General features: G+C 65.4%; 53 protein-coding genes (1 of these 53 only partly in view). 23 read left to right on the top strand and 30 right to left on the bottom strand.

The genetic code is table 11. The features are described from left to right. Positions 1-1,665, bottom strand: partial view of a single-stranded-DNA-specific exonuclease RecJ gene (gene recJ, locus HHL08_RS17315; protein ID WP_169574316.1) — the 5' portion only. Its footprint begins 102 nt before the window's first position; 1,665 of the gene's 1,767 nt are visible here — the first part of the coding sequence; it begins with the start codon at positions 1,663-1,665; the stop codon falls past the left edge of the window. 139 nt (positions 1,666-1,804) lie between these two features. Here recJ and HHL08_RS17310 point away from each other — a divergent pair, with 139 nt between their 5' ends. Next, entirely contained in the window at positions 1,805-3,937 is a 2,133-nt protein-coding gene (locus HHL08_RS17310; RefSeq protein ID WP_169574315.1) for an autotransporter assembly complex protein TamA, read from the top strand. Then, positions 3,937-8,160 (top strand): translocation/assembly module TamB domain-containing protein, encoded by a 4,224-nt coding sequence (locus HHL08_RS17305; RefSeq protein WP_169574314.1) that lies wholly within the window; start codon positions 3,937-3,939, stop codon positions 8,158-8,160. The genes HHL08_RS17310 and HHL08_RS17305 overlap by 1 nt, the downstream gene beginning before the upstream one ends. A 58-nt stretch (positions 8,161-8,218) precedes the next feature. On the opposite strand, the gene HHL08_RS17300 is transcribed toward HHL08_RS17305, so the two are convergent. The 8 genes from HHL08_RS17300 to dapA form a co-directional block, all read right to left on the bottom strand. Continuing rightward, the gene (locus tag HHL08_RS17300) at positions 8,219-8,671 is read right to left on the bottom strand and encodes a hypothetical protein (RefSeq protein ID WP_169574313.1); all 453 of its coding nucleotides are present in this window, start codon (positions 8,669-8,671) and stop codon (positions 8,219-8,221) included. A gap of 75 nt (positions 8,672-8,746) precedes the next feature. Continuing rightward, complete coding sequence (locus tag HHL08_RS17295) at positions 8,747-9,526, bottom strand: transglutaminase-like domain-containing protein (RefSeq protein WP_169574312.1); 780 nt, start codon at positions 9,524-9,526, stop codon at positions 8,747-8,749. Positions 9,527-10,054: 528 nt separating this feature from the next. Then, positions 10,055-11,128: a recombinase RecA gene (gene recA, locus HHL08_RS17290; protein WP_169574311.1), complete on the bottom strand. Its 1,074-nt coding sequence runs from the start codon at positions 11,126-11,128 to the stop codon at positions 10,055-10,057. A 120-nt stretch (positions 11,129-11,248) separates the two neighbouring features. Beyond that, positions 11,249-11,605, bottom strand: a complete 357-nt coding sequence (locus HHL08_RS17285; protein WP_169574310.1) for a response regulator — start codon at positions 11,603-11,605, stop codon at positions 11,249-11,251. A gap of 85 nt (positions 11,606-11,690) precedes the next feature. Further along, a complete protein-coding gene (locus tag HHL08_RS17280; protein WP_206377946.1) occupies positions 11,691-14,075 on the bottom strand; it encodes a hybrid sensor histidine kinase/response regulator in 2,385 nt (794 codons plus the stop codon). Between the two features lie 67 nt (positions 14,076-14,142). Further along, on the bottom strand, positions 14,143-14,736 hold the full coding sequence (locus HHL08_RS17275; RefSeq protein ID WP_169574309.1) for a DUF2062 domain-containing protein: 594 nt from the start codon (positions 14,734-14,736) through the stop codon (positions 14,143-14,145). Further along, positions 14,733-15,215, bottom strand: a complete 483-nt coding sequence (gene smpB / locus HHL08_RS17270; RefSeq protein ID WP_066599515.1) for an SsrA-binding protein SmpB — start codon at positions 15,213-15,215, stop codon at positions 14,733-14,735. The genes HHL08_RS17275 and smpB overlap by 4 nt, the downstream gene beginning before the upstream one ends. 108 nt (positions 15,216-15,323) lie before the next feature. Further along, positions 15,324-16,202 (bottom strand): 4-hydroxy-tetrahydrodipicolinate synthase, encoded by an 879-nt coding sequence (gene dapA, locus HHL08_RS17265; protein ID WP_169574308.1) that lies wholly within the window; start codon positions 16,200-16,202, stop codon positions 15,324-15,326. Positions 16,203-16,349: 147 nt separating this feature from the next. On the opposite strand from dapA, the gene HHL08_RS17260 reads away from it, so the two are divergent. Together HHL08_RS17260 and HHL08_RS17255 are read left to right on the top strand one after the other, a co-directional pair. Continuing rightward, on the top strand, positions 16,350-18,389 hold the full coding sequence (locus HHL08_RS17260; RefSeq protein ID WP_408021789.1) for a lytic transglycosylase domain-containing protein: 2,040 nt from the start codon (positions 16,350-16,352) through the stop codon (positions 18,387-18,389). Positions 18,390-18,408: 19 nt separating this feature from the next. Continuing rightward, positions 18,409-18,894: a GreA/GreB family elongation factor gene (locus HHL08_RS17255; protein WP_169574306.1), complete on the top strand. Its 486-nt coding sequence runs from the start codon at positions 18,409-18,411 to the stop codon at positions 18,892-18,894. A gap of 286 nt (positions 18,895-19,180) precedes the next feature. On the opposite strand, the gene HHL08_RS17250 is transcribed toward HHL08_RS17255, so the two are convergent. Further along, entirely contained in the window at positions 19,181-19,711 is a 531-nt protein-coding gene (locus HHL08_RS17250) for a LysR family transcriptional regulator (RefSeq protein WP_169574370.1), read from the bottom strand. A 106-nt stretch (positions 19,712-19,817) separates the two neighbouring features. On the opposite strand from HHL08_RS17250, the gene bla reads away from it, so the two are divergent. Next, positions 19,818-20,711: a subclass B3 metallo-beta-lactamase gene (bla, locus tag HHL08_RS17245; protein WP_169574305.1), complete on the top strand. Its 894-nt coding sequence runs from the start codon at positions 19,818-19,820 to the stop codon at positions 20,709-20,711. Between the two features lie 114 nt (positions 20,712-20,825). Here bla and HHL08_RS17240 read toward each other — a convergent pair whose 3' ends face one another. The 4 genes from HHL08_RS17240 to aspS form a co-directional block, all read right to left on the bottom strand. Continuing rightward, positions 20,826-21,011, bottom strand: a complete 186-nt coding sequence (locus HHL08_RS17240; RefSeq protein WP_088184162.1) for a hypothetical protein — start codon at positions 21,009-21,011, stop codon at positions 20,826-20,828. A gap of 94 nt (positions 21,012-21,105) precedes the next feature. Beyond that, on the bottom strand, positions 21,106-22,419 hold the full coding sequence (locus HHL08_RS17235) for a methyl-accepting chemotaxis protein (RefSeq protein ID WP_169574304.1): 1,314 nt from the start codon (positions 22,417-22,419) through the stop codon (positions 21,106-21,108). Between the two features lie 74 nt (positions 22,420-22,493). Beyond that, on the bottom strand, positions 22,494-23,276 hold the full coding sequence (locus HHL08_RS17230) for a polyphosphate kinase 2 family protein (RefSeq protein WP_169574303.1): 783 nt from the start codon (positions 23,274-23,276) through the stop codon (positions 22,494-22,496). Positions 23,277-23,465: 189 nt separating this feature from the next. Further along, complete coding sequence (aspS, locus tag HHL08_RS17225) at positions 23,466-25,250, bottom strand: aspartate--tRNA ligase (RefSeq protein ID WP_169574302.1); 1,785 nt, start codon at positions 25,248-25,250, stop codon at positions 23,466-23,468. A gap of 126 nt (positions 25,251-25,376) precedes the next feature. Here aspS and rnd point away from each other — a divergent pair, with 126 nt between their 5' ends. The 3 genes from rnd to HHL08_RS17210 all read left to right on the top strand — a co-directional run bounded on the left by rnd (position 25,377) and on the right by HHL08_RS17210 (position 27,350). Next, positions 25,377-26,543, top strand: coding sequence for a ribonuclease D (gene rnd / locus HHL08_RS17220; protein ID WP_169574301.1), 1,167 nt, complete (start codon positions 25,377-25,379; stop codon positions 26,541-26,543). A 10-nt stretch (positions 26,544-26,553) separates the two neighbouring features. Beyond that, entirely contained in the window at positions 26,554-26,865 is a 312-nt protein-coding gene (locus HHL08_RS17215; RefSeq protein WP_235955104.1) for an I78 family peptidase inhibitor, read from the top strand. A gap of 101 nt (positions 26,866-26,966) precedes the next feature. Further along, positions 26,967-27,350 (top strand): DUF4440 domain-containing protein, encoded by a 384-nt coding sequence (locus tag HHL08_RS17210; protein ID WP_169574300.1) that lies wholly within the window; start codon positions 26,967-26,969, stop codon positions 27,348-27,350. Between the two features lie 102 nt (positions 27,351-27,452). On the opposite strand, the gene HHL08_RS17205 is transcribed toward HHL08_RS17210, so the two are convergent. From HHL08_RS17205 to coxB, 9 genes are all read right to left on the bottom strand, one after another. Next, on the bottom strand, positions 27,453-28,322 hold the full coding sequence (locus HHL08_RS17205) for a class I SAM-dependent methyltransferase (protein WP_169574299.1): 870 nt from the start codon (positions 28,320-28,322) through the stop codon (positions 27,453-27,455). 5 nt (positions 28,323-28,327) lie between these two features. Next, a complete protein-coding gene (gene thrC, locus HHL08_RS17200) occupies positions 28,328-29,728 on the bottom strand; it encodes a threonine synthase (RefSeq protein ID WP_169574298.1) in 1,401 nt (466 codons plus the stop codon). Positions 29,729-29,772: 44 nt separating this feature from the next. Next, a complete protein-coding gene (locus HHL08_RS17195) occupies positions 29,773-30,420 on the bottom strand; it encodes an SURF1 family protein (protein WP_169574297.1) in 648 nt (215 codons plus the stop codon). Positions 30,421-30,507: 87 nt separating this feature from the next. Next, a complete protein-coding gene (locus tag HHL08_RS17190; protein WP_169574296.1) occupies positions 30,508-31,338 on the bottom strand; it encodes a cytochrome c oxidase subunit 3 in 831 nt (276 codons plus the stop codon). A gap of 42 nt (positions 31,339-31,380) precedes the next feature. Next, positions 31,381-31,956, bottom strand: coding sequence for a cytochrome c oxidase assembly protein (locus HHL08_RS17185; RefSeq protein WP_169574295.1), 576 nt, complete (start codon positions 31,954-31,956; stop codon positions 31,381-31,383). Beyond that, a complete protein-coding gene (locus tag HHL08_RS25975; protein WP_268932726.1) occupies positions 31,956-32,084 on the bottom strand; it encodes a hypothetical protein in 129 nt (42 codons plus the stop codon). The genes HHL08_RS17185 and HHL08_RS25975 overlap by 1 nt, the downstream gene beginning before the upstream one ends. After that, entirely contained in the window at positions 32,081-32,989 is a 909-nt protein-coding gene (locus HHL08_RS17180; RefSeq protein WP_169574294.1) for a heme o synthase, read from the bottom strand. Before HHL08_RS17180 ends, HHL08_RS25975 begins: the two co-directional genes overlap by 4 nt. Positions 32,990-33,091: 102 nt before the next feature. Continuing rightward, positions 33,092-34,774, bottom strand: a complete 1,683-nt coding sequence (gene ctaD, locus HHL08_RS17175; protein ID WP_169574293.1) for a cytochrome c oxidase subunit I — start codon at positions 34,772-34,774, stop codon at positions 33,092-33,094. Between the two features lie 18 nt (positions 34,775-34,792). Beyond that, a complete protein-coding gene (gene coxB, locus HHL08_RS17170) occupies positions 34,793-35,800 on the bottom strand; it encodes a cytochrome c oxidase subunit II (RefSeq protein WP_169574292.1) in 1,008 nt (335 codons plus the stop codon). A gap of 285 nt (positions 35,801-36,085) precedes the next feature. Between coxB and pyrE the strand changes: the two genes are divergently transcribed. The 6 genes from pyrE to HHL08_RS17140 all read left to right on the top strand — a co-directional run bounded on the left by pyrE (position 36,086) and on the right by HHL08_RS17140 (position 40,383). Further along, positions 36,086-36,667, top strand: a complete 582-nt coding sequence (pyrE, locus tag HHL08_RS17165; protein ID WP_169574291.1) for an orotate phosphoribosyltransferase — start codon at positions 36,086-36,088, stop codon at positions 36,665-36,667. A gap of 5 nt (positions 36,668-36,672) precedes the next feature. Further along, positions 36,673-37,401: a pyridoxine 5'-phosphate synthase gene (locus tag HHL08_RS17160; protein ID WP_169574290.1), complete on the top strand. Its 729-nt coding sequence runs from the start codon at positions 36,673-36,675 to the stop codon at positions 37,399-37,401. A gap of 142 nt (positions 37,402-37,543) precedes the next feature. Next, on the top strand, positions 37,544-37,945 hold the full coding sequence (gene acpS / locus HHL08_RS17155) for a holo-ACP synthase (RefSeq protein ID WP_169574289.1): 402 nt from the start codon (positions 37,544-37,546) through the stop codon (positions 37,943-37,945). Between the two features lie 41 nt (positions 37,946-37,986). Continuing rightward, complete coding sequence (gene lepB, locus HHL08_RS17150; RefSeq protein ID WP_408021788.1) at positions 37,987-38,868, top strand: signal peptidase I; 882 nt, start codon at positions 37,987-37,989, stop codon at positions 38,866-38,868. A gap of 19 nt (positions 38,869-38,887) precedes the next feature. Next, entirely contained in the window at positions 38,888-39,973 is a 1,086-nt protein-coding gene (locus HHL08_RS17145; protein WP_169574287.1) for an AI-2E family transporter, read from the top strand. 74 nt (positions 39,974-40,047) lie between these two features. Further along, a complete protein-coding gene (locus tag HHL08_RS17140) occupies positions 40,048-40,383 on the top strand; it encodes a hypothetical protein (RefSeq protein WP_169574286.1) in 336 nt (111 codons plus the stop codon). Positions 40,384-40,418: 35 nt separating this feature from the next. On the opposite strand, the gene smc is transcribed toward HHL08_RS17140, so the two are convergent. The 4 genes from smc to HHL08_RS17120 form a co-directional block, all read right to left on the bottom strand. Further along, positions 40,419-43,862, bottom strand: coding sequence for a chromosome segregation protein SMC (gene smc, locus HHL08_RS17135; protein WP_169574285.1), 3,444 nt, complete (start codon positions 43,860-43,862; stop codon positions 40,419-40,421). 68 nt (positions 43,863-43,930) lie between these two features. Further along, positions 43,931-44,662: a DsbA family protein gene (locus HHL08_RS17130; protein ID WP_169574284.1), complete on the bottom strand. Its 732-nt coding sequence runs from the start codon at positions 44,660-44,662 to the stop codon at positions 43,931-43,933. A 45-nt stretch (positions 44,663-44,707) separates the two neighbouring features. Next, positions 44,708-45,379 (bottom strand): thioredoxin domain-containing protein, encoded by a 672-nt coding sequence (locus HHL08_RS17125; protein ID WP_169574283.1) that lies wholly within the window; start codon positions 45,377-45,379, stop codon positions 44,708-44,710. A gap of 79 nt (positions 45,380-45,458) precedes the next feature. Beyond that, positions 45,459-46,001, bottom strand: coding sequence for a DUF721 domain-containing protein (locus tag HHL08_RS17120; protein WP_169574282.1), 543 nt, complete (start codon positions 45,999-46,001; stop codon positions 45,459-45,461). 26 nt (positions 46,002-46,027) lie between these two features. Here HHL08_RS17120 and HHL08_RS17115 point away from each other — a divergent pair, with 26 nt between their 5' ends. From HHL08_RS17115 to HHL08_RS17100, 4 genes are read left to right on the top strand one after another with little or no spacing between them, the layout of a single operon-like run. Beyond that, positions 46,028-47,095 (top strand): A/G-specific adenine glycosylase, encoded by a 1,068-nt coding sequence (locus tag HHL08_RS17115; protein ID WP_169574281.1) that lies wholly within the window; start codon positions 46,028-46,030, stop codon positions 47,093-47,095. Further along, a complete protein-coding gene (gene nudC / locus HHL08_RS17110) occupies positions 47,082-47,999 on the top strand; it encodes an NAD(+) diphosphatase (RefSeq protein ID WP_169574280.1) in 918 nt (305 codons plus the stop codon). The genes HHL08_RS17115 and nudC overlap by 14 nt, the downstream gene beginning before the upstream one ends. Positions 48,000-48,044: 45 nt before the next feature. Beyond that, the gene (locus HHL08_RS17105; RefSeq protein WP_169574279.1) at positions 48,045-49,391 is read left to right on the top strand and encodes a TldD/PmbA family protein; all 1,347 of its coding nucleotides are present in this window, start codon (positions 48,045-48,047) and stop codon (positions 49,389-49,391) included. Next, positions 49,378-50,181, top strand: a complete 804-nt coding sequence (locus tag HHL08_RS17100) for an inositol monophosphatase family protein (protein ID WP_169574278.1) — start codon at positions 49,378-49,380, stop codon at positions 50,179-50,181. Before HHL08_RS17105 ends, HHL08_RS17100 begins: the two co-directional genes overlap by 14 nt. 295 nt (positions 50,182-50,476) lie before the next feature. On the opposite strand, the gene HHL08_RS17095 is transcribed toward HHL08_RS17100, so the two are convergent. Further along, positions 50,477-50,956: a MarR family winged helix-turn-helix transcriptional regulator gene (locus tag HHL08_RS17095; RefSeq protein ID WP_169574277.1), complete on the bottom strand. Its 480-nt coding sequence runs from the start codon at positions 50,954-50,956 to the stop codon at positions 50,477-50,479. Next, positions 50,953-51,378 (bottom strand): organic hydroperoxide resistance protein, encoded by a 426-nt coding sequence (locus tag HHL08_RS17090; RefSeq protein WP_169574276.1) that lies wholly within the window; start codon positions 51,376-51,378, stop codon positions 50,953-50,955. The genes HHL08_RS17095 and HHL08_RS17090 overlap by 4 nt, the downstream gene beginning before the upstream one ends. 341 nt (positions 51,379-51,719) lie before the next feature. On the opposite strand from HHL08_RS17090, the gene HHL08_RS17085 reads away from it, so the two are divergent. From HHL08_RS17085 to HHL08_RS25670, 5 genes are read left to right on the top strand one after another with little or no spacing between them, the layout of a single operon-like run. Further along, entirely contained in the window at positions 51,720-52,274 is a 555-nt protein-coding gene (locus HHL08_RS17085) for a TetR/AcrR family transcriptional regulator (RefSeq protein ID WP_169574275.1), read from the top strand. Then, positions 52,253-53,938, top strand: a complete 1,686-nt coding sequence (locus HHL08_RS17080; RefSeq protein ID WP_206377941.1) for an MFS transporter — start codon at positions 52,253-52,255, stop codon at positions 53,936-53,938. Before HHL08_RS17085 ends, HHL08_RS17080 begins: the two co-directional genes overlap by 22 nt. A gap of 10 nt (positions 53,939-53,948) precedes the next feature. Further along, complete coding sequence (locus HHL08_RS17075) at positions 53,949-55,133, top strand: HlyD family secretion protein (RefSeq protein ID WP_169574274.1); 1,185 nt, start codon at positions 53,949-53,951, stop codon at positions 55,131-55,133. Continuing rightward, positions 55,130-56,164: an efflux transporter outer membrane subunit gene (locus HHL08_RS17070; RefSeq protein WP_235955103.1), complete on the top strand. Its 1,035-nt coding sequence runs from the start codon at positions 55,130-55,132 to the stop codon at positions 56,162-56,164. Before HHL08_RS17075 ends, HHL08_RS17070 begins: the two co-directional genes overlap by 4 nt. Then, entirely contained in the window at positions 56,113-56,460 is a 348-nt protein-coding gene (locus HHL08_RS25670; protein ID WP_328804676.1) for a TolC family protein, read from the top strand. Before HHL08_RS17070 ends, HHL08_RS25670 begins: the two co-directional genes overlap by 52 nt. A gap of 44 nt (positions 56,461-56,504) precedes the next feature. Here the strand turns inward: HHL08_RS25670 and HHL08_RS17065 are convergent. Beyond that, on the bottom strand, positions 56,505-57,039 hold a 535-nt coding region (locus HHL08_RS17065), incomplete at its 5' end, for a transposase (protein ID WP_206377940.1).

The following is a 57,039-nucleotide window of genomic DNA, read 5'->3' as shown; positions in this document are numbered from 1 at the left end:
CGGCGCGCCCAATATCGCCTGGCCCAGATCGGTTTCGGCCTGGCGAAAGGCGATGGTCTTGATCGACCGGCCATCCTCCCCGCTCATGATCGCACGCAGATGGCCGTTGCCCACCACATCGGCCTTGATGACGCGCATCGGCCCCGCGGCGATCAGCGGGGCGGGCCATCCTGCGCCATAGGGACCGCCCTGTTCGATCGCGGCGACGAAGTCCGGGTTGACCCCGGCGGGCGCCAGCACCGCATCGATCAGCAGCGCCCGGTTGTCGCGCGCATTGGCGACGGCGGCGGACAGGCGATCGTCCAGAAAGTCGGCGAGCGCGTCGATCCGGTCCGCCGCAACCGTCAGCCCCGCCGCCATGGCATGGCCGCCCCCCGCGACCAGCAGGCCGCTATCCTTCGCCGCCATCACCGCCGCGCCCAGGTCCACGCCGGATATCGAGCGGCCCGACCCCTTGCCCACCCCAGCGTCGTCCACCGCAATGACGATGGCGGGGCGACCGGCCTTTTCCTTGATCCGACCCGCGACGATGCCGATGACGCCGGGGTGCCAGCCCTGGCCGGAAATCACCGCCACGGCGCGGTTGCCCTGCGCCGAAAGCAGGGCTTCGGCCTGTTCCTGCACCGTCGATTCGATCGCGCGCCGTTCCTCATTATAATGGTCGAGCTGCGCCGCTATGCTGGCGGCTTCAACCGGGTCTTCCGTCGTCAGCAGCCGCACGCCCAGGTCCGCCTGTCCGACCCGGCCACCGGCGTTGATACGTGGCCCCAGCGCGAAGCCCAGATCATGGCACAGCGGCGCGCGGGTCAGGCGGCTGGCGTCGATCAGTGCGGCCAGGCCGATATTGTGGCGATTGGCCATGACTTTCAGCCCCTGCGCCACGAAAGCGCGGTTGAGGCCCTTCAATTGCGCGACATCCGCCACCGTGCCCAGCGCGACGATATCCAGCAATTCCATCAGCGCCGGTTCGCTGCGGCTGGCGAACCAGCCGCGCGCCCGCAACACCCGCACCAGCGCCGCGCCGAGCAGGAAGGCCACGCCGACAGCAGCCAGATGGCCATGCACCGCCGCGCCCTCATTTTCGTCCAGCCGGTTGGGGTTCACCAGGGCAAAGGCTTCGGGCAACTGGGTCGAACATTTATGATGATCGACCACGACGACATCGACGCCCGTCGCCTTCGCCATGGAAAGGGCCTCGAACGCCTGCGCCCCGCAATCGACGGTGACGATCAGGGTCGCCCCATCCCCCGCCAACCGCACCAGCGCCTCGCCCGACGGGCCATAGCCCTCCATCAGACGGTCGGGGATATAAGGTTTGGCGTGCAGCCCCAAATCGCGCAGCAGCCGGATCAGCAGCGCCGCGCTGGTCGCGCCGTCGACGTCATAATCGCCGAAGATGCGGACATCCTCGCCGCGCTGCACCGCGTCGGCCAGCCGATCGGCGGCGGCGTCCATGTCGCGGAACAGGCTGGGATCGGGCATGAAGGCGCGGATGGTGGGATTGCGATGGGCATCGACCGCATCGCGTGGACAGCCGCGCGCCAGCAGCAATTGCGTCACCAGATCGTCGGGCAGATAGGTGGCGTCGCGCCCATCGGCGCTCCCGCCGCGCCAGCGCCAGGGCTGGCCGGAAATCGATCGGGAGATATTGAGCGCAAATGTCATGCGACCGCTCTAGCCTTCCACGAGTCCCGAGGGAAGCACAGCAAATCATGCCAGACGCGGAACCGACGCAACTTGTTGAGCGTATTGCCTCTTTGCCGCGCGTGTGGAATGCACGATGCGAAGGGGGCATCGCAGGTTCATGACGACACGACAGGCATATCATGTCCGGCGCATAATGGCGGTGGCGCTGATGACAGCCTCGTCCTTGCCGCTGATGGCCCAAGCCCAGACGACGCCCTCACCCGATCCAAGCCTCCCTTATGAGACGACGCAGGATGAAGAGCCGATCCTGCCTGATGACCAGTTCGAGGCGCGGTTGCCCAAGGTCGAAAGCCCGGATCAGACCAACCCCAATGCCCCCCTGCCCTCGATCGACAGCTGGATCGACCAGCAGATGCCGCAGCAATCGGGCGCGCCGGTCGAATTGCCGCCGGCGATCGATCCGGCCGAGCAACAGGAACTGGCCCAGCCGCTGCCGCCACTGGACAGCGTGACCGTGCCGGCCAATGTCGCGTCCAGTGACGATCCCAACGCGAAGCAGCCCGACGTCCGCTATGGCACCTCTATCGAAGGTTTCGGCAAGACAGGCCTGGAAGACGAATTTCGCGCTGAATCCGCCCTGATCGATGGCGACGGCAAGGCCGAAACCGCCGCGATGGTGCAGGCGCGTGCGCAGGAGGATGAGAAGCTGGCGACGCGCCTCTTCTATTCACAGGGCTATTATGACGCGACCGCGCTCGCCAGCCTGGACCAGGCGGGCGACGGCACGCTCAAGGCGGTCATTTCCGTGACGCCGGGCAAGCGATACAAAATCGGCGAGATCGTCATCACCGCGGGACAGACCGTTCCGCCCGGTTTGGTCCGCGACAGCCTGCCGCTCAAGACCGGCGACTATATCGTCGCGACATTGGTGGAAGGCGCAGAGGCCAATGTCGCACTGAAACTGCCCGAAAATGGCTATCCGTTCGCAAAGGTGGGCGAGCGCGACATATTGCTCGATCCCGCGACGGTGACGGGCGACTATACATTGCCGGTGGATACCGGACCGCGCGGCTCGTTCCGCAAGATCACCACCAGCGGCGACAAACAGGCGTTCGGCGCCGACCATATGGAGGTCATCAAGCGCTACAAGCCGGGCGAACTCTATGACAGCCGCAAGGTGGACGACCTGCGCAAGGCGCTGGTGGCGACATCCCTGTTTTCCAGCGTGTCGGTGGAGCCGGTGCAGACCGGTGAGGCTGGGCCGGACGGAACCGAATATGTCGATCTGCATGTGGAGCAGGACGCCGGGCCGCCGCGCACTTTGGCGGGCGAAGCGGGCTATGGCACGGGCCAGGGGTTTCGCGCAGAGGCGACATGGACCCATCGCAACATGTTCCCGCCCGAAGGCGCGCTGATCGCCGGCGTTATCGCAGGCACGCAGGAGCAAGGCGTGTCGGGTACATTCCGCCGGTCCAATGCGGGCAAGCGTGACAAGACCTTCCAGGCCGGGGCGACGCTCAACCACCAGAAGTATGACGCCTATGAAGCGTTCACCGCGGGCCTCAACATCGGCTGGGCACGCCAGTCGACGCCGATTTTCCAGAAACGCTGGACCTACAGCTATGGCGCCGAAATCCTGCTGACCAATGAGCAGGTGGTGATCGACCCGGCGACCGCGGACAAGACGCGGCGCACCTATTTCATCGGCGGCGTGCCGGTGCAGATCGGCTATGACCGGTCGAATGACCTGCTGAACCCGACCAAAGGCTTCCGCGCCAATCTGCGCGCCGAACCGGAAGGGTCGCTACAGGGCAGTTTCTCGCCCTATCTGCGCGCCAGTTTCGACCTGACCGGCTATTATCCGGTGTCGGACAGCCTGGTGATCGCGGGACGGGCCAAGGTCGGCACCATCACAGGGGTCAGCCGCGGCGACGTCGCCCCATCGCGGCGCATTTATGCCGGTGGCGGCGGATCGGTACGCGGCTTCGGCTATCAGGAACTGGGGCCTAAAGACGCCAACGCCGATCCGATCGGCGGCCGGTCCGTCAATGAATTTGCGGTCGAGGGCCGCTATCGCTTCGGCAATTATGGCGTGGTCGCGTTCGTCGATGCCGGTCAGGTCTATGAAAGCTCCATGCCAGAATTTTCTGACATGCGGTACGGCGTGGGCCTGGGCGGCCGCTTCTACACCAATTTCGGCCCCTTCCGCGCGGACATAGCCATGCCGATCAACCGGCAACCCGGCGAATCCAAATTCGCCCTCTATATCGGCATCGGGCAGGCCTTCTGATGGCGCAGGATGACATCATGCCCCCCGCTGACGAAGCAACCCAGACGATCGTCATCCGCGAAAAACGCGCGCTGTGGCAGAAGATTGCGATCGGCGTCATCGGTCTGGTCGTCGCGCTGGTTGTGCTGGCGGGCGGGCTGCTACTCGGCCTCAACACCCAGCCGGGCAAGACATTCCTGATCCAGCAGATCGCCGCGCTGCAAATGGAATCGGGCATGAAGATCGAGGTCGGCCGGATCGACGGATCGATCTACAGCGACATGACGATCCACGACCTGGTGCTGCGCGACCCCAAGGGCGTGTTCGCCGTCAGCCCAAAGGTGCATGTCGTGTGGCGGCCCTTCCGCTACGTCAATAATCATATCTCGGTCAGCCTGCTGGAAACGCCGCTGGTCGTGCTGGCGCGCAGCCCGCAGTTCAACGTCGTCGCCAGCGATCCCAATGCGCCGATCCTGCCCGATCTCGACATCGACGTCGACCGGATGAAGATCGGCAAGTTCATCCTCGCCAAGCCGGTGATCGGCCAGAAGCGCGAGATCGCGATCGACGGCGTCACCCATATCGCCGACGGCCGGGCGATCCTGTCCGCCGACGCGATCGTCGACAGCGGCGACCGGTTGCAGGCGAAACTGGACGCCGTGCCCGACCAGAATCGCCTCGCCATGAGTGGCACGTTGACCGCGCCCAAGGGCGGCGTGATCGCGGCGATGACCGGTCTGACCGACGGCGTCATTGCGACGCTGGACGGCAAGGGGACATGGCAGGCATGGGATGGACGGGTCGTCGCGACCTCACCCAAGGGCGAACTGGCGAACATCGCGCTGTCGGCGCGAGACGGCAATTTCACCGCGAAAGGCCCGGTCCGCCCCGGCCTGGTCTTCGCCGGCACGGTCGATCGCCTGACCGGACCGCAACTGGACGTCGATCTGTTCGCGGGTCTCAACGAACGGCGCGTCAACATTAAAGGCACGTTGCGATCGCCCGCTATGTCAGCCGATGCACAAGGGCTGATCGACCTGGGCACAAGCCGGTTCAGCGCGTTCAAGATCAACGCCGCGCTGCTGACGCCCGGCGCGATCATGGAGAAGGTGAAGGGTCGCGACGTGCGCGCTTCCATCATCCTTGATGGGCCCATGGCGACGCCCTTCATCGATTATGACATCACGGCCAAGAGCCTGGCGTTCGACGCCACCGGCATAGAGAATCTGAAAGCCAGCGGCCGTGCGGTGATCGACACCGATCGTATCCGCATCCCCGTGAGCGCCACCGCAACCCGCGTGACGGGCCTCAATGCCGCAGCGGGCGGCCTGCTCCAGAATCTGCGCGTGAAGGGCGATTTCGCCTATGCCGCGGGCAAACTGATCAGCGACAATCTGAAAATCGACAGCGACAAGGTGGACGCCACCGCCATCGTCCTGGCCGACCTCGACAATGCGCTCTATCGCGGGGCGCTCAAAGGCCGGGTCAACGACTATAAGATCGACGGCGTCGGTATCGTCAACCTCAACACCGATGTCGAACTGATCCCCGGACCCAAGGGCGGCTTTGGCCTAGGCGGACGATTCGGCGTGCGGACGGCGCGTTGGGAAAATGCGTCGGTGCGCGATTTCCTGGGCGGCAATGCCGTCATGTCCGGCCGGATCGGCATGACGCCGGAGGGCAAGTTCACCCTGGCCAGCCTTAAGGGCGCGGCGCCCAATTTCACCATTCATAGCGGCTCCGGCAGCTATGACACGGACGGGCAGGTCGCCTTCGACGCCACGGCCTCCTCCAGACAATATGGCCCGCTCGCGCTGACCGTCCGGGGCACGATGGAGCGACCGCAGGCAGTGTTGCGCGCGGCGCGGCCCAATGTCGGCGTGCAACTGACGGATGTGGTTGCCAAGCTGAACGGCGAAGCGGCCGGCTATCGGCTCGAAGCCACCGGTGGGTCGCCCTATGGTCCCTTCTTCGCCAATGTGTTGATCCGCACCGCACAAGGCCCGCTGACCATCGACGTCACCAAGGCGCGCTTCGCCGGGGTCGATATGAACGGCCGCATCCAGCAGAGCGCCGCCGGCCCCTTTACCGGGCAATTGGCGATGAACGGCTCCGGCATCACCGGCGCGATCCGGCTGGCGGCGGTGGGCAAGGTGCAGGGGGTGGACGTCAACGCCACCGCCAGCAACGCCAAACTGCCGGGAGAGGCCGATGTCGTGATCGGCCGGGCGATCGTCACCGCCTCTATCCTGCTGACCGAACAGCCGCAGATCAAGGCCGACGCGCAGATCGCCAATGCCGCTTATGGCGCCTATGTGGTACGCAAGGCGCGGGCGCGGGTCGATTATCAGGGCGGGCGTGGCCGCGCGCAGCTGGTCGCCGACGGCTCCAGCGGCGTGCCCTTCTCGATCGCGGCCAATGCGGCGTTGCGCCCCAACCTCTATGCCGTGGCGTTGCAGGGCAAGGCGGCGAACATCGATTTCCGTCTGGCGCAGCCGGCCATCATCCGCAGCGAGCCAGGCGGCAATCGCCTGGAACCGGCGACATTGGTGCTGCCGCAGGGCAAGGTCGATCTGGCCGGCCGCTTCGGCGACACGACCACCGCTCAGGCGCGGTTCAAGGATTTCGATCTGGCCATCGCCAATATCGCAGCCCCCGGCCTGGGCATCGGCGGCAAGATGACCGGCACGCTGGACTATGCGCAGAAGGGCAACGCCTTCCCGACCGCGACCACCCGACTGGCGATCAACGATTTCCGCCGGTCCAGCCTGACCGCCGTGTCCGATCCGGTGTCGATGAATGTCGAGGGCAAGCTGTCTTCGGCGGGCGGCGACCTGCGCGGACTGATCCGCAAGGGCAGCAGCACGCTGGGCCGCTTCACCGCCACGCTGGCGCCGCCGGGCGCGGGCGCGAGCTGGGCCGAACAGTTGCAGAACGCGCCGCTGGGCGGCGGCATCCGCTACGCCGGGCCCGCCGATGTGCTCTTTTCCTTCGCAGGACTGGCCGATCAGCAGTTGACCGGCGGCCTCGCCGTGGCGGCAGATTTCAACGGGCGTCTGAACGATCCGCGGCTGAACGGCGTGGTGCGCGCCAACGCACTGACCTATGAAAATGAGACGTTCGGCACGCGCGTCACTCAGATGAAGCTGGATGGCCGGTTCACCAACGACCATCTGGAGATCCGCGATTTCTCCGGCCGGGCGGGCGAGGGCACGGTGCAAGCGTCGGGCAATGTCGGATTGGCGGCGGCCAGCGGTTTCCCGATGGATATCGCGGTCAAGCTCAACCGGGCGCGACTGGCGCGGAGCGAGGCGATCACCAGCGTCGTCAGTGGCACGCTCAACATCAGCAACAGCCCGGCCAATGGCGGCCTGATCAAGGGCGACCTGAACCTGCCGGAAACCCGGTACAAGGTCGCTTGGCAGGGCGGCACCGAGATTAGGCAGCTAGCCGGGGTCCGGCGCAAGGGCGAAGGCGGCGACGCGCTCGACCAGCGACTGGCCGCGCGCAAGGCCGCGGCGGCCAAGCCTGCCGACTGGAAACTGGATATCCGGGTGAAGGCGGACAATGAAATCTATGTCACCGGCATGGGGCTGGATTCCGAATGGAAGACCAACATGCGGGTCACAGGCACGACCACCAATCCGCGCGTCGTCGGCAAAATTGAATCGATCCGTGGCCGTTACAGCTTCTCGGGCCATCAGTTCGACCTGGAGCAGGGCGTCATCACCTTCAACGGGCCGATGTTCAATCCCATCCTGGCGATCAAGGCGCAGACCCGGATCGATACGGTGACCGCGGGCATTCAGGTGACGGGATCGGCGCAGCAGCCCGACATCGCCTTCATCTCTACGCCCACCTTGCCGCAGGATGAAATCCTCTCGCGCATCCTGTTCGGCGACAATGTCGCCAATCTGTCGCCGATGCAGGCAGTGCAACTGGCGGCGGCACTCAACGGCTTGCGCGGCGGCAGCGGCGGATTGAACCCGATGGGCAAGTTGCAGGGCGCGTCGGGCATCGACCGGATCGGCATCGTTGGCGGCGACGATACGACCGGGCGCGGCACATCGCTCGCGGTCGGCCAGCATATCTCCAACAATATCTATGTGGAGGTCATCACCGACTCCAAGGGTTTCACTGCCACCCAGTTGGAGATCGCGCTGTCGAAGACGCTTAGCCTGTTGTCGAAGACCGGCACCAATGCAGGATCATCGGCCAACCTGCGCTATTCGAAGGATTATTGAGGGGCGGAGGCGATGGGCGATGTTCGAGGACAGATCGGCCGTCGCAGCTGATATTGGGTCAACGGCCTGGGTCGCCCAGCCTTGTCCACGCTTCACGTGCGTCGATCCGTTCGCGATCGCTGGCGGGTGTGCAAAAGCGTCGATCGAACCAGAAGGCGCGCTGCGCATCCGGCTTACCTGAGCGGGTGCCCGGATCGCGCACCATGAGTTGCCTAATCTCGTCCAGCGACAGGAGATAACAAGCCGGGCTGTCCGATAGTGCGTGCGCGACGAAGACCCACCATGGCGTCACCAATGCGTCGGGTTGAAGACCCAAGCGCACATCGTTGGGTTTTGCACTGTGCGCCTTGACCTGAATAGGTTGAACGATCCGCTCACATTGCGAAACGGCGTACAGATCCGCCCCTCGGGCGTTGCGGACGGTCAGCATGACATTCCAGCCATGCCGCGACAGTTCGCGCGCGACATGATAAACGCCGGCGTTGCCCGTCAATTGGCGTTCGTTGCTCATACCCGACCAATAGCAGGCATTTCTCTTTCAAATAGATAATCGGCCTTCGACGCTGCGCCCAATCCGACGCATGGATTATGCCGCCGTAACAGTGATCGACTGGGCGTTCATCATCGCGCCGCCGAAGACGGTCATGAACGCGATGTCGGTGGCGTCGCGGCCGACGGCGATGCGGACCATGGTTTCGACCGGCGCGAGGCCAGTCGAATCGACGATGTGCCAGGCGCCGTCGAGCCAGACTTCGACCACCGCATGGAAGTCTGGCGGGTCGAGGCCCAGCGCATAGACCGACACCAGCCGCGCGGGAATGTCGCGCGAGCGGATCAGCGCGGCGGTCAGATGGGCGAAGTCGCGGCACACGCCCTGTTGCGCCACGAACGTATCGGCCGCGGTCGTCGTGATGTCCGAACTGCCCGGCACATAGACGAGATTGTCATGCACCCAATCGACCAGCGCCTGCACCAACGCGCCGCCTTCCAGGTCGGGAAAATGGCTGCTGACGAAGCTGCCGAAACGGTCCGCCTCACAATAGCGGCTGGGCCAGATGAAGGGCAGCACCTCCTCCGGCAGGCTGGGGAGGGGGCTTTTGGCAAGGGTGGCGATGTCGACACGCGCGCGATCGACATCCACCGTGGAGCGGTAGGTGCTGAGCATACGGCCGGTGCCGGTGCGGGTCCAGGTGCGGCGGCCGATACCGCTGCCCCCCATCTTGTTGGTCAACGGCCCGGCATTGTCGATGATGTGCGACTGGGTGACGACCCGCTGGTCGGGCATCCCCGCCGCTTCGACCGCGAGTAGCACGTCGGTCGGTTCGGCGAAATCATAGTCGAGGATCGCTTCGATGGCGACGCGCATGGAGATGGGTTCCGGTGTGAGAGGAGACGGGTCGAATCGGCGCGCCCAAGGCAGCATCGGGGCGCTGCAAGGGGTTAGCAAGGGGTCATAAGCAGCGACCGTTCGGGACGGTCAGAAGGGGACGGGTTTGCGGATCGATATGGCGGCAGACGGGAGGCCTGGGCTGAAAAGCCTGCCTGCGCTTTATGTTCCGCCGCCTGGGCCACGACGAGGCCAAAGACAAGCCATGGGGCGATCGGCTTTGGTGGAGATGCAGAAAGGCGAGTGCACCGCGAGATTGGTTCACCCGCATCGGACGAGCATGGGCGGTTGTCGGCTTAACTTCGCATATTTCCCGCCAATGTCGTTATTTTGTTACGCGGCCTTGATCCTATCGAAAAGTCGGTGGCCATCATGGCCTGCGCATAAGTCACGGTAAAAGGCCCGTCGCGCGGGGACGCGGCGGGCCTTTTCAGAGCGTGATGCGTAAGGCGGGCGAGAGCCGATGAACCGCGCCCCGGCTGATCCGGCCGGGGACTGTTTCGGGGCTTATTCGCCATCATCCTCCGCATCGGGTCCGGTAATCATCTTTTCGGCGACCTCTTCGGTCTTGCCACGGATAGCCTTTTCCAGCTTGTCCGCCAGTTCGGGATGTTCCTTGAGGAACGTCTTGGAATTCTCACGCCCCTGACCGATGCGAATCGAGTCGTAGGAGAACCAGGCACCCGATTTCTCGACGATCCCGGCCTTGACGCCGAGGTCGAGAATCTCGCCGATCTTGGAGATGCCTTCGCCATACATGATGTCGAATTCGACCTGCTTGAAGGGCGGGGCGACCTTGTTCTTGACCACTTTCACGCGGGTCGCGTTGCCGACGATATCGTCGCGATCCTTGATCTGGCCGGTGCGACGGATGTCGAGGCGGACCGAGGCGTAGAATTTGAGCGCGTTGCCGCCGGTCGTGGTTTCCGGGTTGCCGTACATCACGCCGATCTTCATGCGCACCTGGTTGATGAAGATCACCATGCATTTGGAGCGCGAGATCGAGCCAGTCAGCTTGCGCAGCGCCTGGGACATAAGGCGCGCTTGCAGGCCGACATGGCTGTCGCCCATCTCGCCCTCGATTTCCGCACGCGGCACCAGCGCCGCGACCGAGTCGATCACCAATATGTCGATCGCGTTGGAGCGCACCAGCGTATCGACGATCTCCAGCGCCTGTTCGCCAGTGTCGGGCTGCGACACGATCAGTTCGTCAATATCGACGCCCAGCTTCTTGGCATAGCCGGGGTCCAGCGCATGTTCGGCATCCACGAACGCCGCGGTGCCGCCCGCCTTCTGCGCCTCAGCGATGGCGTGGAGCGCCAACGTGGTCTTGCCCGAGCTTTCCGGGCCGTAAATCTCGATGATGCGGCCCTTTGGCAGGCCGCCGATGCCAAGCGCGATGTCGAGGCCGAGCGAGCCACTGGAAATCGCTTCGATCTCCAACTTCTCCCGGCTGCCCAGCTTCATGGCCGAACCCTTGCCGAAGGCGCGGTCGATCTGTGCGAGCGCCGCGTCCAATGCTTTCTGTCTGTCCATTGTCCCGTTCTTCTTGGAATCGATGAGTGAGAGCATTGCGGTCATCGGCCAGTCCTCTGTCAAGCGGAACGCATGGGTTCCGTGCGTCTGGACGATGATGTATCCTGTTTGTTCTTCAAGAACAAGAGGGGAACGGAAATTTCCTATCCGTTCCCCGAACCAAGCTTATTCGCCTAATATCTTGCCCAGGGCGCGTTCGACCGCGCCGATGGTGAAGGGCTTGGCCAGGGTCGGCCGATCGGCATGGCTGGGCGGCAAATCGTCGGCCATGCCGCCGGTCGCGAATATGAAGGGGATGCCCTGTTCAACGAGTATATCCGCCACCGGCCAGCTTTTTTCACCCTGAAGATTGCAGTCCACCAGCGCCGCGTCGAACCCGCCCTCGCGCGCATGGGCGCAAGCTTCGTCGACGGAGGCTGCGACGGCGTGGAGCCGATAACCCAGCGCGTCGAGATAATCCTCAAGCATCATGCCGATCATCGCTTCATCTTCGACAATCAATATGCTCTTGCCGTCCGACATGCTGCGTAATCCCCGTTAATCCTGCCGACTCGCTAACCGATCGCCATCGACTTGCCCAGCATATTCACCTTGATCCGGCGCAAGATCAGGGGGCGGGCGGCCGCATCGCCAGCGCGTCGCGCGCGGCCTCCGCCAGCTGGCTGACCGAGAAGGGCTTGGGCAGGAAAGCGACATTGGCGAGGTCGATCGATTTTCGCAGTTGCTCCTCGGCATAGCCCGACATGAACAGCACCGGCAGGTCGGGATAGGCGCGGCGGGCATGAGCGACCATGGCGGGGCCATCCATATTGGGCATGACGACGTCGGAAATGAGCAGGTCGATCTTTTCCGGGCCGTTCAGCACCTCCAGCCCCTGTTCGCCGTCATTGGCGGTCAGCACCTTATAGCCCTGCCGCGTCAGCGCGCGTTCTGCGACGGCGCGGACCATATCCTCGTCCTCCACCAACAGCACTGTGCCGGTGCCCCAGGTTTCGGGGCGGGGCGCGGGCGCCTTCACCGGCGCGGGCTGCTGGGCGTCGGCACCGGCATAGACCGGCAGGTAGATGACGAAGCTGGCACCGCGGCCCAGTTCGGATTCGGCGAAGATATAGCCGCCCGACTGTTTGACGATGCCATAGACGGTGGAGAGGCCCAGCCCCGTCCCCTTGCCCAGTTCCTTGGTGGTGAAAAAGGGTTCGAAGATCTTCGCAAGAATGTCGGGCGGGATGCCAAGGCCGCTGTCCGACACGCGCAGCGCGGTATAGTCGCCCACCGGCAATATCTGCTGGCGCATTTCGCGCACCTTGATCGCGGGCACGGCGTAGGTCTGGATGTTGACGGTACCGCCTTCAGGCATGGCGTCACGGGCGTTGACCGCCAGATTGACGATCACCTGCTCCAACTGGCCCGGATCGGCGCGGATCGCGCCCAGATTGCGGCCATGGGTCACGTCCAGCTTCACATTTTCGCCGAGCAGCCGTTTCAGCAGGTTGGACACGTCGGCGACGATGTCGGGCAATTGCAATATCTGCGGCCGCAACGTCTGCTGGCGCGAGAAGGCGAGCAGTTGGCGAGTCAGGCCCGCGGCGCGATTGCTGTTCGATTTGATCTGCTGGATATCGTCATAGTCGCTGTCGCCGGGCGTATGGCGCATCAGCATCAGGTCGCAATGGCCGATGATGGCGGTCAGGATATTGTTGAAATCATGCGCGACGCCGCCGGCCAACTGGCCGATCGCCTGCATCTTGGTCGCCTGCGCGACCTGACGCTTGAGCTTGCTCTCCTCGCTATTGTCCTTCAGGCTGAGCAGCACCGCCGCTTCGCCAAGACCCCGCACGCCCGCCAGGCTGAGCGCGATCGGATCGTCGGGGGTGTCGCGCATCCGTACCGCGATATCGCCTGACATTTGCGGTCCCACGGCGAAGCGGCGGACCGCGTCGGCGACCGCTGCCTGATCCTCTCGCACGACCAGATCGCCCGGATAGCTGGGCGTGTCCCCGGACTTCAGCCCTGCGACCCGCGCAAAGGCGTTGTTGAGGAACAGAACGCGCCCGTCGCGGTCGGCCATGGCGAGGCCGAAGGGCAGCAGCGACAACAGGGTTTCGATGTAGGAGAGCGCGGATGTGCCGCCGCCGCCCGCCGGCTCGTCGATCAGCAGCAGCAGCATCGGCCCGTCCTGCATCGACGCCTGCGACCCGTTGGGCTGGGCCGCGCGCTTCAGCGGCACCTGGAGCAGGCGTAGCGGCAGGCCGCCCTGCTCTTCCCGCGCCAGAAACAGCCGCCCCTTGTCGTCTACCCGCATATGGGCGGCGAAATCGCGCCCGACGATATTGGCGTCGATCCGCCCCGCCGCACGCAACAGGAAGGCACCATTAGCGGCGCGGATGCGCCCTTCCCCGCCGATCAGCACCGCCATGATGCCCGCTTCGCCCAGCTGGCGGCCCGCTTCCCCGGTCAGGAAGCGGTTGACGTCATCCAGCGCGCTGGGCTGACGCACGGGCGAGAAGCGCCAGAGCAGATAATCTTCCGACCGGCCGGTGCGTGCGACATCGACGTCGAGGCGCAAGGCACCCTGCGCCACACCCTCGTGCCTGGCCTCGCCATCGCGCCAGGCGGCGCGGGCGGCGGCGGAGAGGGCGTCGTTCAGGGCCGTGTCGGCGGTGACGGCGGGCGGGGTCGGGTAGCCGGGAAACCATTCGCCGAACAGGTCGCTGGCGCAGACCAGCCGCCCGGCGCGATCGGTGACGGCGATCGCCATGCTCGATGCGTCGGCAGCGGCGCGGGCGACGGTCCAATCAGGCGTAGCCTCCCGATCCGACACCAGCGCGGGATAGAGATGGCGATACCAGCTGAGCAGGGCGGCAGCGATCAGGATCGTCGCGGCGAAACCGGCGGCGAGCGGCCAACTGCCCACCGCATAAAGCACGAGCGCGGCGGAGGCCAAGGCGGCGAGGATCAGCAGCGGCAGCGCCAAGCGCGAGCGCGGCTGCATCAGCCAGGCCTCTTCACCTCTTTTCAACCCGACACCTCTGAACCGAACCTGCGAATGACGGCCAGCGTCAGACGCCGGCGGCCTTCTCCAATGCGCCGCTTTGATGGACCTTGCCAATCCTCAATTTACGCGCCTGCCATTTCCGGCCCATGCGGCGGCGCCAGAACCAGTCGGCGATGACATAGCCGATGACGGCGCTGGCGAGCGAGATCAGGAAGAGGCCGAGCAGCATGGCGGGTGCCGCTTCGGACAGGAGCCATGTGGTCCACTGGCTGATCGTGGCATGACCATCGACCAGCGCCATGAAGCCGGTCGCGTCCGCGCTGCGCCCCAGCATCCAGTTGCCCAGCCACACCGACGCCATCAGGATCAGCGGCGTGGTGGCGGGGTTGGAGAGGAAGGTCATCGCCGCGGCCACCGGAATATTGGCGCGGAAGGGCAACGCCAGCAGCGCGGCACCGGCGATCTGCACGCCGGGGATCAGCAGGAAGATGCCGACGAACAGGCCCAGCGCCACGCCGCGCGGCACCGACCGGCGGGTGAAGCGCCACAGCGAGGGTTCCAGCACGCGATGCGCGACCGGGGCCAGGACGCGGCTCTGTTCGAGCGATTCGCGGGTCGGGCAATTGGCATGCCACCAGCGGGTGAGGCGGCTCATCACCCCTTGTCCCGCATGATGCGCTGCTGGTCGCGCTTCCAGTCGCGGTCCTTGATCGTCTCGCGCTTGTCGTGGTTCTGCTTGCCCTTGGCCAGCGCCAGTTCGATCTTGGCGCGGCCAGTGCTGTTGAAATAGATCATCAGCGGCACCAGCGTCATGCCCTTGCGCGACACGGCGCTGTGCATCTTTTCGATCTCGCGTTCGTGCAGCAACAGCTTGCGGGGCCGCTTGGGCTCATGATTTTCGCGGTTGCCATGGCTATATTCGGGGATGTTGCTGTTCACCAGAAACACCTGGTTGCCCTTCACCTCGGCATAGCTTTCGGCGATATTGCCCTCGCCGCCGCGCAACGCCTTCACCTCGGTTCCTTGCAGGGCGATGCCCGCTTCGAACACGTCCTCGATGAAATAATCGAAGCGCGCGCGCCGGTTTTCGGCGACGATCTTCTTCTTGTCGAAGGTTGCGGGACGGGGGCGGGCCATGGTCTTTTCTATGCTTCCGTTCGTGTCTGGCCGGGGCTATGCGCCCCGCGCCCATATCCTATGGCATGCCTGCGCCCGGACTGGACAGGATATGGTGTCGATCGCGCCTTAAACCAGCCCGGCGATTTCCAGCGCACGATCGACCGCCGCCCGGCTCGATTCCGACGGCCAGGTGATCGGCAGGCGGACGTCGCTGGGCATGTCGGCGCGAACGCGCGTGAGCGCATATTTAACCGGGCCGGGTGAAGAATCGCTGAACAAGGCATCGTGCAGGGGATAGAGACGATCCTGCAACGCCAAGGCACCATCCCAATCATGCGCGGCGCAGGCCGCCTGGAAATCGGCGCACAGGCGCGGCGCGACATTGGCGGTGACGCTGATGCACCCCTTGCCGCCCATCGCGTTGAAGCCCAGCGCCGTTTCGTCATTGCCCGACAATTGGCAGAAATCCGGACCGCAGGCCAGGCGCTGCGCGGTGACCCGCCCCAGATTTCCGGTCGCGTCCTTGATCCCGACGATCGACTGATATTCCTCGGCCAGGCGATACATCACCGGCACGCCGATGTCGGTGATGGTGCGGCCCGGCACATTATAAAGGACGATCGGCAGGTCGCAGCGTTCGGCGAGATAGGCGAAATGCTGATAGACGCCATCCTGATTGGGCTTGTTGTAATAGGGCGCGACCACCAGCGCTGCGTTCGCGCCCGCGCCCTGCGCCGCATACATATGTTCCAGCGCGATTCGGGTGTCGTTGGACCCGCACCCGGCGATCACCGGCACGCGCCCTGCGGCCTGATCGACGCAGATGGCGATGACGCGATTATGCTCCTCGACCGTCATCGTGGCGCTTTCGCCGGTAGTGCCGCAGGGGACGAGCGCGCTCGATCCTTCTGCGATCTGCCAGTCGACCAGCGCGCGAAACGCCGCCTCATCGACCGACCCGTCGCGAAACGGGGTCACCAGAGCCGGAATCGAGCCGGAAAACATGATAAAACTCCTTCAATTCTCCGGGCGGCCGGGGCATGATCGGTCAAGCGGCGCGCTATAGCGCGTCATTCAGGGCCTGATAAGGATGCAATTGCGATTATGTCCAGCATGCGCGCCACCACCCATGTCGAAAGTTACCTGATCCGTATGCCCCTTATCGCCCTGTTGCTCATGACCGCCGGCGCCGGCGCGCAGACCGAAACGGTTCAGCGCGTACCGCCCGAATATCCCTCTCAGGGGCCGGTGGTTCAGCCGCTGCCCGCGCAAAGCAGCGGACCCAGCCCCTGGCAACAGGCGCAGGGCCGGATCGGCGTGGCGCAGGACGGCAGCATCGCCAGCACGATCAGCCAGTGGCGCGCCTTGCAATCGAGCGATGGCCTGGGCTTTTCCACCTATGCCAGCTTCATGGTCGCCAATCCCGGCTGGCCGGGCGAGGACCGGATGCGGCGGCTGGCGGAGACGGGGATCAACCCCGACAGCTTCGATCCGAACCAAGTGGCAGGCTTCTTCGCGCGCTTCCCGGCGCGCACAGCGACTGGCCATGCCCGTAACGCCGTGGCGCTGATGCAGCTCGGCCGGATGGACGAAGCGCGAATCGCCGCCCGCAACGCCTGGATCGGCGGATCGCTGAGCGTCACCGACGAGGCGCGGTTGCTGTCGCTGTTCGGCTCCACCCTGACGCCGGCCGATCACGACCAGCGCGCCGACGCGCTGCTGTGGGCCAATGACAGCAATGGCGCGGCGCGGATGATCGCCTATGCCAGCCCGGCGCGACGGCCGGTGTTCCAGGCGCGGATCGCGTTCCGGCGCAAGGCACCCGACGCTGCGATGCTGATGCAGGCGGCCGAGGCCATGGGCGGGAGCGATGCGGGCTTCGTCGCCGACAAAGCGGTGTGGCTGCGCGACAGCGGCAATTGGGTCGCGGCGCGGCAATATCTGGCGAACAGAAGCGCCGTCGCCTACCGCCCGAGCAACGCCGAGAAATTCTACGAAGTCCTGCTGGACCAGGCGCGCGGCGCGGCCAATGACAGCCAGTGGAGCTTCGCCTACGGCATCGCCAGCAAGATCGACGACGCCGTCCCGCCGGGCACCGACATCAGCGCGCAGGCGATCGGCGTGCGCGACGATTATACCAGCCTGGCCTGGCTGGCGGGCAGCACGGCCTTCTACAACCTCAATCGCCCGACCGACGCGGTAACGATGTTCCGCCGCTATGCCGATGCGGCCAAATCGCCCCAGACCAAGTCCAAGGGCTATTATTGGGCCGGGCGCGCCGCGTTGCAGTCCGGCGACGCGGCCACCGCCAACAGCTATTTTGCCCAAGCGGGCGTCTTCCCCGACCAGTTTTACGGGCAGTTGGCGCTGGAGCGGCTGGGTCGGCCCATCCCCGCCCCCGCCACGGTCGAGCGGCCGGTGCCGATTTCGGCGGCCGAGCGCGCGGCCTTCGACAATCGGTCGGTCGTGCGCGCGGTCCAGGCGCTGGGGCAGATGGGCTATTGGGAGGAGCAGAGCAAATTCGCCCGCGCCATCGCCAATAATGCCGACAGCGACACCGATCATTTCCTTGCAGCCGAACTGGCGCAGCGGATCGGCCGCCCCGACATGGGCGTGATGGTCGGCCGCCGCGCCGTGTCGAGTGGCCTGACCGGCTATGGCACCAGCGCTTTCCCGCGCGTGCCGGTGCCATCCGAAGCCCAATATAGCTGGACCATGATCCACGCCATCGCCCGGCAGGAAAGCCAGTTCGACAAGCAGATCGTCAGCCATGCCGGCGCACGCGGACTGATGCAGTTGATGCCCGGCACCGCGCGCGAGCAGGCGGGCAAGATGGGCATGGGCTACGCCCCCGCCTCGCTCAACGATCCCAGCTACAATATCATGCTGGGGTCGGGCTATTTCCAGCGGATGCTGGACTATTATGGCGGCAGCTATCCGCTGGCGGTGGCGGCCTATAATGCCGGTCCGGGCAATGTGAACAAATGGCTGCGCGCCAACGGCGACCCGCGGGTGCCCGGCGCTGACATGCTGCGCTGGATCGAGCAGATCCCGATTTTCGAGACACGCAACTATGTGCAGCGGGTGCTGGAAAATGCCGTGGTCTATGAGGCGATGAACCCGGAGCGGGCGAAGTTCCGCGGCACCAGCGCGGTGCTGAGCCGCTATCTGGGCAAGCAGACGCCGGGATGAAATTGCGCTACGGGGCGGCATGACCGTCCCCTATCCCAACTATATCTCGCCCGAAGGCTTCGCGAAGTTGCGGGCCGAATATGACCATCTGCTGGGCACCGAACGGCCGCGCATCGTGGAGGTGGTCAGTTGGGCCGCGGGCAATGGCGATCGCAGCGAGAATGGCGACTATCTTTATGGCCGCAAGCGGATGCGCGAGATCGATTTCCAGCTCAAGCGCCTGTCGAAGAAGATGAAGGACGCCAAGGTCGTGGATGCGCGCCAGCAACCCGACAAGAACCGGGTCTATTTCGGCGCGACCGTCACCATCGCCGACGAGGACGACAATCATCGCACCGTGACGATCGTCGGCAATGACGAGACGGATGTGGACGCGGGCCGGATCGGCTGGGGATCGCCCATATCGCGCGCGCTGCGCGGGGCGGCGGTGGGCGACCTGCGCCGGGTACTGCTCCTCGCGGGCGAAAAGGAATATGAGGTGATGGCGATCGCTTATCCGGTGTGATTTTGGTTCGCGCAGAGGACGCAGAGATTTTTGAGGGCCGCTGCATCGCTATGGTCAGCCGGAGGCCGCCCCAAAATCTCCGCGGCTCCGCGTGGACTGGGTTGCAGATTGAGACAGCGAGTTGAACAGTTGTGGCGATGTCGTGAATTTGGCGCATTGACGGAAGTAATCGACCTATTCATGACTGTGAAGCACGACTGAAGATCTGTTCCCCGGCGAAGGCCGGGGTCCAGTTCAAGCGTGAGACTGGACCCCGGCCTTCGCCGGGGAACGGCATATGGTCGGTTCAATCAAGGCTGGCGGCGGCGATAAGCCAGTGCCGGAAATCCGCCATCGCCGGACTGTCGGGGCGCGTCATCAGGCGGGTGAGCCAATAGCCGCCCAGATCGACGCAGGCGGCGAAGGGCTGGACCAGCCGACCGGCGCGCAGGTCCGCTTCGAACAGGTCGATATGGGGGCAGGCGCGCGCGAAATCCGCCAGCCGATCGAGCAGCCAGCCGCCTGCGAAGGTGCCGACCACGCCCAGGTTCAGCACCTCGCGGGCATAGCCGCCCTCGATCCGGCCCATTATTGCGCCGATCCGGTCGAGCGCGTCGCCCATCACCGGCAGCAGCGCGCGGCCTTCGTCCGTCAGCATCAGGCCGCGGGGCAGGCGACGGAAGAGCGGCGCGCCCAGCCGCGCCTCCAGCAACGCTACCTGCTGGCTGACCGCACCCTGGCTGACGCAGAGTTCTTGTGCCGCCTTTGTGAAGTTCAGATGGCGCGCCGACGCTTCGAAGGCGCGCAAGGCGTTCAGGGGCAATTGGGCGCGGTCCATGGCTATAGCCATAAGCCTGGCTCATGGCTCCGTCGAGAAATTATGTTTTGTCGTCCGGCACTTTCCCCAACAATCTGCGGCGTCGATGACAAAGGGAGACGATATCATGCGGACATGGACGGCCATCGGTATCAGTGTGGCTGGGATATGCCTGGGCGGTCCGGCCTGGGCGGCGGGTGAGGATGATCCGCTAACGCGGCCGATCGCGCCTGAATCCTCCAAGCGCTGGCTCGCGCCACAGGGGCCGGTGCGGCTCTATGGGAATAGCTATCTGGTTGGCTTTGGCGGGCTGAACGTCGCGCTGATCCGCACCAGCGCGGGACTGATCCTGATCGACGGCGCGGTGCCGCAGGCGGTGCGCGATGTCGAGGCGCATATCGCGGCGCTCGGCTTTTCGATCCGCGACGTGAAGCTGATCCTGTCCACCGAACCGCATTTCGACCATGCAGGCGGCATCGCCGCACTGGCGCGGGACAGCGGCGCGACCGTGATCGCCAGCGCGGCGGGGGCGGCGGTGCTGCGAACGGGCGGCGGCGACCCCGACGACCCGCAGGCGGCGTGGCTGGAGCGTTTCCCCGCCGTCGGCAAGCTGCGCGTGGCGCGCGATGGCGCGGCGATCCGGCTGGGGGACACCATCGTCACCGCCCATGCCACGCCCGGTCATACGCTGGGCAGCATGAGTTGGAACTGGAAAAGTTGCGAGGGCAAGGCCTGCCGGACGATCGTCTTCGGCGCCAGCCTCAATCCGGTCGCGGCCGATGGCTGGCGCTTTGTCGATCCGGCGCATGCGCCCTTCGTGGACGCCTTCCGCACCAGCTTTGCACGGGTGAAGGCGATGCGGTGCGACATGCTGATCCCGTCCCATCCGGCCGACGACCAGGCAGCCAGACTGGCGCGACTGCGCAAGGCGCGCACGCCCAACCCGTTCGTCGATCCGAACGCCTGCCGCGTCTATGCGCAGCGGGCGGAGGCGGCGCTGGCAAAGAAGCTGGCGGAATGAGCCTGCCGTTCGGTTCGGGCGGGTGGAGAAAGCTGTGCCTGGCGTTTCTCGACCCTTCGACGAAGTTCAGGACAGGCTTCGCTCGAAACGAACGGACGTTAAAGTCTTTACGCCCTATTCGTGCGGGCGTAGCGCCTGGTTGAGGCTGTCCAGCACGGCCCCGATCGGCTCAGTCACAGTGACGCTGCGGCCCTCGCTGAAGCGGATGCGTGTGCCGTCGCTGACCTGGGAGACGAAGGTGACCTGCGCGGGGTTGATCGCGGTCTGGGTGCGATCGGTGCCGACGAACATCACGAGCATGGCGTCCTCTCCTTTTTTGTGGCCGCATTTTGACAATGCGGCACCTTTGGAAAGCCAGCCTAGCGCCATTTGGCGCGGACGCCAGTAGGATTATTCAGGCGGCGCGGATGGCCGCGATAAAGCCGCCCGCGCGCTGCTCCAGCCGATGCGCTTCATCCGCCAGTCGATCGGCGACATCGCGCATCCCCCGCGCCGCCAGCACGCTGGCCTGGGCGTTGTCGCTGATCTGGCGCGCGCCGGTGCGGATGTGGGCGCTGGACGATCCCGCCTCCGCTACGCTGTCGGCTATCGTCCGGCTGAAGAGGCTTTGCCGTGCCACGGCTTCGAACACCGCCGCCGACAGCCGGTCGGCGCGGGCCATGGTGGCGTCCATATGGGCGTGGCCGGCCGCCACTTCGCCGATGGCGGCGCGGATATGGTCGATCCGCCCGGCGATGCCGGCCGCCGCGTCGCGGGTCTGCTGGGCGAGCGATTTGACTTCGCGCGCGACCACGGCAAAGCCCTGCCCCGCTTCCCCGGCGCGCGCCGCCTCTATGCCCGCGTTGAGCGCCAGCATGGCGGTGGAGCGGGCGATGCTGTCAATGAGGGCAATGACTTCGCCGATGCCATCCGCCTCGACCCGGAGCGCGGCGCTGCGCTCGACCCCGGATCGGCTGCGCGCCGCCGCCTCCGATATCGCCGCGCCCGCCGCCTGCGCCTCAGCCTCCATCGCCCGGAACAACTGGCTGAGGTCCGCGCCGCCCGACGCCAGGTCGGCCAGCCGCTCGGCCGTCTGCGCCGCAGCGACGGCCATCGCCGCAGAATCGGCCCCGTCGCCCGCGGCCCGCTCCGCCGCCTGCCCCGCCAGCGCCGACAGCCGCTCGGCCATCGCCGCCATGTCGGCGATCATCGTCGCGATATCCTGGCGGAAGGCTGCGCTTTCCTGGGTGATCTGTTCGACCCGTGCGCTTCGCGCCAGCGCCACCCGCGCGTCGCGATCGGCCGCCAGCCGTAGCAGTAGCCCGCCATCGAGCACGCCGCTATAGACGCCGCCGTCGGTGACGATCAGCCCGTCGCAGCCCGCCCCCTGGGCGGCGAACAGGTCGACCAGTATCTCGACGCTGGCGGTGCGATCGACGCTGGCGCAGGGACGGACATGATCGTCCAGCCGCCCGCCGAAACTGGGATTGCGCAGCAGGGCATGGCCGAAGGGGTTGAACAGGATGCGGCGCATGTCGCGCTCGTAAATCGCCCCCACCGGCCGGTCGCGCGCATCAAGCACCGGCAGCAGCCGCAGCCCCGAATCGCGCTGGAACCAGTCGACCGCTTCGCTGAGCGGCTGGCCCAGGCGCACGACCGCCGTCCGGTCAGCCAGGGGCAGATCGGGGACGAGGGACGGGTCGGGCATGGCGATGGGCGCTGCGAACATGGACAGCGGCTTAGACCGCGAATGGTAAATGCGCGGTTAGAATTTCATGACAATTTTGTTACAAGTTATTGTTTTTATTTAGATTTATAGCCGAACGCATCCTGTGCCAGCTTGATCACCGCGGGGTCTGCATCGGGGAAATCCATCGGCACCAGCTTTTCCAGCCGGTCCGCGACATAGGTCAGCGCCGCGATCCGGCCGGCCTTGCGGTGATTATTGTCGATCACCTGCCAGGGCGCGTGCTTGCTGTCGGTTTTCTTGAACATCGCATGCATGGCGTCGAGATAGTCCGCCCGCTTCGCGCGATTGCGATAATCGTCCGCGCCGGTCTTCCACCGCTTCCAGGGCGTATCGAGCCGCTGGGCGAGCTGCTCGTCCTGGGTTTCCTGCGTGATGTGGACGAACAATTTGACGAAATTGGTGCCGTTCTGCGCCAGCTGCTTTTCGAAGGCGTTGATTTCATCATAGCCGCGCCTCCAGTCGGCCTTGCTGCAAAAGCCCTCGACCCGTTCGACCAGCACGCGGCCGTACCAACTGCGGTCGAACAGGCCGATATTGTGGCTGGCGGGCAGGCGCGTCCAGAAACGCCAGAGAAAATGATGGTCGCGTTCTTCGTCCGTCGGCGCGGAAATCGGATGGACCTGATAATAGCGCGGGTCCCAGTCGGCGGTCATCCGCTTGATAATGCCGCCCTTGCCCGCGGCGTCCCAGCCCTCCAGCAGGATGACGCTGCGCTTGCCGTGCAGGATATGCGCGACCTGGATTTTGGCGAGACGCTGCTGGAGGGCAGCCAAGTCGGCGTCGTAATCGCCCTTATATTTCCCGCCCTGTTCGTAATCGGCAAGGTCGATGGTCATGGGGGCGCTTCCTATGCTGTTGCTATGGCAGGCAACGCTTTGGAGCGGGAAAAGTCAAATTTGGCCGCATGATGGTGGCGACAGGAAGACGGAAAAGAGGATTCGCGCAGAGGCGCAGAGAGGACAGAGAAAAATCTCGGCGTCCTCTGTGCCTGTGCGCGAACAATGTCTTCCGACGCTGGTGGAGGATCACCCCTTCGCCTGCGGCTCCACGACGCGGACATGGAGTTCGCGCAGTTGCTTGAATTCGGCGGCGCTGGGGGCGCCCATCAGCAGGTCTTCGGCGCGCTGGTTCATCGGAAACAGCGTGATTTCGCGCAGATTCTGCGCGCCGCACAGCAGCATCACGATGCGGTCGACGCCAGCGGCCATGCCGCCATGGGGCGGCGCGCCGTACTGGAAGGCGCGGTAGAGGCCGCCGAAGCGGTCTTCCACATCCTGTTGGCTGAGGCCCACCAGTTCGAACGCCTTGACCATCAGTTCGGGCGACTGGTTGCGGATCGATCCCGACGCGATCTCGAAGCCGTTGCAGACCATGTCATACTGGTAAGCGTTGATCGTCAGCGGGTCTTGATTGTTGAGCGCGTCGAGGCCACCCTGCGGCATCGAGAAGGGGTTGTGCGCGAAGTCGACCGACTTGGTGTCTTCGTCATATTCGTAGAAGGGGAAGTCCACGATCCAGCACAGGTCGAAGCGATCCTTGTCGATCAGGTCCAGCGTTTCGCCGACGCGGGTGCGGGCCAGGCCCGCCAGCTTGGCCGCCTGCGATTCCTTGCCCGCGGCGAAGAACACGCCGTCATTGGGGCCAAGGCCGAGCGCTGCGATCAGCCTGGCGGTCGCTTCCTCGCCATGGTTCTTGGCGATCGGGCCGCCGGGGACGCCATCCTTGATGTTGATATAGCCCAGGCCCGAATAGCCTTCGCCGCGCGCCCAATTGTTCATTTCGTCGAAGAATTTGCGGCTGCCAGCGCCCGCGCCCGGCGCGGGGATGGCGCGGATCACGCTGCCGCTGTCCACCAGGCTCGCGAAGATGCCGAAGCCCGACCCCACGAAATGGTCGGTGACGTCGGTGATGAGGATCGGATTGCGCAGGTCGGGCTTGTCGCTGCCGTACTTGAGCAGCGCTTCGGCGTGCGGGATGCGCGGGAAGCTGCCCGACGGGGTCACCGGCTTGCCGTCGGCGAATTGTTCGAACACTTGAGCGATCACCGGCTCCATCGTGTTCCAGACGTCTTCCTGGGTGACGAAGCTCATTTCGAGGTCAAGCTGATAGAATTCGCCCGGCAGGCGATCGGCGCGCGGGTCTTCGTCGCGGAAGCAGGGGGCGATCTGGAAATAGCGGTCGAAGCCCGCGACCATCAGCAACTGCTTATATTGCTGCGGCGCCTGCGGCAGGGCGTAGAATTTGCCGGCATGGATGCGGCTGGGCACCAGGAAGTCGCGCGCGCCTTCCGGGCTGGACGCGGTCAGGATCGGCGTGGAATATTCGGTGAAGCCGATCCCTTCCATGCGGCGGCGCATGTCGGAGATGATCCTGGTGCGCTTGACGATGTTGGCGTGCAGCGTTTCGCGGCGCAGGTCGAGGAAGCGATAGCGCAGGCGGATGTCTTCGGGATATTCCTGCTCGCCCGCGACCGGCAGCGGCAATTCGGCGGCGGTCGAGAGGACCGTCACGCTTTCGGCCACGATTTCGATCTCGCCGGTCGCCATGCGCGGGTTGATGGCTTCGGCGGCGCGGGCGACCACCTTGCCCTCGATCGTCACCACGGATTCGAGACGGAGCGATTCCAGCGTGCGCAGCGGATCGCTGTCCGCCTTCGCCACGATCTGGGTAATGCCATAATGATCGCGCAGATCGACGAACAACACGCCGCCATGATCGCGCTTGCGATGCACCCAGCCGGACACCCGCACATCATTGCCGACATCGGCTGTGGTCAGGGCGCCGCAGGTGTGGGTGCGATAGGCGTGCATGGCGTTTGCGTCTTTCAGTCGTGTTTACGGATATGACAAACTGTTGCAGTCCCGCTATGGCCAGTCCTGTCAAACATTGACCAGTCCGCCGGACGCGGGCCAGCCCATAATAAGATCGAAGACCATATGCAAATTCATCCGCTGATTACCGACAGCAAGACGCTTTCCGATTTCTGCGCCCGCATCGCCAAATCGCCCTATATCGCCGTCGATACCGAGTTCATGCGGGAAAACAGCTATTGGCCCGAACTGTGCCTGGTGCAGGTCGCCGACCCCCATGAGGCCGCCGCGATCGATCCCAAGGCGCCGGGCATCGACCTGAAGCCCCTGCTCGACCTGATGTGCGAGAATGAGGATGTGCTGAAGGTCTTCCATGCCGGCGGGCAGGATATCGAGATCGTCCACAATCTGACCGGCAAGACGCCGCACCCGATGTTCGACACACAGATCGCGGCGATGGCGCTGGGGCTTGGCGAGCAGATCGGGTACGGCAATCTGGTCGATGCGTGGATGGGCGTGGTGCTGGACAAGGGCGCGCGCTTTACCGATTGGGCGCGCCGGCCGCTGGACAAGCGGCAGATCGACTATGCGATCGGCGACGTCACCTATCTGATCCAGATATTCCCCAAGATGCTGGAGGAGTTGCGCAAGACCGGGCGCGGTGACTGGCTGGACCAGGAAATGGAGCGGATCAGCGACCCGTCCCATTATGAAAACGACCCGCAGCAGGCGTGGCAGCGTGTGCGAATCGCCAGCAAGAAGGCGGATGTGCTGGGGCGGCTCAAGGCACTGGCCGCCTGGCGCGAGATCGAGGCGCAGGACAAGAACCTGCCGCGCGGGCGGATCGTGAAGGACGAGACGCTGGCCGACATCGCCAGCCACCCGCCGCGCACGCAGGAGGATCTGGCCAAGGTGCGCGGGTTGAGCGCGGCCTGGCGCAGCAATGACATCGGCGCGCGGCTGATGGGCGCGCTGGCCAAGCACCAGCCGCTCGACAAGGACGAGATGCCCGAGCGCGATCCCAAGCGACCGGGGCTGGGCAAGGATGGGGCACTGGTCGCCGACCTGCTCAAGCTGCTGCTCAAAATCCGGTCGCGCGACATCAATGTCGCGTCGCGGCTGATCGCGCGGACGGACGATATCGACGCGCTGGCCGCGGGCGTGCGCGACGGCCTCTCCATATTGGAGGGCTGGCGTTATGAACAATTTGGCCGCGATGCCGTTGATCTGGTCGAAGGGCGCATGGCCTTTGCGGTCAAAAATGGCCGGTTGAAGATGACGCGCACGGAATAGGAGAGCGGCGATGGAGCGGGCTGGGCGGATGGTGATTGCGAGCCTGATGGCTCTGTCCCTGGCCGCCTGCGCCGGGGCGAACGGGCCGGGACAAGGCACCCCGCCCGCCAGCGCCGAAGGACCATGCCGCAATGACGGCCTGGAAAGTTTCGTCGGGCAGAAGGCGAGCGCCGAGGTAGGCGCGGCCTTGCTCAAGGCGTCGGGCGCGAAGACATTGCGCTGGGGCGGGCCGGGCATGGCGATGACGATGGATTTTCGGCCTGATCGGCTGACGGTCAGCTATGACGCGGCGATGGCGATTACGTCCGCGCGGTGCGGGTGAGCAAACCCCGTTCGCTTCGAGCGCAGTCGAGAAGCGGATAGCACAGCGCGAGCGTTTCTCGACTGCGCTCGAAACGAACGGATCGAAAGTTTTTTCTGGAGATGACCGCCACCGCCGACCTTGCCATTCGTCTGCGCCGCGCCGCGTTCAACCGCGCGCTCGCCGACGCGGATTTAGCCGCCATCGGGCCGCTGCTGGCGATGGATGTCGTGATGGTCACGGGCACTGACAGTGCCGTCATTGCCGGGCGCAAGGCGCAAATAATGGCGTGGAAGCGCGAGTTCGCTGCCAAGGCGCGCATGATCTATACCCGGACGCCCGAAAGGATCGTCGCGTCGCCGGTGGAGCCGATCGCGATGGAGCATGGCGTCTGGCAGGGTGTCGTGGATGGCGTTCGCCAAGCGTCCGGCAGTTATAGCGCCAAATGGCGTGAGATAGGCGGCGATTGGGTGATCGAGGCTGAGATCTACGTCACGCTGGGATAGACGTTCCCCGGCGTAGGCCGGGGTCCAGTTCAGAGCGTGGGACTGGACCCCGGCCTGCGCCGGGGAACAGCGACGGTCCTCATCCGGCCGCCCTAAAACTGCCTACCGCTTCCAGCGTGCCCAGATTGCCGTAGGCAGGGCAATGCCGCGTGCTTCTTCCCGCACCGCCAGTTCGCCCGCCTCGACGGTGCCCGGCAGGTCGGCGAACGCCTGGCGCAGCAATTCGCCGATCGCCAGCGCCGACATGCGCACGGCATAGACGGTCAGGAACAGGAACCGGCTGTCCGCGTCAAGCAGCGCGCGGCAATTGGCGATGAGGGCGGGCAGGTCTTCCTCCAGCCGCCAGACTTCGCCATCGGGACCGCGGCCATATTTGGGCGGGTCGAGCAATATGCCGTCATAGCGGCGGTTGCGGCGCACTTCGCGGGCGACGAATTTGGCGGCGTCTTCCACGATCCAGCGAATGGGCTTGTCCGCCATGCCCGACAGGTCGGCATTGGCGCGGGCCTGCGCCACCGATTTCTTCGACGCATCGACATGGACCATGCGCGCGCCGCCCGCCGACAGCGCCAGCGTGCCGACGCCGGTATAGCCGAACAGGTTCATGACCTCAGCGTCCGGCTTGTCGGCATAGGTGGCGCGCAGATCGTCCCAGATCGGCGCCATGTCGGGGAAGAAGCCGAGATGGCGGAAGGGCGTGCAACTCGACCGGAAGGTGACTTCGCGCCAGTGCAGCGGCCAGCCCTCCGCCGGGACCGGCTTTTCATAATACCAGCGACCGCCGCCATCCTCGTCCGATCCGGGGATAAATTCGCCGTCGGCTTTCCAGTCGGTCGTCGCGGGCTTCCACATCGCCTGCGGTTCCGGGCGGATGAAGCGAAAACGGCCATAGCGTTCCAGCTTCCGCCCGTCACCCGAATCGAGCAGGCCGTAATCGGACCAGGGTTCGCCGATCAGGGTTTTCAGTTCCACTTGGCTTACCCGCGCGGCGTCGCGCGTTCGGCGATGTAGGCGGTGACCGCTTCGAACGTGCCGGGCAGCTTCACATAGCTTTCCTCGCGGGCGAACAGGTCGCCCATGCGCGCCGGGAGCGGGGGGCGGGTGCCGGTGGCGCGCTCGACCGCATCACGGAACTTGGCCGGATGGGCGGTCGCCAGCGTGACCACCGGGATGGACGGATCGATGCTGGCTTCGCGCGCCGCCGCCAGCCCGATCGCGCTATGCGGGTCGAGGATCTGGCCAGCGCCGTCATAGGCCCAGCGCATCGCGGTCGTCATGCCGTCGGCATCGACGCGCGCGGAGCTGAACAGATGCGCCGCGCCCTCGCGCTGGGCGTTGGTCAGGCGCATAGCCTTGCTGGTTTCGAAGCCGCGCATCTGGTCGGCCAGCGCCAGACCGTCGCGGCCGCCCGCGTCGAACAGCAGCCGCTCGAAATTGGAGCTGACCTGGATGTCCATGCTGGGGGTGGCGGTCGGCACGACCTGGCCCTGGCTGTAATCGCCATCGGACAGGGCGCGGTGCAGGATGTCGTTGACGTTGGTCGCGACGATCAGCTTGGCGACCGGCAGGCCCATCTTGGCCGCGACATAGCCGGCGAACACGTCCCCGAAATTGCCGGTGGGGACGGAGAAGGCGACTTCGCGTTCCGGCGCGCCCAGGCGCACGGCGGCGTAGAAATAATAGACGATTTGCGCCATCAGCCGCGCCCAGTTGATGCTGTTCACCGCCGACAGGTTGAAGCGGCCCTTGAACGCCGCATCGTTGAACATCGCCTTCACCAGCGCCTGCGCATCGTCGAAACTGCCGTCGATCGCGATATTGTAGACATTGGGGGCCAGCACGGTCGTCATCTGGCGCCGCTGCACGTCCGACACGCGGCCTTCGGGATGGAGCATGAAGATGTCGATCTTCTCACGCCCCGCCACCGCATCGATCGCCGCCGACCCGGTGTCGCCCGACGTCGCGCCGACGATGGTCAGGTGATCGTCGCGGCGCGAGAGGAAGCGTTCGAACAGCTGGCCGAGCAGCTGGAGCGCGACGTCCTTGAAGGCGAGCGTGGGGCCGTGGAACAGTTCGAGCAGCCAGTGCTGATGGTCGAGCTGGACCAGCGGGGTCACGGCCTGATGGCTGAAGCGGCCATAAGCGGCGACGCACAGGTCGCGCAGTTCGTCCTCGCTGAGCGACCCCGCAACGAAGGGCGCCATCACCCGGACGGCGGTTTCGACATAGGAGAGGCCGGCAAGGCCGCGAATCTGATCGGTCGAAAAGGCGGGCCAGCTGGTCGGCAGATACAGGCCGCCGTCGGACGCGAGTCCCGCCAGCGTGACGTCTTCGAAACCGAGCGCGGGCGCGCTTCCCCTGGTGCTTTGATATTGCATAATGGGAAAGCGCGGTAACGACCCGCGCGCTGCGGAGCAAGCCTTTAGGAGGGTTTCGGCCCGTTCCGGCGGCGCAGCGCCAATATGTAGATGATGACCGCCACGCCAGCGAAGAAGAACCATTGCACCGCATAAGCCAGATGGTTGTTAGGCACGTCGGCGGCGCTGGGCGGCGCGGCGGCCTTGAGGCCCGGAGGCGCTTCCCGCGCGATCAGCATCGGCCGCAGGGGCGTCACTTTGCCACCGATGCGCGACAGCAGCGCGCGATGGTCCGGTTCCTCCGAAATCCACCCTGATATCTGGCCGCCGGTCCAGTTCGGCTTGTCGTCGGGCTTCTGCCCCACGCCGACCGCCACCAGCGCGCCAGGCCCCTCCGCCCCGGTCGAACATTGCGCAATGTGGCGATAGCCGGTCGTTCCATCCGCCGCGCGCCCCGCCTCTATCTGCCAGCCGATCACGCGCAGGCAATGGACGGAGGAGGGACGGAACAGGATGTCGGGCGCGACGGGCGGCAGGGCCGGGAACGCCACGGCGGGAAGACCCGGATTGGCGGCGGCCAGCGCCAACGCCTGTTCCTTTTCCGCGCGGCGCTGGAACTGCCAGATACCTAGGCCGATCATCGTCAGCACCGCCAGTGCGACGATAATGGTAGGGATGATGGGGATGCGGGCAGGGCGAGGCTGATCGGTCATGACACGTCCTTGATAGCGGTCGAAGAGCCAAAAGAAAACGGCCGGAGCATCGCTCCGGCCGTCTTGTCGTCAGTGACTGACGGTCGTTCAGCCGCCGTGGATCGGCGCGCCCCAGCCGCCCCAGACATAAATGGCGACGAAAAGGAACAGCCACACCACGTCCACGAAATGCCAGTACCAGGCAGCCGCTTCAAAACCGAAATGCTGGCGCGGGGTGAAGTGGCCCTTATAGGCGCGGACCAGGTTGACGGTCAGGAAGATGGTGCCGACCAAAACGTGGAAGCCATGGAAGCCGGTCGCCATGTAGAAGGCCGAGCTATAGGGATTGCCGCCGAAATCGAACGGCGCGTGCATATATTCATAGGCCTGCACGCATGAGAAGACCGCGCCCAGGATGATGGTGCACCACAGACCCTTGATCATGCCGTCGCGGTCACCGTGGATCAGCGCATGGTGCGACCAGGTGATCGTCGTGCCCGAACAGAGCAGGATCAGCGTGTTGAGCAGCGGCAGTTCGAACGCATTCATGACCTCCACGCCCTTGGACGGGAACAGCCCTTCGATCGGCGCGAGCGGGCTGGGGAAGAGCGAGAAGTCGAAAAAGGCCCAGAACCAGCCGACGAAGAACATGACTTCGGACGCGATGAACAGGATCATGCCGTAACGCAGATGCAACTGCACCACCGGCGTATGGTCGCCGGCATGGGCTTCGGTGATCACATTGGCCCACCAACTGTAGAAGGTGAACAGCAGGCCGGCCATGCCGAGCAGGAAGACCCAGCCGCCGCCGGCCGGCAGCGCGTCGGGATGCATCCACATGATCGCGCCAAACGCCATGACCAGCGAAGACATGGAGCCGAAGAGCGGCCAGATGCTGGGCGGAAGGATATGATAATCGTGGTTCTTGGCGCCTGCCATCGTCTCTTCCCTGTTCGCGGTTCGCGTTATCTGATGCTTGCCTTAGCTTGGCTTCTTGTCCTGCTCAACAGGGTAGAAGGTATAGCTCAAGGTAATTTGCTGCGTGTCCTTGTTGTCGCTGTCCTGCAAAATCTTGGGATCGACAAAATAGAGCACCGGCATGCGGACTTCCTGGCCGGGCTGTAGCGTTTGCTGGGTGAAGCAGAAACACTGGATCTTGGTGAAATAGGCGCCCGCCTGGGTCGGCGTGACGTTGAAGCTGGCCGTGCCGGTCACCGGCTTGTCCGACATGTTCTTGGCGATGAAGATCGCCATGTCCTTGCGCCCGATCGTGACCGTATCGGTCCGATGTTCGGGATAGAATTGCCACGGCATGCCGGGCTGGACGTTGGAATCAAAACGGATCGACATGGTGTGGCCGGTCGCCTGCCGCACTTGCACATTGGGGTCAGCGCGCATGGTCGTGCCGCCAAAGCCGGTCTGTTCGCAGAAGATGCGGTAGAGCGGGACCGAGGCGAAGCCCAGCCCCAGCATCGCCAGGCCCACGGTCGCCATGGCAACCAGCGTCCGCAGGTTGCGGCGACCTAGATCGAACGGGGACGGCGGCAGGCTGGCCATCAGTTGCCGCCCATCTTGGCGATGGTGATGCCGTAGAAGAGCAGCACGAGTGCGCCCAGCAGCAGGCCCATCACCAGCGCGCGGGACTTCTGCCGCGCCCGGACCTTCTCATTCTCGTCCGGCGTCATGCGAGCACCCAGCGGTCGACGACCACCGCCCCGAACAGCAGGAAGAGATACAGGATCGAATATTTGAACAAGCGCCGTTCGGGCTGCATCCGCGTTGGATCGCTTTCGCGGCGGCGATAGACCTGGAAGGCGAAGAAGGCGAAGAGAGCGGTGCCCAGCAGCGCGGTGACGCCATAGACGAGGCCGGTCAGTTGCAGCAGCACGGGCGCCATCGCGGCGACCGCCATGATCGCGGTATAGGCCCAGATCTGACGGCGGGTGACGACCTCGCCCGATACGACGGGGAGCATCGGGATGCCGGCGGCGGCGTAATCGGTCTTCACGAACAGAGCGAGCGCCCAGAAATGGGGCGGCGTCCAGAAGAAGATCAGCATGAACAGGGCGACCGGCAGCGCGCTGATGTCGCCCGTCACCGCGGCCCAGCCGATCACCGGGGGGAATGCGCCGGCCGCGCCGCCGATGACGATATTCTGCGCCGTCCGGGGCTTTAGCCAGATGGTGTAAATGAAGACGTAGAAGAGGATCGAGACGGCCAGCACCAGAGCGGCGAGCCAGTTGGTCGCCATGCCCAGCAGGATCACCGAAAAGAAGGAGAGGCCCACGCCGAAATGCAGCGCCGATTGCCGGTCCATGCGGCCCGCGGGCAGCGGGCGGTTGGCGGTGCGCTTCATCTTCGCGTCGATGTCGGCTTCATACCATTGGTTGAGCGCCGCGGCGGCCCCCGCGCCGATGGCGATGCACAATATCGCGGTGAAGGCGAGGATCGGGTGGATATGCCCCGGCGCCACGAGCAGGCCGCACAGGCCTGTGAACACGACCAGCGTCATCACGCGCGGCTTGGTCAGCGCGACGAAATCGCGCCAGTGGGCGGGAAGAAGGGCTTCGTCGAAAGTCACGCTTGTCATGTCATGTTCCGGCTCCGTCGCGATCCATCACGGCGCACGGAGCAAAATGCCACCGGGGCGAACCCGAACGGTCCGCCCCGGCTTTGTCAGTCAATCATGCCATCAATGATGGCCATTGTCGTCGATCACCGGCAGGGTTTCGAACTGGTGATAGGGCGGCGGGCTGGACAAGGTCCATTCCAGCGTCGTCGCGCCTTCGCCCCAGGGATTGCCGACCGCCTTCTTGCCGGCCGCGAGCGACCAGATCAGGTTCACGAAGAAGATCAGCATGCCGACGGCCATGATCTCATATCCATGGCTGGCCAATTCGTTCCACTTTTCGAACGCCGCCGGATAGTCGGGATAGCGACGCGGCATGCCCGACAGGCCCAGGAAGTGCATCGGGAAGAACAGGAGGTTCACGCCGACGAAGAACACCCAGAAGTGCAGATGGCCGAGAAACTCGTTGTACATCTTGCCCGACATTTTCGGGAACCAGTAATAGAAGCCCGCGAACAGGCCGAACACCGCGCCCAGCGACAGGACATAGTGGAAATGCGCGACGACATAATAGGTGTCGTGCAGCACGTCGTCGACGCCGCCATTGGCCAGCACGACGCCGGTGACGCCGCCCACGGTGAAGAGGAAGATGAAGCCCAGCGCCCACATCATCGGCGTTTTATAGGTCATGGAACCGCCCCACATGGTCGCGATCCACGAGAAGATCTTGATGCCCGTGGGGACGGCGATGACCATCGTTGCGGCGGTGAAATACATCTTCACGTTCACCGACATGCCAGTGGTGAACATGTGGTGCGCCCACACGACGAAGCCGACCACGCCGATCGCGACCATGGCATAGGCCATGCCGAGATAGCCGAAGACCGGCTTGCGGCTGAAGGTGGAGATGATCTGGCTGACGATGCCGAAGCCGGGCAAGATCATGATATAGACTTCGGGGTGGCCGAAGAACCAGAAGAGATGCTGGTAGAGTTCAGGATCGCCGCCACCGGCCGCATCGTAGAAGGTGGTGCCGAAGTTACGATCGGTCAGCAACATGGTGATCGCGGCGGCCAGGACCGGGAGGGCCAGCAGCAGCAGGAAGGCGGTGACCAGCACCGACCAGACGAACAGCGGCATCTTGTGCAGGGTCATGCCCGGCGCACGCATGTTGAGGATAGTGGTGATGAAGTTGATCGCGCCCAGGATCGAGCTGGCGCCTGCAAGGTGCAGGCCAAGGATCGCCATGTCGACGGCCGGACCCGCAGATCCGCTGGTCGAGAGCGGCGCATAGACCGTCCAGCCAGTGCCCGCACCATTGCCAGTGCCGCCGGGAACGAAGGTTGAGCCGAGCAGCAGGGCGAAGGCGGGGATGAGCAGCCAGAAGCTGACATTGTTCATCCGTGGGAAGGCCATGTCCGGCGCGCCGATCATGATCGGAACGAACCAGTTGCCGAAACCGCCGATCATCGCCGGCATCACCATGAAGAAGACCATGATGAGGCCGTGGGCGGTGATCAGCACGTTCCACAGGTGATAGGCCTGGTCCATGGTTGCTGCCGGGCCGTCCATCATCATGGCCCATGTGTGTAGATACTGGATGCCCGGATGCGCGAGTTCGGCGCGCATCAGGCCAGAGATACCGCCACCGATGATGCCCGCGACGATCGCGAAGATCAGGTAGAGGGTGCCGATGTCCTTGTGGTTGGTGGACATGAACCAGCGCTGGAAAAAGGCTGGCTTGTGATCGGCGTCGTGATGATCGTGGGCGTGGTCGCCGTAATGATCTGCGGTGATGGTGGTCATGGCGTGTCGGCCTTTACATCAAAGCTTTTCGGCGGGAGCGGCGGCAGGAGCCGCTGCTTGCGCGGTGGCGGCGGCAGCGCCCGCAGGCTTGCCTCCCTGCGAGAGCACCCACTGGTCGAACTGGGCGGGCGGCAGCGCTTCGATCGCGATCGGCATGAAGCCGTGGCGCGCGCCGCACAGTTCCGAACATTGACCGTAATAGACGCCCGGCTTCTCGATGGTGAAGCTCTTTTCATTCAGGCGGCCCGGAACGGCGTCCATCTTCACCCAGAGCGAAGGCACGGCGAAGGAATGGATCACGTCGGCGCCGGTGATGATCAGCTTGATCGGGCGGCCGGCGGGCAGGACCAGACGATTGTCGGGCGCGAGCAGATAGGGCTCGCCATTGGCCTTCGCCTTGTCTTCCGGCAGCATGTTGGAGACAAATTCGGCGATGCCGTTGTCGGGATATTCATAGCCCCAATACCATTGATAGCCGGTCACCTTGACGACGACGGCATCCTTGGGCGCGGGCTTATACTGGTCGGCGAGCAGGCCGATGGAAGGCACCGCGACGACCAGCAGGATCACGACCGGCAGCACGGTCCAGATCACTTCGATCATCGTGTTATGCGCGGTCTTCGACGGGATCGGGTTGGCGCTGCGGCGGAATTTCCACATCGCATAGAGCATCAGGATCAGGACGAAGATGGAGATCGCGAAGATCAGCGGGATCAGCATCACGTCGTGCAGCCAGCGCGCGGTGTGGCCGGTCGAGGTGAACTGTTCCTGCAGGGTATATTCACCCGGCTTGGGCATGCCGATGCCCTCGGTCGGCTTCATCCGCGGCGGCGCAGCCACCGTGGCGGCGGGCGCAGCTTCAGTGGCCGGCGCAGCAGCGTTGGCCGATTCGGCCGGCGCGGCGGCATTGTCCGCAGCCGGTGCGGCAGCGACGGCATTGTCCTGCGCCAGCGCATGTCCGTTCAGCCCAAGCGCTGGCGCAAAGGCCAACAACCCGGCGAGAACGAGCGATTTCACCTTTTTCATAGCGTCTTCTTACCCCGTAACCCCTTGGCGCCGCTGCAACGAAGACGCGCGTCAAGCGCATGATCCTCGTCCGGTCGGTTCTGCCGCGGCTTATAGGCATGGTTTCCCCGTGCCTCAAGCACGCAGGAGCAGATTTTCTTCGCTGTTGCAACGCTCCCCTTGGCCGCCTATTTCGCTGGTCGGCGCACAGGGGCGCAATCATGGCGCGCCACAGGGGCGTCGTGCTGACGGATTGGCGGGCCGCGCGCACAGGCGCGGGACCGCCCGACATGGGTATATGACGGCATGACAGATGAGGAAGTATTGGGGGAATTCCGGGCGGCGGGGGCGCTGCTCGAAGGACATTTCATCCTGTCGTCGGGGCGCCGGAGCGCCAACTACCTGCAATGCGCGCGCGTGTTGATGAACGCCGAACGGGCTGGCAAGCTGGCCCGCGCCACCGTGCAGAAATTACCGCGCGAAGTGCGACAGGAGATTGATCTGGTCGTGTCGCCAGCGATGGGCGGGTTGATCATCGGCCATGAAGTCGGCCGTGCGCTGGACAAGGATGCGGTATTTCTGGAGCGGCCCGAGGGCGTGTTCGAGCTGCGCCGCGGCTTTGCGATCACGCCGGGGCAGAAAGTGCTGATGGTCGAGGACGTCGTCACCACCGGCCTGTCGTCGCGCCAGGCGATCGCCGCGGTGGAGGCGGAAGGCGGCATCGTCGTCGCCGAAGTCGCGCTGGTCGACCGGTCGGCCGGCGAAGTGGACCTGGGCGTCCCCTTCTACCCGCTCGTCTCCATCAATTTCCCGGTCTATGATGAAGATGCGGTGCCGCCCGAACTGGCGGCGATCCCCGCGATCAAGCCCGGCAGCCGGAAGCTATAAGCCTTATGACCACGCCCCTGCGCCTTGGCGTCAATATCGACCATGTGGCGACCATCCGCAACGCGCGGGGGGGCGAGCATCCCGATCCGGTCAAGGCCGCGCTGCTGGCGGTGAAGGCCGGGGCCGACGGCATCACCGCCCATCTGCGGGAAGACAGGCGGCATATTCGCGACGCGGATGTCGCCACGCTGATGGCGGCGCTGACCGTGCCGCTCAACCTGGAGATGGCGGCCACGCAGGAGATGTTGGACATCGCCCTGCGCTACAAGCCGCACGCCGCCTGCATCGTGCCGGAAAAGCGCGAGGAGCGCACGACCGAGGGCGGGCTGGACGCCGCGGGGCAGTTTGACGTGCTGAAACCCGTCGTCGCGGCGCTGGCCGATGCGGGGATTCGCGTCAGCCTGTTCATCGAGGCGGACGCGCTTCAAATCGACGCGGCGATCCGGCTAGGCGCGCCGGTGGTGGAATTGCATACCGGTGCCTATGCCCATTTGACCGGCGAAGCGCGCGCGGCCGAATTGCGCAAAATCACCGACGCGGCGGCGCTGGCGGCCAAGAACGGCATCGAACCCCATGCCGGGCATGGCCTGACCTTCGACAATGTCGCCCCGATCGCCGCCATCCCGCAGGTCGCCGAGCTTAATATCGGCCATTTCCTGATCGGCGAGGCAATCTTCGGCGGGCTGGAAGGCAGCATCCGGGAAATGCGACGGCAGATGGATTTGGCGCGGTGATTCCTCCCCGGCACGGGGAGGGGCACCCGCCGCAGGCTGGTGGAGGGGGCGTGCCGCCTGCCACTCCCTGTCGGGTTCTGCCGCCTGCCCCCTCCACCACCAGCTTCGCTGGCGGTCCCCCTCCCCGTACCGGGGAGGATATATGATCATCGGCCTCGGCTCCGACCTCTGCAATATCGAGCGTATCCAAAACTCGCTCGACCGCTTCGGCCAGCGCTTCGAACGCCGCGTGTTCACCGATGTCGAGCAGGCCAAGGGCAACCGCCGCCCCTTCACCAAGGCCGGAACCCTCGCCAAGCGCTTCGCCGCCAAGGAGGCCTTTTCCAAGGCGGTCGGCACGGGGTTCAAGGCCGGCGTGTTCATGAAGGATATCGGCGTGGTCAACGCCCCGTCCGGCGCGCCGACGCTCAAGCTGACCGGCGGCGCGCTCGCGCGGCTGGAATCGATCGTGCCGGCCGGGCATAAGGCGGCTATTCATTTGACACTCACCGACGATCATCCATGGGCGCAGGCCTTCGTCATCATCGAAGCCCTGCCCCTGTGAGCGACAATGTGAGCAACACTCCCCCTAGCGAAAGCCCGCCCGTGACGGTCATCGACCTGCCCGAAGACACTATCGCCGACATGCAGCCGGAGAGTGACGCGCAGCGATCCCCGGTCAACTGGTGGCAGGAACTCAAAAGCATCGTCCTGCTGATCCTGGCGGTGCTGGCCTTCCACAGCTTCGTCGCCAAGCCCTTCTACATCCCCAGCGAATCGATGATGCCGGTGCTGCTGACCGGCGACCGGCTGGTGGTGAGCAAATTTCCCTATGGCTGGTCCTATGTCTCGCCCAGCTTCCACCCCCTGCCCTTCCTGAAGGGCAGGGTGCTGGGCCGCCTGCCCGACCGCGGCGACATCGTCATCGTGTCGCCGCAAAACCGGCGCGAGGATTATATCAAGCGGGTGATCGGCCTGCCCGGCGACATCATAGAGGTGCGCGGCGGCCAGGTGATACTGAACGGCGTGGCGGTGAAGCAGAAGATGCTGAAACCCCTGCGCCTGCTGGTGGACGGCAACGCCCCCTGCCCGCCGCTGCAATTCCCCGGTGCGCTGGTGACGGGCAAGGACGGACGAGATTATTGCGAACTGCCGGTGCGGCAGGAAATCCTGCCCAATGGCAAGACCTACATCACGATCGACATGGGGCCGAGTGCGCTCGACTGGTATGGGCCGGTGCGGGTGCCCGCCGACCATGTCTTCCTGATGGGCGACAATCGCGACAACAGCGCCGACAGCCGCGCGCCATTGGAGGAAAACGGCCTAGGCGGGCCGGTGCCTTGGGAAGCGATCGGCGGCCGGGCGGAGTTCATCACCTTCAGCCTGGACGGCGATGCGACCTGGAATCCGCTCAGCTGGGTCCATGCGTTGCGCAGCGGCCGGGCCGGGAACAGCCTGCGCCCACAAAGCGTTGCACCCCCGAAATAACTGAAAGGGGCATTGGGTTTTGAGCGACACGCAGGCATTTCATGTCGAAGAACCCGGTCCCAGCGAAGTCCGCAGCCCGCTCGTCCAGCAGGAACTGAAGCGCGCAGGCGTCTGGTTCGCGCTCGCCATAGCGGTGGCGCTGGTCGTGTTGCTGGCGCAGCCGCTGATGCTGGTCATGGGCGCGCTGGTGCTGGCGACGATGATGGACGGCGGCACCCGCCTGCTGGGCCGCATCCTGCCGATATCGCGCGGCTGGCGGCTGACGATCGTGCTGCTGGGCGCGGTCGCGTTCATGGCCTATACCTTCTACCTGACCGGATCGAGCCTGGCGGCGCAGGCGCAGGCGATGCGCACCATCGTCGAGGCGCAGGTGATGCGGATCGGCGGCTGGATGCAGCAACTGGGCATCAGCGCGACGCCATCCGACCTAAAAGGCCTGGCGGGCCAGGCGATGAGTTCGATGGGCCGGGTGACCGCCGCGGTCGGCACCGCGGTAGGCGCGATCACCAGCGGCGTCATGATGCTGGTGCTGGCGATCTTCATCGCGGTCGAACCCAAATTATATGAGCGCGGCGTCGCCTGGATGCTGCCGATCGAAAAGCGCGCCCATTTCTATCGCGTCGCCGACAAGATGGGCTGGACGCTGCGCCGGTTGATGTTCGGGCGGCTGATCGGCATGGCGGTGGAGGGTGTGGGCACATGGCTGCTGCTATGGGCCGGCGGCGTGCCGATGGCGGGGCTGCTCGGCATATTGACCGGCCTGTTCGCCTTCCTGCCCAATATCGGGTCGATCATATCGGGCGTGCTCATCATCCTGGTCGGCTTTTCGGGCGGGACCGATACCGGCCTCTATGCCTTTGGCGTCTATATGGTGGTGCAGATCATCGACGGTTACCTGATCGTGCCGATGGTGGCGAAGCGCGCCACCGACCTGGCCCCGGCGCTGGTGCTGGCGGCGCAGATATTGTTCGGCGCGCTGTTCGGCATCATGGGGCTGTTCCTGGCCGATCCGATCGTGGCAATGATCAAAGTCTATCTGGAGGAACGGTCCAAGGCGATGAAGGCGCAGAATCCAGCGCTGGTCGTACCGACGCCTGCGGCCTGAGGACGCAGGGAACGGGATGGCCTGTTTCGCGGTTGGGATTATGATAGGCTCATAAAATTAGAGAGGATGCCATCATGACCGTTCCGTTGGACAAACAGAAGAAGCTGCATTTCGACCTGAGCAATGTCGGCCTGCGCGCTCATGCGACCGCGGCGGGGCTGCTGCAACTGTGCCAGGAATTGCGCCGCGCCGGGGTGCTGGACGAACCCGCGATCGAACGGATCAAGGACGCGATCGCGTGCGACATCGAAGTATCGGCATCCCGATCGGTCGCCACGGCCGCCTATCGCCGCGACATCAAGGCGCGACTCGACAAGCTGTTCGCCGGGGAAGAGAAGGTCGGCAGCGCCGATGTGCTCGCCTTTGGTATCATGCCTGACGACGATACGGTCTGTCAGGGCCACGCCTGATCCGTGCGAATATGGGGCCGCAGTAATCGGCCCTTTTATTCCGCCGCCAGCAGCGCTTCGGCGCTTTGCAGGTTGACCGACACCAGCCGACTGACGCCGCGTTCGACCATGGTGACGCCGAACAGGCGGTGCATCCGCGCCATGCTGACGGCATTGTGCGTGACGATCAGATAGCGGGTGTTGGTCTGCGCCACCATCGCGTCGAGCAGGTCGCAGAATCGTTCGACGTTGGCGTCGTCCAGCGGCGCATCGACTTCGTCCAGCACGCAAATCGGCGCGGGGTTGGTCAGGAACAGGCCGAAGATCAGCGCCACGGCGGTCAGCGCCTGTTCCCCGCCGGACAACAGGGTCAGCGCCGCCAGCTTCTTGCCCGGCGGCTGGGCCATGATCTCCAGCCCGGCCTCCAGCGGATCGTCGCTGTCGATCAGTTCCAGATGCGCCTGGCCGCCGTTGAAGAGGGTGGTGAATAGGCGACGGAAATGGCCGTCCACCGCTTCGAACGCGGCGAGCAGGCGCTGCCGCCCCTCGCGGTTCAGACTGCCGATCGAACCGCGCAGGCGATGGATCGCCTGGGTCAGTTCCTCGCTTTCGGCGCGGCTCTTCGCCTGGGCAGCCTCCATCTCCTCCAGTTCTTGGCGCGCGACCAGATTGACCGGGCCGATCCGTTCGCGTTCGGCGTGGAAACGGTCATGATCGGCCAATTCGGTCTGGGCCAGTCGCACGTCGGCGCTGGCGAAACCCAGTTTTTCGGGCAACACCGGCGGCGGACATTCGAACCGCTCGCCTGACAGGCGGTTGGTTTCGACCCGCCTTTCGTCGGCCGCTTCGGCGCGGGCGACCGCGGTGGCGCGGGCTTCGCGGGCGGCGGCGAGCGCTTCCCCCGCCTGGGCGGCGCGGCCTTCGGCGGTGCGCAGCGCGGCTTCCGCCGCCACTTCGGCGCGACGGGCCTGGTCGGCGGCGTCGGTCAACGCCGATCCCCGATCGCTGAGCGCGGCGATCGCGTCGGCCAGTAATTCGGGCCGCGTTTCGATCGCGCCACGCTCCGCCCCAATCTCTTCGGCGCGGGCGACCATGGCGGCGATGCGCTTGGCTGCTTCGCCGGCGCGGGCGCGCCAGCCCTTGATCTCCGCATCAGCCGCCGCCTGCCGCTCGCGATCGCTGGACAGAGCGCGGTCGCCGAGCGCCTGATCGGCGTGCAACTGGCTGACGGCAGCGCGGGCCTTGTCGCTGGCCTGCGACAGCGCGGCGACCAGCGCGCGCGTCTCTGCGCCGTCGGGCACGGCGGCGCGGGCGGCCTGCGCTTTCTCATGCTCGCCCTGCGCGGCGGCGCGGTCGCGCTGCGCCTCACCCAGTCGTTCCTCTATCCCTTCGCGCCGCCCGGCGAGCCGTTCGAGCGCAGTCGTCGCCTCGTCTGCGGCGCGGAGCGCGGCGCGCAGGCGTTGGTCGGCTTGGGACAGGGCGGTGCGGCCCTGGGCCAGCGCCTGGGCGGCGGCCTGTTCGCCCGCCTTGGCCGCATCCTGCGCGGCGGCGGCGTTGTCGACATCGGTCTGGAGCGCGGGGCGGACCGCGGCGATCGCGTCCAGCCGGTTGAGGCGGATCAGCCGTTCGGCCGCCGCCGCGCCGCCTTCCAGCGCGATATAGCCGTCCCAGCGGCGCAACTGGCCGTCACGGGTGACGAGACGCTGGCCGACGGCGAGGGGCTGACCCGCATCCTGGTCCGTCACCGCGATCTGCGCCAGACGGCGCGCCAGTTCGGCGGGTGCGGTGACATGGGCGGACAAGGGCGTGGCCCCGGCGGGCAGCGCGGGATCGCCCGGCAGCGCATCGGCCCCGGCCCAACGGCGTTTGCCGTCCGCGCCGACGGGTGCCTCCAGATCGTCGCCCAGCGCGGCGGCGAGCGCGCGTTCATAGCCGGGCGCGGCCTTCAACTGGTCGAGCGCGCGGGATCGGTTGCCTGCGCCGCTATCGACCGCGCGTTTGAGCGCCGAAGCCTCGCTGTCGAGCGCGGCCAAAGCAGCGCGCGCGGAGGACAGGGCGGCCTCCGCGGTGGCGCGCGCCTCGGCTGCGGATTGGCGATCGGCGTCGGCGGTCTGGATCGTCGCTTCGGCGGCGTCGCGATCGGCCTTCGCCCGGTCCTGATCGGCCAGTGCCGCCGTGCGTTGCGCCTCCAGCGGGGTGGCGTCCGGCAAAGCAGCGGCTTCGGCTGCGAGCCGCGCCACCTCCCGCTCCGCCCGGTCGAGGCGGGTGCGCGCGGCGGCCAGTGCCGCTTCGGCGACGCGCAATTCGGCCTGTTCGGCCGCCTGGGTCGCCATCGCCCGCGCCAGATCCAGTTCGGCGTCGCGCGCGGCGGCCTCTGCGGCGGCAATGCGGGCGGCGAAGGCCGGGCGCAGCTTGTCCGTCTCGGCGATGCGCGCCTTCAGCGTTGCCATCTCGGCCGTCAGCCGGGCGATCGCATCGGCGGCGTCGTTGGCGAGCGTGCCTTCGCGCGCGCGATCTTCCTCCAGCCGGGACGCCTGCTGGGCCAGGTCGGCGAGGCGGCGAACCACCGCCTCGCGCTCGGTGCGCAGCGCAGCGAGGCGATGGCCCGCCTCATTGGCGTCGTCGCGCGCGCTCTGGGCGGCGGCGCGGCGATCGGCCAGAGCAGCTATGGCGGCCTGGGCATAAGCGGCGGCGGCCAACTGCCCCTCCTGCGCGGCGGACACGGCGGCGTCCGCCTGCTTCGCTTCGGCGCGAGCGGCCTCTGCGCTGGCGTTCGCTTCGCGCCAGCGAGCGAAGAGGGTGCGGCCTTCGGCGACGCGGATCTGGTCGGACAGGCGGATATAGCGTTCGGCAGCGCGGGCCTGCCGCCGCAGCGCATTGGCGCGCGCATCCATGTCGAGCAGGATTTCGTCGAGCCGGGCGAGATTGGCCTCCGCAGCGCGCAATTTCTGTTCGGCATCCTTGCGCCGGACATGGAGGCCGGCGATGCCCGCCGCTTCCTCCAGCATGGCGCGCCGTTCCTGCGGGCGGGCGGCGATGACGGCGGCGATGCGGCCCTGGCTGACCAGCGCGGGGCTGTGCGGCCCCGTCGCGGCGTCGGCGAAAACCAGCGACACATCCTTGGCGCGCACGTCGCGGCCATTGGCGCGATAGGCGCTGCCCGCGCCCCGCTCGATCCGGCGGGTAACCTCCAGTTCGCCGTCCGCGCCGACTTCGACGGCGTTGAAGAGTTCGCCCTGTTCCTGAATGGTCAGGAGCGAGACTTCGGCAAAGTCGCGCTGCGGGCGGGTGGCGGTGCCGGCGAAGATCACATCTTCCATTCCGCCGCCGCGCATGGATTTGGCGCTCGATTCGCCCATGACCCAGCGAATCGCTTCGAGCAGGTTGGACTTGCCGCAGCCATTGGGGCCGACGATGCCGGTCAGGCCCGGTTCGATCCGCAGTTCCGTCGCGTCGACGAAGCTTTTGAAGCCGGAGAGTTTGAGGCGCTTTATCTGCATGGCGTCATGCCGGAGCAGCGCGCCGCCCCGGCTGTCCTAAGCGTCGATGTCAGCCCCCGCTGGTCCAATCAGAGGCCCGCTTCCTTGAGCTTGGGCTGGAGCGAAGCCCAGTTGGCGACATTGTCGACCAGCACGCCGTTGATCAGGAAGCTGGGCGTGCCCTGGATCTGATATTGGCTGTTGGCCGCCTCCACGCCCTTGGCCAGCCGTTCGGCCGCGCCCGTGTCGGCCAGGCATTGCTTGGCCTGATCGGCGGCAATGCCGCGCTGCTGGGCATATTCGACCAGGCCGGCAATCTGCGCGATCGCGCCGGGGCGCTGCGCCGGGGGCAGCTTTTCGACGCCCTGGAAGGCGGTTTCGTTACCCTGCACCTTTTCGAACATCGCCGCCTGGTTGGCGAAGAACTGCTCCGAAAGTGGATAATAAATGTCCTTGCCGCCACATTGCGCCAGCAGCGCGGTGGTGAGGTCGATCGGATCGCGGACATAGGTGCGGAATTCGAAGCTCATCTTGCCGGTATCGACGATCTTCTTGATCTCCTCCGACGCTTCGGCGGTGAAATCCTTGCAATGGCTACAGGTGTAGGAGCCATATTCGACCAGTTTGATCTTGGCCGACGGATTGCCCATCAGATAATAGCCTTCGGGCGTCTGGGCGACGGTTTGCGACCAGCTGGTCCCGGCCGGGGCGGCGACGGCGGCGACGGGATCGCCGCTGGGCTTGGCGCCTTCCTCGCTTTTGCCGCAGGCGGCGAGGGTCAGGCTGAGCGCGATGAGGGCAAGAGCGGAAACGGCTTTCACGACGGGCAAGGCTCCGATGACTGGCGGTATGAAGGGGGTTTTAGATCAGCGCGCGGCGGGGGGCAATGCGGCCTGGAGAATGGACCAGGTCGATCCCTTGACCAACGTGCCGTTGACGATAAAGCCGGGCGTGCCGCCGATCTTCACCTTGTTCCAGGCGTCGTCGGTCATGGCCAGGATCTGTTTCATCGCCGCGGGGTTGGCGACGCAGGCGTCGAGTTGGGCATCAGTGAAGCCGCGCTTGGTCATGAGCGTGTAAAGGCCGGTCTTCCGCCCGATGTCGCGCATTGCCGCCGTCTGGTCCGCGGGCTTTTGCGTCGTCGCCGCGTCATAGGCCTCGATCTGCGGCATCCAGGCGGTCTGGTTTGCGAACAATGCCTCATGATTGCCCATGAAGCGGGCCGGGCCGCCGCAGCGGGCGAGCAGGGCGGCGGTCAGGTCATATCGGTCGCGCACGGCGTTGCGGACTTCGACGCTGACCTTGCCGCCCTTCACATAGTCGCTTTTGAGCGGAGCGCTCGCCGCGCTCACGAAATCAGCGCAATGCGAACAGGTGTAGCTGACATATTCGACCAGCTTGGTCGGCGCGTTGGGATTGCCCATCGCATGACCACCGATCGGTGAGAGCACGACCCGGTTCACCCAGTTGGCGGCAGGCGCGGCGACCAGCGCGGCGGGAACGGCAAGCAAGGCAAGCGGCAGGAGCAGTTTCTTCATCGGGGGCGTCCGTAATATGGCTTGGCTGAACCGGGGCGGAATGGCGTCGTTTCCTTGGCGCGATTTCCAAGTCAATCGCTCAGTTGATCTTCGGCAATCCGCTGCTGTTGGCAAGCCCCTGCGCCAGCGATTCGAGCACGGCGCGCAGTTCGGGATCGCCAATGTCGCGCAGCGAATCGCCCAGCTCGACCGGAATGGGCTTTAGGTTGCGCGGCGGCGGGCGGCGTTCGGCCGCGACCGGCCTGATGTCGCCCTGCCGGATCGCGACCTTTGTCACGGCGGCATAGCCGAAGAAGCGGTTCACCCGTTCGACGATATCGGGCAGCATATGCTGCACCATCGGGCCATGGCCGCTCATGACCGTCAACTGGAGCGTACCGCCGGCCTTTTGCCCCACCGGGAAGCGGATCGATTCGGGCGCAGAAATGCCCGCATAATGGGCGCCGACAATCTCCGCCCAGCGGGTGACGATGCTGGACTGGACGAAGCCGAACTTGCGGAAAGCGGCGCGGCCGATGTCGGGCATCAGGTCCGCGATGGCGCGCGGCGCGCCCACACGCGGCCTTTCTTCGGCTGGCAATTTGCGACTCTTATATTTCGGGGGGGCCGGGCGTTCCGTCATGGCCCGCTTAATGGCATAGGGTCGCCATGCGCGTCGAGGGTAGAGCCACAAAAATCGCAAGCGACCTGCTTGCCCATTATGACGTCCATGCCCGGCGACTGCCGTGGCGCGCGCCGCCGGGCAGCAATGCCGCCGATCCATACCGGGTGTGGCTGTCCGAAGTGATGCTGCAACAGACCACGGTCGCGGCGGTCGGCCCCTATTATGCCAAATTCCTGGCGCGCTGGCCCACGGTTGCGGATCTGGCCGCGAGCGCAGACGCGGACCTGATGGCCGCCTGGGCGGGCCTTGGCTATTATGCCCGCGCCCGTAACCTGCTGGCCTGCGCGCGGGCGGTGGCGCAAGATCATGGCGGCGTGTTTCCCGATACGGAGGACGGGCTGCGCGCATTGCCAGGCGTCGGCGCCTATACCGCCGCGGCGGTCGCGGCGATCGCCTTTGGACAGCGCGCGGTGGTGGTGGACGCCAATGTCGAACGGGTGGTGGCGCGGCTGTTTGCGATAGCGACGCCCCTGCCCGCCGCCCGACCAGTCATCCGCGCCGCCGCCGACAGCATCACGCCGGACGCGCGCGCCGGGGATTTCGCGCAGGCGATGATGGACTTAGGCGCGACCATCTGCACGTCGCGCAATCCCGCCTGCGGCATTTGTCCGCTGCGGCAGGATTGCGCCGCCGTCCTGACCGCCGATCCCGCCGCTTACCCGGTCAAGGCGGCCAAGAAGGCGCGACCGCATCGCACCGGCCATGGCTGGTGGATCGAGCGCGACGGCCATGTCTGGCTGGTGCGCCGCCCGGACAAGGGATTGCTGGGCGGGATGCGGGCGCTGCCCAGTTCCGACTGGGGCGATGCGCCCGACCCAACGCCGCCGGTAGCCGCCCGCTGGACGACGATCGAGACAGATGTGGCGCATGTCTTCACCCATTTCTCTCTGGCGCTGCGCGTCCACCATGCCCATGTGGGACCGGATGTAACGCCGGAGGACGAAGGCGAATGGTGGCCGATCGACCGGATCGGCGAGGCGGGGTTGCCGACATTGTTCGCGCGGGCGGCGGACGCGGTGAGGAAAGAAAGGCAGGCAGATGCACGGAACTGATCCAGCGAAGAAACCGGTGCCGGGTTTCGTCGGGAGCAATCTCGACCGGGTAGACCATATCCGCACCAACCCTGCCTTGCTGGCCGAGACGTTTGCCGATCCGGCCGCGCGCCTGCTCGTGCTGGACGGGCTGGAGCCGGTGGAGGTGGACGGCCATCTGCTGCTGGAGCCGCTGGAGCCACATGCGCGGGTCGAGGATCATCTGCTGCTGGGCATCGATCCGGACAAGCGGCCGATCTTCGCCCGATTGGTCGCGGACCTTGGCCCCAATCTGGTCCCCACGCCGCGCAGCCGGGCGATCGCCGGGCTGGTCCCGACCGAAGAGGTCGCCCTCTACGGCACGGCGCGCAGCCTGGTCCACTGGCATGCGCGCCATCGCCATTGTTCGGTCTGCGGCGGGACGACTCAGCCTGCCAAGGCGGGCTGGTCGCGCAAGTGCGACGCCTGCGCCGCCGAGCATTTCCCGCGCACCGACCCGGTCGTCATCATGCTGGCCGAACATCGTGGGCGCATCCTGCTGGGTCGCCAACATGCCTGGCCGCAGGGGCGTTATTCCGCGCTGGCGGGTTTCGTCGAACCGGGCGAGACGATCGAGGAAGCGGTGGCCCGCGAATTGTTCGAGGAAGCGGGCGTGCGAGTGCATAAGGTCCGCTATGTGATGAGCCAGCCCTGGCCCTTCCCCTCCTCGCTGATGATCGCCTGTGTCGGCGAGGCGCTGGACGACGCTCTGACGCTCGATCCGAACGAGATAGAGGACGCCTTCTGGTGCGATGCGGATCAGGTCCGCGCGGCCATGGCGGGCGATCCCGATGCCCCCTTCCTGGCCCCGCCGACGATGGCGGTCGCCTGGCACCTGCTCGACCATTGGCTGGCGGGCGTTGCCCCATCAGGCGCAAGCGCGTAAGGCCGATGCCCTTCCCTTCTTGAATTTCAGGACCATTTTCCCTCCATGCTCAGCCTAGAAGAAGCCCAGTCGCGCGCGCAGGATCTGGTCAGCGCCGCGCGCAAGGCCGGCGCGGACGCCGCCGACGCCATCTATGCCTGTAATGCATCGACCAACGTGTCCGTGCGCCTCGGCGCGCTGGAAGATGTCGAGCGGTCCGAGGGCGAGGAAATCGGCCTGCGCGTCTTCATCGGCCAGCGGTCCGCCAGCATTTCCGCGTCGGACATGAACCCTGTGACGCTCTCCACGCTGGTCGATCGCGCTATCGCCATGGCGCGCGAAGCGCCCGAAGACCCCTATGCCGGGCTGGCGCCGGAGGATCGGCTGCTCAAGAAGCGCCCACCCGCGCTCGACCTGACCGATGAGGAGGAGCCGGAACCCGCGGCATTGCGCGAACGCGCGCTGATGGCGGAGGAAGCGGCGCGCAGCGTGCCAGGCATCACCAACAGCGAAGGCGGCGGCGCGGCGAACGGCCGCAGCCAGGTCGCGCTGGCGACCAGCCATGGCTTTGCCGGCGCCTATGCCGGGACCAGCCATTCGACCTGGGCCAGCGTGCTGGCGGGGACAGGCGCGGACATGCAGCGCGACCATGCCAGCCATAGCGTGCGCCATCTGGAGGATCTGGACGATGCCGAAGCGGTCGGCACCCGCGCGGGCCAGCGGGCGGTGGCGCGGCTCAATCCGGTCAAGGTCGAAAGTGGCGTGATGCCGGTGATCTTCGATCCCCGGATCGGCTCCAGCCTGCTCGGCCATCTGATCGGCGGCATGGTGGGACCGGCGATCGCGCGCCGGTCGAGCTTCCTGCTGGACTCGCTGGGCGAGGCCTTGTTCGAGGCGGGCGTCAATATCATCGACGATCCGTTGCTGCCGCGCGGGATGCGATCGCGCCCGTTCGACGGCGAAGGCCTGCCGGTGGCGCGCCGGGCGCTGATCGACAAGGGCGTGCTGACCGGATGGCTGATGGACAGTGCGTCGGCGCGGCAACTGGGGCTGGAACCGACCGGCCATGCCAGCCGCGGCGGCAGCGGCGCGCCGGGCGCGAGCATCACCAATGTCCATATGGAGGCCGGCACGATATCGCCCGGCGACCTGATGGCGGATGTGAAGCGCGGCCTGTACGTCACCGAACTGATCGGCATGGGCGTCAATGGCGTCACCGGCGACTATAGCCGGGGCGCGGCGGGCTTCCTGATCGAAAATGGGGCTGTGGCCCATGCCGTGTCGGAAATCACCATCGCCAGCAATTTGAAGGCCATGTTCCGGGCGCTGACGCCCGCAAGCGACCTGCACTTCCGCTACGCCATGAACGTGCCGACCATCCGCATCGACGGGATGACCGTTGCCGGGGGCTGAGGCCCATCTGCGCGCGGTCATATCCGCCGTGGCGGATGCGGCCGACCATGCGCTGACACTGTGGGCGGGCGGGGAAACCCGCGTGCGCCAGTGGGAAAAGGTGCCGGGCCATCCGGTGTGCGAAGCCGACCTGGCGGTCGACGCGATGCTGCGCGCGCGGCTGGCGGCGATCGACCCGGACGCGGGCTGGCTGTCGGAGGAGACGGCCGATACCGTGCATCGGCTGGGCGTGCCGCGGGTATGGGTGGTCGATCCGATCGACGGCACACGCGACTATCTGCGCGGGCGGCCGGGATGGTCGGTATCGGTCGCACTGGTCGAGGATGGCGCGGTCAAGATCGGCATATTGGCGGCGCCCGCGCGCAATGAAACATGGGTGGCCCGGCTGGGCCAGGGCGCGACCCGCAATGGCCAGACCCTGCGTGCAGGAAGCCGGACCCTGCTGCCGGGCGCGCGGGTGCCCGCCGATCAATTGCCGCGCATGGATCGTGATCTGGTGACGGTGGACAAGCCCAACAGCATCGCGCTGCGCATGGCGATGGTCGCCGCCGACGAAGCCGATCTGGTTGCCACCGTGCGATGGGGCAATGAATGGGACGTCGCCGCCGCCGCATTGATCGTGCAGGAGGCGGGCGGCGCGGTCACCGACGCGCTGGGCGATCCGCTGCGCTTCAACCGGCCGCAGCCCACCGCCTTCGGCCTGCTCTGCGCCGCGCCCGGCATCCATGCCGCCGCGGTCGAACGGCTGGCGCCCCGCGCGCGGGAGATATTGGGCCAGCCGCGGGGCTGAAGCAGCGCGCGCTAGGCCGTGTGGACGAATTTGACTAGCGGCGAAGCCGACGATTGACCTGCATTTTTCGGCTGTTTTCTCGCATCTGAGGCCGACGCGCTTGAAGCGTTCGAGGCAGCCGAAGCCCTGCTCGATACGCCCGCGCGCCTTGTAGAGGGTCTTGGCCACGCTCCCCGCCTACGATCGCCAGATTATGTTTTTCTTCCGTCAACACACCTCAATAGCGTGATCGGTCAGGATCGTTCCGCAGGCTGCCTGATCCAAAAAGCCTTCGGCGGCGAGAGACACCCGTTCACTATTCGGTCGCAGGGGGACGGGTCTTGTGCTGTGCAAGGGTAGACACCAGTTGGCGCACGCTCTCGCGCAAGCTGTCGACGTCGTCGGGTCGGTAGCCATTGGCCATGGTCTCGGGCACATGAAGCGCCCGTTCCCGCAGCACCTTTCCCTCGGCCGTCAATGTCACCAACACACGGCGCTCGTCGGCGGGATCGCGCGCGCGCGTCACGAACCCCGCCGCTTCCATGCGCTTGAGCAAAGGGGTCAGCGTACCGCTGTCCAGATACAGGCGCGCGCCAAGTTCCCCCACCGACTGCACCTGATGTTCCCACAGCACCAGCATTACCAGATATTGTGGATAGGTCAGGCCGAGCTTGGCCAGGACCGGCCCATAAAGCCGGTTGAGCAGGTTCGTGGCGGCGTAGAGCGGGAAACACACCTGCCGGTCGAGCAACAGCGGATCGTCTTCGCCTGCCTGCGTCGCCACGACCTTGCTCATCGGGTCGTGACGGTCAGCGCAACGTCAACATTGCCGCGGACCGCGTTGGAGTAGGGGCAAACCGCGTGCGCGGCCTTGACGATCTCTTCCGCCTTCGCTTGGTCGAGCCCGGTGATCGCGACGTCAAGCTTCACCGCCAGCTTGAAGCCGCCGTCGCCGTTGGGCAGCATGCTGACTTCTCCGATCACTTCGATATCCTCGTCACGCACCTTGTCGGCCTGGCCACGGGTGACATGGATCACCGCGTTCTCGAAACAGGCCGCATATCCGGCCGCGAACAGCTGCTCTGGATTTGTCGCACCCCCTTTGCCGCCCAGCTCCTTGGGCAGCGCGAGGGATAGATCGAGGATGCCGTCCTCGCTCCGGACGGTGCCGCTGCGGCCGCCGACGGCGGTTACCCTAGTGGTATAAAGATGGCTCATGGTCATGCTCCTCAAATGCAAAAACACACATATGCTCTTAGCAATTAAATTGCAAGCAATCTAATTGCTAAGAGCGCTTACCAATCATGCCTATCGAAGGCTATGCATTCGCATCCAGGCCAAAGGCGGATCATGTCTCCGATCGAACGCCTCCCTTCGCGCCGAGGCGCGCGCTCCGGATTCCCGTCGGCAGCACAAGGCTGACAGAAGCATGCGAAAGCGCGCAATGGGAGGTGGTGCCGCGTGATTTTGTCAGGCCTCCTGCGCGTTTTGATAGCGCGGTTGGCCTTTTACGGGAGAGAGTATTTGACAATCGGACGATTTTGTCCGCTTAAGAGCCGGTGAATATCCGGATAGATGCACAGCGCCACCGTCAGGCTCTCTTGAAAGCTGCGCGGGAGGTCTTTCTTTTGCATGGCATCACCGCGCCTCTGGAACTCGTGATCGCGCGGTCAGGTCTTGGCCGCGCCACGTTGTACAGACATTTCCCGGACCGCGCTTCGCTCGCTCTGGCAATGGGATCGCAGAGCCTCGATGGCCTCGCCCTGTTGGCGGAAACCGAGAATGGTAGCGCCTCCCTGCAAGACCTGTTCGAGCATCTGGTCCGGTCCCATACCGCCAACCCATTTTTGGCTGACGTATGGCGGGTCGCTTCGTCACGGGCGGACGAGGCCCGCCGACTCATCGATCGGTTTTGCGCGCTATTTGAAGCACCGATCAGCCAGGCGATCGCGGATGGGACATGCCGGCCTGATCTCAAGTCGTCGGATATGTTCCTGGTCGTGGCCATGCTGGGCACCTCCATCAGGGAGCCGGACAGCGAAGCGCGGCAGCGGATGGTTGAACGGATGAGGGAACTGATTGGGGAGGGTCTATGGCCGCGCCCGCTGTCGTGAACGCGCCGTTGGAGCCCATTCCCAACTGGACCGACGACGAAAAGCCGTCGATGCCAGGATCGCCTTCGACGCCAAAGCATAGTAGCCCGATCCGTGCGGCTTATATCGCGATCGCGTTCCTGCTGGGGATAACCGGTGGTCTGGGCAACGCCCTCGTCAGCGCCAATCTGCAGAACATACAAGGCTCTCTCGGGCTGACACCGGTAGAGGCCGCCTGGCTTCCGGCCGCCTATTTGATGGTCAACATCTCGACCAGCTTGATCCTGTTCAAGTTCCGCCAGCAATTCGGCCTGCGCCTGTTCGCCGAGATCGGCTTGCCACTGTACGTGGCCGCAACCATCCTGCACCTGTTCGCAGATAGCTATGCGACAGCGTTGTTGGCTCGCGCAGTAAGCGGCTTTGCGGGTGCGACAATCAGTACGCTCGCGATATTCTACACGTTGCAGGCGTTTCCCAAAGCCAGGCTCGGTCAGGGGCTGGTGGTTGGGTTGGGCATTTCACAATTGGCGACACCTTTAGCCTGGCTCCTCTCGCCCGCGTTGCTTGATCTGGGCGAATGGCGGACCCTGTACATGTTCGAGTCGGGGCTGGCACTTTGCTGTCTGGCCGCGGTGGTTTCGCTCAAGCTGCCGCCCGGTATCCGCATCAAGGTATTCGAAGGACGCGACTTCCTGACCTTTGTCCTGCTTGCGCCTGCTCTTGCATTGATCGTCGCGGTGCTGGCGCAGGGCCGGACGCAATGGTGGACGGCGCAGCCCTGGATGGCCGGTGCCCTGATCGCCGCCGTCGTGCTGCTGGTCGCCGCGGTCCTCGTAGAGCATCACCGCGCCAGTCCGTTGATCCAGACGCGCTGGCTGGGGACGGCGTCCACGATCCGCTTTGCGATCGGTGCGATGGGAATCCGCTTCCTCCTTTCTGAGCAGACCTATGGCGCAACAGGCCTGTTGCGGACGCTCGGAATGGGTCCTGATCAGCTACAGCCGCTGTATGCCGTCATGTTGCTCGGGTTGGTGGTCGGGATCGGCACCAGCGCTCTGACCTTCAACCAAAAGGCGGTGATCCCGCAAATCCTGTCATCCGTGGCGCTGATCGCGATCGGCAGCTTCGTCGACTGGAATGCCACCAGCCTTACCCGCCCGCACGACATGTTCCTCAGCCAGTTCCTGATATCCACTGCCGCCGGGCTTTTCATGGGGCCGCTTCTGCTCGTCGGCGTCATGAGTGCGCTCAAGAACGGACCGAACTATATCGTGAGCTTCGCCGTGCTGTTCGGCGTGAGCCAGTCCATCGGCGGCCTGGCCGGCCCCGCGATCTTCGGCACCTTCCAGCAATTTCGCGAGCATGAATATTCGGTCACGATCAACGCCGGTGTCGATCCCACCAACCCGATCGTAGCGCAACGTCTCCAGATCCAGGGCCAGGTCTATGGCAGGGTCATGTCGGACCCAGTGCTGCGCCAGGCTCAGGGCACTGCCCTGCTCGCACAGACATCGACACGCGAGGCGAATGTCCGGGCTTTCAACGACGTGTTCCTTCTGAATGGTATTCTGGCCCTGCTCCTGTTGAGTTGGTCCCTGTTCCACGTCCTTCGTATCGCCATTCAGGCGAAGGCCAATCCCCCCGCCTCCGCCGGTCCATCGACCGGTGCGGCGGCCCCGATCTGAAAGAACCCTGATGGCAGACACGCCGATCATCCGTCCAGAGAAAGACGAGCCCCAAGAACAGGCTTCCACATTGGTGGATGCGAGCGGCCAACCGTTGAATGCGGACGCGGCAACCGCAGGAACTGAGCCGCCCAAGACCATCAAGCCACGACGCTTTACCGTCCTCATCATGGCCGGCGTCGCGCTGATCGGGGTGCTCCTGATCCTCGCGGCATGGCGGATATGGCCGTTCACGAGCACCGTCGTTGTCACCGAGAACAGCTATGTCCGCGGTCAGATCACGGTCATGGCACCGCAAGTGAACGGCTATGTCGCAGAGGTGCTGGTGCGCGACTTTCAGCATGTGAAGGAAGGCCAGCCGCTGCTGCGGATCGATGACCGCATCTATCGCCAACAACTCGAACAGGCAGAGGGCCAGCTCGATGCGGCCGAGGCCAACCTCGCCAATGCCGTGCAGACGGTCGCGCAGAACCTGGCCGACATCGAAGCCCGTCGCGCGGACCTCTATGCCGCCGAGGCCGAACGCGATCGGGCCCGATCCGACGAGGAGCGCGTCAACGATCTGGCCATGCGCGGATCGGTATCGCTGCGCGAGCGCGACCAGATCCGCGCGACCGCGCGATCGGGCGCCGCCAACGTCCTGAAGGCGCGTGCCGCCATTCGCATTGCCGAGGAGACGGTGAAAGCAACGCGCGTGTCGCGGCTCGGCCTCGAAGCACAGGTAAAAACCGCCAAGGCGCAGCGCGACCTCGCCCGGATCAACCTGGCCAACACGGTCATTTATGCTCCCAAGGCCGGGCAACTGAGCGAGGCAAGCGTGCGCCAGGGCCAGTATGTCTCGGCAGGATCGCAGCTACTGTTCCTGGTCCCCGAAAGCCTCTGGGTCGTCGCCAACTACAAGGAGACGCAGACCCGTGCGATCCGACCCGGTCAGATCGCCACTTTCAGGGTGGACGCACTGGGCGACGAGCGGCTTACTGGCCATGTCGAGGGTTTTGCGCCCGCGACGGGATCGGAGTTCAGCGTGCTCAGACCCGATAATGCCAGCGGCAATTTCACCAAGGTCGTGCAGCGTATCCCGCTGCGGATCACGATCGATCCCGGCCAGCCGCTCGCGAAGCGGTTGCGTCCCGGCATGTCCGTCGTCACTCGGGTCGAAACGGCGGGTGCTTCCGGCGTAGGCAGTGCCCGATGAGCGGTGCGCGTCAGACCGCCGCAGCGCTGGTCGTCCTCACGCTCGCAGGTTGCATGCCTGCCGATGTGCCTCCGCCCGCTTCGGCCGCGATCACCGCGCCAGTTGCATGGCGCGACGGCGCGACGGGGAGTGCCACCATCGATCCGCACTGGTGGGATGCGTTCAATGATCCCAAGCTGACAGGGTTGATCGAACGCGCGCTCGCCCGCAATACCGACGTGTTATCGGCAGCCGCACGGGTGCAGGAGGCGCAGGCGACAATCCGGCTCGCCCGCTCGGCGGCGCTGCCCACGCTCGATGCCGTCGGTGGCGGGCAGCGTCAGCGCACACTCGGCGGGACGGGGGCGGCCGCGGCGAGCACTGCCTTGCAACCCGAGGTTCAGCTCAATTGGCAGGTCGATCTCTTCGGCCGCCTCTCACGGCTCACGGACGCCGCGCGGCTTCGCTACGTCGCAAGCCAGGCGGATCGCGACGCGGCTGCCCTCGCCGTTTCCGCCGAGGTAGCACAGGCCTATATCGGCCTGCTCGCGCTCGATGCCCAACTGCTCGTATCGGAGCAGACTGTCACGTCGCGCGCCGAAGCTCTGAGGCTTGCCGCCGATCAGGCGCGGGTCGGCTACACCTCGCAATTCGAACTCACTCAGGCCGAGTCCGAATATGAGGCAGTCCAGCAGTCCATCCCGCAACTCCGGTTTGCGATCCAGGCCCAGGAAAATGCGTTGAGCCGGCTGACGGGGGATCTGCCGGGCGCCATAGTCCGGGGACGGAACCTTCGTGATTTCTCGTTGCCGGCAGTGCCGGTCACGCTGCCTTCGGATCTGCTGCGTCGTCGGCCCGACATCGCCAGTGCGGAACTCGCCGTCGCAGCCGGCGATGCGACACTGGCATCGGACCGCGCCGCCTTCCTGCCACAGGTCGCCATCTCGGCCGCTCTCGGGCAACTCTTCGTCAACGCACTCGATTATGATCCGGTCACGGTCTGGAGCCTTGGCGGCAGCGTGCTCGCACCGATATTCGCGGCGGCCGGCTGACTGCCCAGGTCGATGCGACCGCCGCGCAGCGCGACCAGGCCGCGTTCGCCTATCGCGGCACTGTGCTTGCCGCTTTCGCCGAGGTCGAGACCGCGATGACCGGGATCACGCGCTATGCCGAGCAGATCGAGCGGCTTCACAATCGACTGACCATTCTGCAACATTCGGTGGCACTAGCTACCGATCGATATCAGGGCGGCTACGCCTCATATCTCGAGCAACTCGACGCTCAACGCAACCTCTACGCAACCGAACTCGACGCCATCTCTGTGATCGTGTCCCACAGCGTGGTGTAGGTTCGCTGGGATAGCCACAGCGACTTCCGGCTAAGCCGGATTGATCATGCTGCCATGGCAGGCAACGTGATGATGGGATTATCGCTTAAACCTGAGACGCTCTCAAGTGTCATGTAACGGCAGCGTTGGACGGCCCATTCGTCGTTCTGTTCCAGAAGGATAGCGCCGACGAGACGGGTAATCGCCTCTTCGTTGGGGAAGATGCCGACGACATCAGTACGCCGTTTGATCTCGCCATTGAGGCGCTCGATTGGATTGTTGCTATGCAGCTTGGTACGGTGCTGGGCGGGGAACGTCATATAGGCCAGCACATCTTCCTCGGCATTGTCCATGAGAGCAGCCAGCTTGGGTACGGTGGAACGTAGTTGATCGGCGACACTGCGCCACTGGGCCTTTGCGGCTTCGGGCGTTTCCTGTGCGAAGGCGGTGGCGATGAATGCTGATACGACCCGGCGACCGCTCTTGCCGGCATGGGCCAGCGCATTGCGCATAAAATGAACCCGGCATCGCTGCCAGGTGGCGCTGAACACTTTGGCGACGGAAGCTTTTATGCCTTCGTGGGAATCGGAGATCACCAGC

The sequence above is a fragment of the Sphingobium psychrophilum genome (assembly GCF_012927105.1).
In the GTDB taxonomy this organism is placed as follows: domain Bacteria; phylum Pseudomonadota; class Alphaproteobacteria; order Sphingomonadales; family Sphingomonadaceae; genus Sphingobium; species Sphingobium psychrophilum.
Note: the sequence above shows the minus strand (reverse complement) of the source record. Positions and strands in the feature narration are given on the sequence as shown.

Bases quoted from the DNA above. Each gene is read 5' to 3' on its own strand.
- HHL08_RS17310 (WP_169574315.1), top strand. From the start codon at position 1,805: ATGACGACACGACAGGCATATCATGTCCGGCGCATAATGGCGGTGGCG.
- HHL08_RS17305 (WP_169574314.1), top strand. From the start codon at position 3,937: ATGGCGCAGGATGACATCATGCCCCCCGCTGACGAAGCAACCCAGACG.
- HHL08_RS17300 (WP_169574313.1), bottom strand. From the start codon at position 8,671: ATGAGCAACGAACGCCAATTGACGGGCAACGCCGGCGTTTATCATGTC.
- HHL08_RS17295 (WP_169574312.1), bottom strand. From the start codon at position 9,526: ATGCGCGTCGCCATCGAAGCGATCCTCGACTATGATTTCGCCGAACCG.
- recA (WP_169574311.1), bottom strand. From the start codon at position 11,128: ATGACCGCAATGCTCTCACTCATCGATTCCAAGAAGAACGGGACAATG.
- HHL08_RS17285 (WP_169574310.1), bottom strand. From the start codon at position 11,605: ATGTCGGACGGCAAGAGCATATTGATTGTCGAAGATGAAGCGATGATC.
- HHL08_RS17280 (WP_206377946.1), bottom strand. From the start codon at position 14,075: ATGCAGCCGCGCTCGCGCTTGGCGCTGCCGCTGCTGATCCTCGCCGCC.
- smpB (WP_066599515.1), bottom strand. From the start codon at position 15,215: ATGGCCCGCCCCCGTCCCGCAACCTTCGACAAGAAGAAGATCGTCGCC.
- dapA (WP_169574308.1), bottom strand. From the start codon at position 16,202: ATGTTTTCCGGCTCGATTCCGGCTCTGGTGACCCCGTTTCGCGACGGG.
- HHL08_RS17260 (WP_408021789.1), top strand. From the start codon at position 16,350: ATGCCCCTTATCGCCCTGTTGCTCATGACCGCCGGCGCCGGCGCGCAG.
- HHL08_RS17255 (WP_169574306.1), top strand. From the start codon at position 18,409: ATGACCGTCCCCTATCCCAACTATATCTCGCCCGAAGGCTTCGCGAAG.
- HHL08_RS17250 (WP_169574370.1), bottom strand. From the start codon at position 19,711: ATGGACCGCGCCCAATTGCCCCTGAACGCCTTGCGCGCCTTCGAAGCG.
- bla (WP_169574305.1), top strand. From the start codon at position 19,818: ATGCGGACATGGACGGCCATCGGTATCAGTGTGGCTGGGATATGCCTG.
- HHL08_RS17240 (WP_088184162.1), bottom strand. From the start codon at position 21,011: ATGCTCGTGATGTTCGTCGGCACCGATCGCACCCAGACCGCGATCAAC.
- HHL08_RS17235 (WP_169574304.1), bottom strand. From the start codon at position 22,419: ATGTTCGCAGCGCCCATCGCCATGCCCGACCCGTCCCTCGTCCCCGAT.
- HHL08_RS17230 (WP_169574303.1), bottom strand. From the start codon at position 23,276: ATGACCATCGACCTTGCCGATTACGAACAGGGCGGGAAATATAAGGGC.
- aspS (WP_169574302.1), bottom strand. From the start codon at position 25,250: ATGCACGCCTATCGCACCCACACCTGCGGCGCCCTGACCACAGCCGAT.
- rnd (WP_169574301.1), top strand. From the start codon at position 25,377: ATGCAAATTCATCCGCTGATTACCGACAGCAAGACGCTTTCCGATTTC.
- HHL08_RS17215 (WP_235955104.1), top strand. From the start codon at position 26,554: ATGGAGCGGGCTGGGCGGATGGTGATTGCGAGCCTGATGGCTCTGTCC.
- HHL08_RS17210 (WP_169574300.1), top strand. From the start codon at position 26,967: ATGACCGCCACCGCCGACCTTGCCATTCGTCTGCGCCGCGCCGCGTTC.
- thrC (WP_169574298.1), bottom strand. From the start codon at position 29,728: ATGCAATATCAAAGCACCAGGGGAAGCGCGCCCGCGCTCGGTTTCGAA.
- HHL08_RS17195 (WP_169574297.1), bottom strand. From the start codon at position 30,420: ATGACCGATCAGCCTCGCCCTGCCCGCATCCCCATCATCCCTACCATT.
- HHL08_RS17190 (WP_169574296.1), bottom strand. From the start codon at position 31,338: ATGGCAGGCGCCAAGAACCACGATTATCATATCCTTCCGCCCAGCATC.
- HHL08_RS17185 (WP_169574295.1), bottom strand. From the start codon at position 31,956: ATGGCCAGCCTGCCGCCGTCCCCGTTCGATCTAGGTCGCCGCAACCTG.
- HHL08_RS25975 (WP_268932726.1), bottom strand. From the start codon at position 32,084: ATGACGCCGGACGAGAATGAGAAGGTCCGGGCGCGGCAGAAGTCCCGC.
- HHL08_RS17180 (WP_169574294.1), bottom strand. From the start codon at position 32,989: ATGACAAGCGTGACTTTCGACGAAGCCCTTCTTCCCGCCCACTGGCGC.
- ctaD (WP_169574293.1), bottom strand. From the start codon at position 34,774: ATGACCACCATCACCGCAGATCATTACGGCGACCACGCCCACGATCAT.
- coxB (WP_169574292.1), bottom strand. From the start codon at position 35,800: ATGAAAAAGGTGAAATCGCTCGTTCTCGCCGGGTTGTTGGCCTTTGCG.
- pyrE (WP_169574291.1), top strand. From the start codon at position 36,086: ATGACAGATGAGGAAGTATTGGGGGAATTCCGGGCGGCGGGGGCGCTG.
- HHL08_RS17160 (WP_169574290.1), top strand. From the start codon at position 36,673: ATGACCACGCCCCTGCGCCTTGGCGTCAATATCGACCATGTGGCGACC.
- acpS (WP_169574289.1), top strand. From the start codon at position 37,544: ATGATCATCGGCCTCGGCTCCGACCTCTGCAATATCGAGCGTATCCAA.
- HHL08_RS17140 (WP_169574286.1), top strand. From the start codon at position 40,048: ATGACCGTTCCGTTGGACAAACAGAAGAAGCTGCATTTCGACCTGAGC.
- smc (WP_169574285.1), bottom strand. From the start codon at position 43,862: ATGCAGATAAAGCGCCTCAAACTCTCCGGCTTCAAAAGCTTCGTCGAC.
- HHL08_RS17125 (WP_169574283.1), bottom strand. From the start codon at position 45,379: ATGAAGAAACTGCTCCTGCCGCTTGCCTTGCTTGCCGTTCCCGCCGCG.
- HHL08_RS17120 (WP_169574282.1), bottom strand. From the start codon at position 46,001: ATGACGGAACGCCCGGCCCCCCCGAAATATAAGAGTCGCAAATTGCCA.
- HHL08_RS17115 (WP_169574281.1), top strand. From the start codon at position 46,028: ATGCGCGTCGAGGGTAGAGCCACAAAAATCGCAAGCGACCTGCTTGCC.
- nudC (WP_169574280.1), top strand. From the start codon at position 47,082: ATGCACGGAACTGATCCAGCGAAGAAACCGGTGCCGGGTTTCGTCGGG.
- HHL08_RS17105 (WP_169574279.1), top strand. From the start codon at position 48,045: ATGCTCAGCCTAGAAGAAGCCCAGTCGCGCGCGCAGGATCTGGTCAGC.
- HHL08_RS17095 (WP_169574277.1), bottom strand. From the start codon at position 50,956: ATGAGCAAGGTCGTGGCGACGCAGGCAGGCGAAGACGATCCGCTGTTG.
- HHL08_RS17090 (WP_169574276.1), bottom strand. From the start codon at position 51,378: ATGAGCCATCTTTATACCACTAGGGTAACCGCCGTCGGCGGCCGCAGC.
- HHL08_RS17080 (WP_206377941.1), top strand. From the start codon at position 52,253: ATGGCCGCGCCCGCTGTCGTGAACGCGCCGTTGGAGCCCATTCCCAAC.
- HHL08_RS17075 (WP_169574274.1), top strand. From the start codon at position 53,949: ATGGCAGACACGCCGATCATCCGTCCAGAGAAAGACGAGCCCCAAGAA.
- HHL08_RS17070 (WP_235955103.1), top strand. From the start codon at position 55,130: ATGAGCGGTGCGCGTCAGACCGCCGCAGCGCTGGTCGTCCTCACGCTC.